The organism is Pseudomonas sp. RA_35y_Pfl2_P32, assembly GCF_963970735.1.
In the GTDB taxonomy this organism is placed as follows: domain Bacteria; phylum Pseudomonadota; class Gammaproteobacteria; order Pseudomonadales; family Pseudomonadaceae; genus Aquipseudomonas.
This window is the reverse complement of sequence record NZ_CAXAQF010000010.1, coordinates 114,726-168,722: the sequence shown is the minus strand read 5'-3', so window position 1 is coordinate 168,722 and position 53,997 is coordinate 114,726. Positions and strand designations below refer to the sequence as shown.

General features: G+C 61.3%; 58 protein-coding genes (2 of these 58 running past the window's edge). 30 read left to right on the top strand and 28 right to left on the bottom strand.

The window, feature by feature from the left end; genetic code table 11:
* The 8 genes from ptsN to AACY45_RS12345 all read right to left on the bottom strand — a co-directional run.
* Positions 1-290, bottom strand: the 5' portion of a protein-coding gene (gene ptsN, locus AACY45_RS12380) for a PTS IIA-like nitrogen regulatory protein PtsN (RefSeq protein ID WP_339545743.1). The gene continues 175 nt to the left of window position 1, outside the view; the window shows 290 of its 465 coding nt (coding positions 1-290); it begins with the start codon at positions 288-290; its stop codon lies beyond the left edge, outside the window.
* A gap of 12 nt (positions 291-302) precedes the next feature.
* Positions 303-611, bottom strand: coding sequence for a ribosome hibernation-promoting factor, HPF/YfiA family (hpf, locus tag AACY45_RS12375; RefSeq protein WP_003178005.1), 309 nt, complete (start codon positions 609-611; stop codon positions 303-305).
* A gap of 106 nt (positions 612-717) precedes the next feature.
* Complete coding sequence (locus tag AACY45_RS12370) at positions 718-2,211, bottom strand: RNA polymerase factor sigma-54 (RefSeq protein WP_166588762.1); 1,494 nt, start codon at positions 2,209-2,211, stop codon at positions 718-720.
* Between the two features lie 182 nt (positions 2,212-2,393).
* On the bottom strand, positions 2,394-3,119 hold the full coding sequence (gene lptB / locus AACY45_RS12365) for an LPS export ABC transporter ATP-binding protein (protein WP_161755599.1): 726 nt from the start codon (positions 3,117-3,119) through the stop codon (positions 2,394-2,396).
* On the bottom strand, positions 3,119-3,667 hold the full coding sequence (gene lptA / locus AACY45_RS12360) for a lipopolysaccharide transport periplasmic protein LptA (protein WP_339545741.1): 549 nt from the start codon (positions 3,665-3,667) through the stop codon (positions 3,119-3,121). The genes lptB and lptA overlap by 1 nt, the downstream gene beginning before the upstream one ends.
* On the bottom strand, positions 3,654-4,226 hold the full coding sequence (gene lptC / locus AACY45_RS12355) for an LPS export ABC transporter periplasmic protein LptC (RefSeq protein ID WP_339545740.1): 573 nt from the start codon (positions 4,224-4,226) through the stop codon (positions 3,654-3,656). The genes lptA and lptC overlap by 14 nt, the downstream gene beginning before the upstream one ends.
* Positions 4,227-4,233: 7 nt before the next feature.
* Positions 4,234-4,758 (bottom strand): KdsC family phosphatase, encoded by a 525-nt coding sequence (locus AACY45_RS12350; RefSeq protein WP_339545739.1) that lies wholly within the window; start codon positions 4,756-4,758, stop codon positions 4,234-4,236.
* Complete coding sequence (locus AACY45_RS12345) at positions 4,758-5,732, bottom strand: KpsF/GutQ family sugar-phosphate isomerase (protein WP_339545738.1); 975 nt, start codon at positions 5,730-5,732, stop codon at positions 4,758-4,760. The genes AACY45_RS12350 and AACY45_RS12345 overlap by 1 nt, the downstream gene beginning before the upstream one ends.
* A gap of 278 nt (positions 5,733-6,010) precedes the next feature.
* Here AACY45_RS12345 and AACY45_RS12340 point away from each other — a divergent pair, with 278 nt between their 5' ends.
* From AACY45_RS12340 to hisC, 10 genes are all read left to right on the top strand, one after another.
* A complete protein-coding gene (locus AACY45_RS12340; RefSeq protein ID WP_339545737.1) occupies positions 6,011-6,820 on the top strand; it encodes an ATP-binding cassette domain-containing protein in 810 nt (269 codons plus the stop codon).
* Positions 6,820-7,617, top strand: coding sequence for a lipid asymmetry maintenance ABC transporter permease subunit MlaE (gene mlaE / locus AACY45_RS12335; RefSeq protein WP_166588756.1), 798 nt, complete (start codon positions 6,820-6,822; stop codon positions 7,615-7,617). The genes AACY45_RS12340 and mlaE overlap by 1 nt, the downstream gene beginning before the upstream one ends.
* Complete coding sequence (gene mlaD / locus AACY45_RS12330; protein ID WP_339545735.1) at positions 7,617-8,084, top strand: outer membrane lipid asymmetry maintenance protein MlaD; 468 nt, start codon at positions 7,617-7,619, stop codon at positions 8,082-8,084. The genes mlaE and mlaD overlap by 1 nt, the downstream gene beginning before the upstream one ends.
* 11 nt (positions 8,085-8,095) lie before the next feature.
* Positions 8,096-8,737, top strand: coding sequence for an MlaC/ttg2D family ABC transporter substrate-binding protein (locus tag AACY45_RS12325; RefSeq protein ID WP_339545733.1), 642 nt, complete (start codon positions 8,096-8,098; stop codon positions 8,735-8,737).
* Positions 8,734-9,039 carry an STAS domain-containing protein gene (locus AACY45_RS12320; RefSeq protein ID WP_339545731.1) on the top strand — a complete coding sequence of 102 codons (306 nt, stop codon included), beginning with the start codon at positions 8,734-8,736 and terminating at the stop codon, positions 9,037-9,039. The genes AACY45_RS12325 and AACY45_RS12320 overlap by 4 nt, the downstream gene beginning before the upstream one ends.
* Before the next feature lie 114 nt (positions 9,040-9,153).
* Complete coding sequence (locus tag AACY45_RS12315; RefSeq protein ID WP_003439919.1) at positions 9,154-9,393, top strand: BolA family protein; 240 nt, start codon at positions 9,154-9,156, stop codon at positions 9,391-9,393.
* A 22-nt stretch (positions 9,394-9,415) separates the two neighbouring features.
* Positions 9,416-10,681: a UDP-N-acetylglucosamine 1-carboxyvinyltransferase gene (murA, locus tag AACY45_RS12310; RefSeq protein WP_166588752.1), complete on the top strand. Its 1,266-nt coding sequence runs from the start codon at positions 9,416-9,418 to the stop codon at positions 10,679-10,681.
* A 125-nt stretch (positions 10,682-10,806) separates the two neighbouring features.
* The gene (gene hisG / locus AACY45_RS12305) at positions 10,807-11,442 is read left to right on the top strand and encodes an ATP phosphoribosyltransferase (protein ID WP_095169362.1); all 636 of its coding nucleotides are present in this window, start codon (positions 10,807-10,809) and stop codon (positions 11,440-11,442) included.
* Positions 11,443-11,567: 125 nt separating this feature from the next.
* On the top strand, positions 11,568-12,893 hold the full coding sequence (gene hisD, locus AACY45_RS12300) for a histidinol dehydrogenase (protein ID WP_339545726.1): 1,326 nt from the start codon (positions 11,568-11,570) through the stop codon (positions 12,891-12,893).
* Positions 12,894-12,895: 2 nt separating this feature from the next.
* Positions 12,896-13,948 carry a histidinol-phosphate transaminase gene (gene hisC / locus AACY45_RS12295; protein ID WP_339545725.1) on the top strand — a complete coding sequence of 351 codons (1,053 nt, stop codon included), beginning with the start codon at positions 12,896-12,898 and terminating at the stop codon, positions 13,946-13,948.
* Between the two features lie 59 nt (positions 13,949-14,007).
* On the opposite strand, the gene AACY45_RS12290 is transcribed toward hisC, so the two are convergent.
* The 3 genes from AACY45_RS12290 to algW form a co-directional block, all read right to left on the bottom strand.
* Positions 14,008-14,727 carry a DUF4198 domain-containing protein gene (locus AACY45_RS12290; RefSeq protein WP_339545724.1) on the bottom strand — a complete coding sequence of 240 codons (720 nt, stop codon included), beginning with the start codon at positions 14,725-14,727 and terminating at the stop codon, positions 14,008-14,010.
* Between the two features lie 12 nt (positions 14,728-14,739).
* Entirely contained in the window at positions 14,740-16,845 is a 2,106-nt protein-coding gene (locus tag AACY45_RS12285; RefSeq protein ID WP_339545723.1) for a TonB-dependent siderophore receptor, read from the bottom strand.
* An 87-nt stretch (positions 16,846-16,932) separates the two neighbouring features.
* Positions 16,933-18,099 (bottom strand): Do family serine endopeptidase AlgW, encoded by a 1,167-nt coding sequence (gene algW / locus AACY45_RS12280; RefSeq protein WP_339545721.1) that lies wholly within the window; start codon positions 18,097-18,099, stop codon positions 16,933-16,935.
* 102 nt (positions 18,100-18,201) lie between these two features.
* Here algW and AACY45_RS12275 point away from each other — a divergent pair, with 102 nt between their 5' ends.
* The 3 genes from AACY45_RS12275 (at position 18,202) to cysN (ending at position 21,920) form a co-directional block, all read left to right on the top strand.
* A complete protein-coding gene (locus AACY45_RS12275; protein ID WP_339545719.1) occupies positions 18,202-18,960 on the top strand; it encodes a Nif3-like dinuclear metal center hexameric protein in 759 nt (252 codons plus the stop codon).
* Between the two features lie 134 nt (positions 18,961-19,094).
* Positions 19,095-20,012: a sulfate adenylyltransferase subunit CysD gene (cysD, locus tag AACY45_RS12270; RefSeq protein WP_339545718.1), complete on the top strand. Its 918-nt coding sequence runs from the start codon at positions 19,095-19,097 to the stop codon at positions 20,010-20,012.
* A 9-nt stretch (positions 20,013-20,021) separates the two neighbouring features.
* Positions 20,022-21,920: a sulfate adenylyltransferase subunit CysN gene (gene cysN / locus AACY45_RS12265; protein WP_339545717.1), complete on the top strand. Its 1,899-nt coding sequence runs from the start codon at positions 20,022-20,024 to the stop codon at positions 21,918-21,920.
* An 81-nt stretch (positions 21,921-22,001) separates the two neighbouring features.
* On the opposite strand, the gene AACY45_RS12260 is transcribed toward cysN, so the two are convergent.
* Genes AACY45_RS12260 through AACY45_RS12250 form a run of 3 tightly spaced genes read right to left on the bottom strand, consistent with a single transcriptional unit; the run spans position 22,002 to position 25,406 of the window.
* The gene (locus AACY45_RS12260; protein WP_339545716.1) at positions 22,002-22,907 is read right to left on the bottom strand and encodes an acyltransferase; all 906 of its coding nucleotides are present in this window, start codon (positions 22,905-22,907) and stop codon (positions 22,002-22,004) included.
* Positions 22,908-25,007 (bottom strand): phosphate acetyltransferase, encoded by a 2,100-nt coding sequence (gene pta, locus AACY45_RS12255; RefSeq protein ID WP_339545715.1) that lies wholly within the window; start codon positions 25,005-25,007, stop codon positions 22,908-22,910.
* Positions 25,008-25,067: 60 nt separating this feature from the next.
* Complete coding sequence (locus tag AACY45_RS12250; protein WP_339545714.1) at positions 25,068-25,406, bottom strand: DUF3565 domain-containing protein; 339 nt, start codon at positions 25,404-25,406, stop codon at positions 25,068-25,070.
* Here AACY45_RS12250 and AACY45_RS12245 point away from each other — a divergent pair.
* From AACY45_RS12245 to AACY45_RS12235, 3 genes are all read left to right on the top strand, one after another.
* Complete coding sequence (locus AACY45_RS12245; RefSeq protein WP_007901600.1) at positions 25,375-25,860, top strand: FKBP-type peptidyl-prolyl cis-trans isomerase; 486 nt, start codon at positions 25,375-25,377, stop codon at positions 25,858-25,860. The genes AACY45_RS12250 and AACY45_RS12245 overlap by 32 nt on opposite strands.
* Positions 25,861-25,992: 132 nt before the next feature.
* Positions 25,993-26,475 (top strand): glutathione peroxidase, encoded by a 483-nt coding sequence (locus AACY45_RS12240; RefSeq protein ID WP_339545713.1) that lies wholly within the window; start codon positions 25,993-25,995, stop codon positions 26,473-26,475.
* Positions 26,476-26,667: 192 nt separating this feature from the next.
* Complete coding sequence (locus AACY45_RS12235) at positions 26,668-27,771, top strand: NADH:flavin oxidoreductase (RefSeq protein ID WP_339545712.1); 1,104 nt, start codon at positions 26,668-26,670, stop codon at positions 27,769-27,771.
* Here the strand turns inward: AACY45_RS12235 and AACY45_RS12230 are convergent.
* Together AACY45_RS12230 and cysZ are read right to left on the bottom strand one after the other, a co-directional pair.
* A complete protein-coding gene (locus AACY45_RS12230) occupies positions 27,740-28,963 on the bottom strand; it encodes a glycosyltransferase family 4 protein (protein ID WP_445261181.1) in 1,224 nt (407 codons plus the stop codon). The genes AACY45_RS12235 and AACY45_RS12230 overlap by 32 nt on opposite strands.
* 40 nt (positions 28,964-29,003) lie before the next feature.
* Positions 29,004-29,759 (bottom strand): sulfate transporter CysZ, encoded by a 756-nt coding sequence (gene cysZ, locus AACY45_RS12225; RefSeq protein WP_339545710.1) that lies wholly within the window; start codon positions 29,757-29,759, stop codon positions 29,004-29,006.
* Between the two features lie 313 nt (positions 29,760-30,072).
* On the opposite strand from cysZ, the gene trxB reads away from it, so the two are divergent.
* Positions 30,073-31,029 carry a thioredoxin-disulfide reductase gene (gene trxB / locus AACY45_RS12220; RefSeq protein WP_339545709.1) on the top strand — a complete coding sequence of 319 codons (957 nt, stop codon included), beginning with the start codon at positions 30,073-30,075 and terminating at the stop codon, positions 31,027-31,029.
* A 67-nt stretch (positions 31,030-31,096) separates the two neighbouring features.
* Here trxB and AACY45_RS12215 read toward each other — a convergent pair whose 3' ends face one another.
* The 6 genes from AACY45_RS12215 to AACY45_RS12190 all read right to left on the bottom strand — a co-directional run bounded on the left by AACY45_RS12215 (position 31,097) and on the right by AACY45_RS12190 (position 34,114).
* Positions 31,097-31,435 carry a HopJ type III effector protein gene (locus tag AACY45_RS12215; protein ID WP_339545708.1) on the bottom strand — a complete coding sequence of 113 codons (339 nt, stop codon included), beginning with the start codon at positions 31,433-31,435 and terminating at the stop codon, positions 31,097-31,099.
* The gene (locus tag AACY45_RS12210; RefSeq protein WP_339545707.1) at positions 31,428-31,724 is read right to left on the bottom strand and encodes a DUF1244 domain-containing protein; all 297 of its coding nucleotides are present in this window, start codon (positions 31,722-31,724) and stop codon (positions 31,428-31,430) included. Before AACY45_RS12210 ends, AACY45_RS12215 begins: the two co-directional genes overlap by 8 nt.
* A 96-nt stretch (positions 31,725-31,820) precedes the next feature.
* Complete coding sequence (gene folX, locus AACY45_RS12205; RefSeq protein WP_027618555.1) at positions 31,821-32,192, bottom strand: dihydroneopterin triphosphate 2'-epimerase; 372 nt, start codon at positions 32,190-32,192, stop codon at positions 31,821-31,823.
* A 2-nt stretch (positions 32,193-32,194) separates the two neighbouring features.
* Entirely contained in the window at positions 32,195-32,749 is a 555-nt protein-coding gene (gene folE, locus AACY45_RS12200; protein WP_339545706.1) for a GTP cyclohydrolase I FolE, read from the bottom strand.
* Between the two features lie 23 nt (positions 32,750-32,772).
* On the bottom strand, positions 32,773-33,483 hold the full coding sequence (gene folM / locus AACY45_RS12195; RefSeq protein ID WP_339545705.1) for a dihydromonapterin reductase: 711 nt from the start codon (positions 33,481-33,483) through the stop codon (positions 32,773-32,775).
* Between the two features lie 61 nt (positions 33,484-33,544).
* On the bottom strand, positions 33,545-34,114 hold the full coding sequence (locus AACY45_RS12190) for an antibiotic biosynthesis monooxygenase (protein ID WP_339545704.1): 570 nt from the start codon (positions 34,112-34,114) through the stop codon (positions 33,545-33,547).
* Between the two features lie 207 nt (positions 34,115-34,321).
* On the opposite strand from AACY45_RS12190, the gene AACY45_RS12185 reads away from it, so the two are divergent.
* Positions 34,322-35,281 carry a MerR family transcriptional regulator gene (locus AACY45_RS12185; protein ID WP_339545703.1) on the top strand — a complete coding sequence of 320 codons (960 nt, stop codon included), beginning with the start codon at positions 34,322-34,324 and terminating at the stop codon, positions 35,279-35,281.
* Positions 35,282-35,284: 3 nt separating this feature from the next.
* Here the strand turns inward: AACY45_RS12185 and AACY45_RS12180 are convergent, their stop codons facing one another.
* Together AACY45_RS12180 and AACY45_RS12175 are read right to left on the bottom strand one after the other, a co-directional pair.
* Complete coding sequence (locus tag AACY45_RS12180) at positions 35,285-35,890, bottom strand: hypothetical protein (RefSeq protein WP_339545701.1); 606 nt, start codon at positions 35,888-35,890, stop codon at positions 35,285-35,287.
* A 54-nt stretch (positions 35,891-35,944) separates the two neighbouring features.
* Positions 35,945-36,418, bottom strand: a complete 474-nt coding sequence (locus tag AACY45_RS12175) for a PAS domain-containing protein (RefSeq protein ID WP_339545700.1) — start codon at positions 36,416-36,418, stop codon at positions 35,945-35,947.
* A 154-nt stretch (positions 36,419-36,572) separates the two neighbouring features.
* On the opposite strand from AACY45_RS12175, the gene AACY45_RS12170 reads away from it, so the two are divergent.
* On the top strand, positions 36,573-37,028 hold the full coding sequence (locus tag AACY45_RS12170) for a flavodoxin (RefSeq protein WP_339545699.1): 456 nt from the start codon (positions 36,573-36,575) through the stop codon (positions 37,026-37,028).
* Here the strand turns inward: AACY45_RS12170 and AACY45_RS12165 are convergent.
* Positions 37,009-37,905: a LysR family transcriptional regulator gene (locus AACY45_RS12165; protein WP_339545698.1), complete on the bottom strand. Its 897-nt coding sequence runs from the start codon at positions 37,903-37,905 to the stop codon at positions 37,009-37,011. The genes AACY45_RS12170 and AACY45_RS12165 overlap by 20 nt on opposite strands.
* Before the next feature lie 95 nt (positions 37,906-38,000).
* Between AACY45_RS12165 and AACY45_RS12160 the strand changes: the two genes are divergently transcribed.
* The 5 genes from AACY45_RS12160 (at position 38,001) to AACY45_RS12140 (ending at position 41,963) form a co-directional block, all read left to right on the top strand.
* Positions 38,001-38,387, top strand: coding sequence for a CidA/LrgA family protein (locus AACY45_RS12160; RefSeq protein ID WP_339545697.1), 387 nt, complete (start codon positions 38,001-38,003; stop codon positions 38,385-38,387).
* Positions 38,377-39,063: an LrgB family protein gene (locus AACY45_RS12155; protein WP_339545696.1), complete on the top strand. Its 687-nt coding sequence runs from the start codon at positions 38,377-38,379 to the stop codon at positions 39,061-39,063. Before AACY45_RS12160 ends, AACY45_RS12155 begins: the two co-directional genes overlap by 11 nt.
* A 141-nt stretch (positions 39,064-39,204) precedes the next feature.
* A complete protein-coding gene (locus AACY45_RS12150) occupies positions 39,205-39,987 on the top strand; it encodes a class II aldolase/adducin family protein (RefSeq protein ID WP_339545695.1) in 783 nt (260 codons plus the stop codon).
* On the top strand, positions 39,987-40,889 hold the full coding sequence (locus AACY45_RS12145; protein WP_339545694.1) for an alpha/beta fold hydrolase: 903 nt from the start codon (positions 39,987-39,989) through the stop codon (positions 40,887-40,889). Before AACY45_RS12150 ends, AACY45_RS12145 begins: the two co-directional genes overlap by 1 nt.
* A 162-nt stretch (positions 40,890-41,051) precedes the next feature.
* A complete protein-coding gene (locus AACY45_RS12140; protein WP_339545693.1) occupies positions 41,052-41,963 on the top strand; it encodes an SDR family oxidoreductase in 912 nt (303 codons plus the stop codon).
* 55 nt (positions 41,964-42,018) lie between these two features.
* Here the strand turns inward: AACY45_RS12140 and AACY45_RS12135 are convergent, their stop codons facing one another.
* On the bottom strand, positions 42,019-42,780 hold the full coding sequence (locus tag AACY45_RS12135; protein ID WP_339545692.1) for an N-acetylmuramoyl-L-alanine amidase: 762 nt from the start codon (positions 42,778-42,780) through the stop codon (positions 42,019-42,021).
* A 588-nt stretch (positions 42,781-43,368) separates the two neighbouring features.
* Between AACY45_RS12135 and AACY45_RS12130 the strand changes: the two genes are divergently transcribed.
* From AACY45_RS12130 to AACY45_RS12120, 3 genes are all read left to right on the top strand, one after another.
* Positions 43,369-45,162, top strand: coding sequence for a DUF1302 domain-containing protein (locus tag AACY45_RS12130; protein WP_339545691.1), 1,794 nt, complete (start codon positions 43,369-43,371; stop codon positions 45,160-45,162).
* Between the two features lie 22 nt (positions 45,163-45,184).
* Entirely contained in the window at positions 45,185-46,552 is a 1,368-nt protein-coding gene (locus AACY45_RS12125) for a DUF1329 domain-containing protein (RefSeq protein ID WP_339545690.1), read from the top strand.
* Between the two features lie 203 nt (positions 46,553-46,755).
* Positions 46,756-49,311: a LuxR C-terminal-related transcriptional regulator gene (locus AACY45_RS12120; RefSeq protein WP_339545689.1), complete on the top strand. Its 2,556-nt coding sequence runs from the start codon at positions 46,756-46,758 to the stop codon at positions 49,309-49,311.
* A gap of 2 nt (positions 49,312-49,313) precedes the next feature.
* Here the strand turns inward: AACY45_RS12120 and AACY45_RS12115 are convergent, their stop codons facing one another.
* Positions 49,314-50,120: an IclR family transcriptional regulator gene (locus AACY45_RS12115; RefSeq protein WP_339545688.1), complete on the bottom strand. Its 807-nt coding sequence runs from the start codon at positions 50,118-50,120 to the stop codon at positions 49,314-49,316.
* 162 nt (positions 50,121-50,282) lie between these two features.
* On the opposite strand from AACY45_RS12115, the gene hmgA reads away from it, so the two are divergent.
* Genes hmgA through maiA form a run of 3 tightly spaced genes read left to right on the top strand, consistent with a single transcriptional unit; the run spans position 50,283 to position 53,543 of the window.
* Positions 50,283-51,587, top strand: coding sequence for a homogentisate 1,2-dioxygenase (gene hmgA, locus AACY45_RS12110; RefSeq protein WP_320333676.1), 1,305 nt, complete (start codon positions 50,283-50,285; stop codon positions 51,585-51,587).
* Between the two features lie 3 nt (positions 51,588-51,590).
* Positions 51,591-52,895: a fumarylacetoacetase gene (gene fahA / locus AACY45_RS12105; RefSeq protein WP_339545687.1), complete on the top strand. Its 1,305-nt coding sequence runs from the start codon at positions 51,591-51,593 to the stop codon at positions 52,893-52,895.
* A gap of 12 nt (positions 52,896-52,907) precedes the next feature.
* Positions 52,908-53,543, top strand: a complete 636-nt coding sequence (gene maiA, locus AACY45_RS12100; protein ID WP_339545686.1) for a maleylacetoacetate isomerase — start codon at positions 52,908-52,910, stop codon at positions 53,541-53,543.
* 16 nt (positions 53,544-53,559) lie between these two features.
* Here the strand turns inward: maiA and AACY45_RS12095 are convergent, their stop codons facing one another.
* A protein-coding gene (locus tag AACY45_RS12095; protein ID WP_339545685.1) for a class I SAM-dependent methyltransferase crosses the window boundary here: on the bottom strand, positions 53,560-53,997 show its 3' portion. 393 nt of this gene lie beyond the right edge of the window; the window shows 438 of its 831 coding nt (coding positions 394-831); its start codon lies beyond the right edge, outside the window; the stop codon is at positions 53,560-53,562.

The following is a 53,997-nucleotide window of genomic DNA, read 5'->3' as shown; positions in this document are numbered from 1 at the left end:
GGGGCGCCGTCGATGGCGTCGAAATCAATAGGTGCGTCCAGGTGCATCAAGGCGCTGATGGGCGACTCGCAGCCTTTGAGACGGCAGTGAGGAATGGCGATGCCGTTGCCAAAACCGGTCGAGCCGAGTTTTTCACGGGCGATCAGGCTCTCGAAGACATCTTGCATCTCCAGATCCGGGACTTCCCGGGCGATCAGGTTGGCAATTTGTTCGAGGGCGCGTTTTTTACTGCCGCCCGGCACGTTCACCAAAGAACGGCCGGGGGTCAGGATGCTTTCAAGTCGGATCATGGGATGGGGGTGTTAACGACCGGTCGCGCCCTGGAGGAGGCTCTGGGTCTTTTCCTTATGCTTTTTAAGTTGACGGTCCAGCTTGTCGGTCAGCAGGTCAATGGCGGCATACATGTCCGTATGCTCGGCATTGGCGACCACTTCTCCGCCGGGGATATGCAGCGTGGCTTCGATTTTCTGCAACAGCTTCTCGACGTTCATCGTGACTTGCACGTTGGTGATCTTGTCGAAATGCCTCTCCAACCGGTCGAGTTTTTCGCCGATGTAGGTGCGCAGAGGTTCGGTAACTTCCAGTTGGTGTCCACTGATGTTGACTTGCATACAGCTTCTCCTTCGTTGCCAGTGCATAAGGCGGCAGGCGAGTTGCCTGCCACTAGGGTGTCTGCGAAAAATTCGAAAACACCCTGGAACGCGGTGGCGTGGCCCGTTACATCAATCGCTTGCGTTCGCTCGACGGCGCGATCCCGAGGGATTCACGGTACTTGGCGACGGTACGACGGGCTACCTGAATACCTTGTGCCTCCAGTAAACCAGCGATCTTGCTGTCACTCAACGGCTTTTTCTGATTTTCCGCGGCAACCAGTTTTTTGATGATCGCGCGGATCGCCGTGGACGAGCATTCACCGCCTTCAGAGGTGCTGACGTGGCTGGAGAAAAAGTACTTCAGCTCATAGATACCGCGCGGGGTATGCATGAACTTTTGTGTGGTGACCCGGGAAATCGTCGACTCGTGCATGCCCACCGCTTCGGCGATGTCATGCAGGACCAACGGCTTCATCGCCTCGTCGCCATATTCGAGAAAGCCGCGCTGGTGCTCGACGATCTGGGTGGCGACTTTCATCAGGGTTTCATTGCGGCTTTGCAGGCTCTTGATGAACCAGCGCGCCTCCTGCAGTTGATTGCGCATGAAGGTGTTATCGGCGCTGGTGTCGGCGCGACGGACGAAACCGGCGTACTGCGGGTTGACTCGCAAGCGCGGTACCGACTCCTGGTTCAGCTCCACCAGCCAGCGCTCGTTGTCCTTGCGCACGATCACGTCGGGCACCACGTATTCGGCTTCGCTGGACTCGATCTGCGAGCCGGGGCGCGGGTTGAGGCTCTGGACCAGTTCGATCACCTGGCGCAGTTCGTCTTCCTTGAGCTTCATGCGCCGCATCAACTGGCTATAGTCGCGGCTGCCGAGCAGGTCGATGTAATCGCTGACCAGGCGCTTGGCCTCGGCCAGCCAAGGCGTCTTGGCGGGCAGTTGGCGCAATTGCAGCAACAGGCACTCGCCCAGGTTGCGGGCGCCGATGCCGGCGGGCTCGAATTGCTGGATGCGGTGCAGGACGGCTTCGATTTCGTCCAGCTCGATGTCCAGTTCCGGGTCGAATGCCTCGAGGATCTCCTCGAGGGTTTCGTCCAGGTAGCCCTGGTTGTTGATGCAGTCGATCAGGGTCACGCCGATCAGGCGATCGGTATCGGACATCGGGGCCAGGTTCAATTGCCAGAGCAGGTGGCTCTGCAGGCTTTCGCCGGCGGAGGTGCGGGTGGTGAAGTCCCACTCGTCGTCATCGTTGCTGGGCAGACTGCTGGCGCTGGTCTGGTAGACGTCTTCCCAGGCCGTATCGACCGGTAGTTCGTTGGGAATGCGCTCGTTCCATTCACCTTCCTCGAGGTTATCCACCGTGGGGGCGGTTTCCTGGTAGGAGGGTTCCTGGACGTCGGTGTTGGGTTTGTGCTCGATGTTGTCCGCCATGGGGTCGGCGTTATCGAAGTCGTCGCCTTCTTCCTGGCGTTCGAGCATTGGATTTGACTCCAAGGCTTCCTGGATTTCCTGTTGCAGGTCCAGGGTCGACAATTGGAGCAGGCGGATGGCCTGTTGCAGCTGCGGTGTCATCGTCAGCTGCTGGCCCATTCTCAAGACTAGCGATGGTTTCATGGCTGGGGCTTAACACCTTATTCGCCGGCGCACGTGCGCCATCCACTACAGGGCGCCGGGGCGCCAAACTTAAGCAAATTATATGCCTGAAACTGAAGTGTTTGCCTAGAGCGTCATGACAATAAAAATATTAAGGCTTTCATTGACAATGCGCTCTGCCAGCAGGCTAGACGCCTCGCAGCTTATAGGCGGAACTCGTGGCCCAGGTACACTTCCTTGACCAGTTCGTTGGCCAGGATGGTTTCAGCGTCACCTTCAGCGATCAGTTGACCATCGTTCACGATATAGGCGGTCTCGCAGATGTCCAGGGTTTCACGCACGTTGTGGTCCGTGATCAGCACGCCAATGCCCTTGGCCTTGAGGTGATGGATGATCTGCTTGATGTCGCCGACCGAAATCGGGTCCACGCCAGCGAAAGGTTCGTCGAGCAGGATGAATTTCGGCGCGGTAGCCAGGGCGCGGGCAATTTCCACGCGGCGTCGTTCGCCACCGGAAAGGCTCATGCCCAGGTTGTCGCGGATATGGTTGATGTGGAACTCCTGCAGCAGGCTTTCGAGTTCCTGGCGCCGACCAGCCTTGTCGAGTTCCTTGCGGGTTTCGAGGATGGCCATGATGTTGTCGGCAACCGACAGTTTGCGGAAGATCGACGCTTCTTGTGGAAGATAGCCGATACCTGCCCGCGCGCGACCGTGCATGGGCTGGTGGCTGACGTCCAGGTCGTCGATCAGTACGCGACCCTGGTCGGCCTGCACCAGGCCGACGATCATGTAGAAGCAGGTGGTCTTGCCGGCACCGTTGGGGCCAAGCAGGCCGACGATCTGGCCGCTGTCGATGGACAGGCTGACGTCACGCACGACCTGACGGCTCTTGTAGCTCTTGGCCAGGTGCTGGGCTTTCAGAGTTGCCATTACTGGGCCTTTTGCTCGTCAGTTTTCTTTTTCGGCTGGATGACCATGTCGATCCGCGGACGTTGCTCAGTGACCTTGCTGCCCGTGGCGCGACCGGCGCTGGCGAGCTTTTTGTTGGTGTCGTAGACGATTTTCTCGCCCAGGGTAATGTTGTTGTCCTTGTCGATGACTTTGGCCCGATCGATCAGCACGACGCGGTCTTGCGAGGCGTGGTACTGAATGGTCACCCCGTAGCCCTGCACAGGCTTGGTGTCGCCCACGGTTTGCATCTGCTCGAAGTAGGCCAGGTTGCCGACCGAGGTTACGACGTCGATATCGCCAGCCGCTGTGCGGGTGATGGTCACGGTGTTGCCGGTGACCTTCATCGAGCCCTGGGTGATGATCACGTCGCCCTTGTAGGTGGCGATACCGTTCTTGTCGTCCAGTTGGGCGTCGTCGGCCTGGATGCGGATAGGTTGATCTCTATCGGTCGGCAGGGCCCAGGCGCTCGCGCTTCCCAGTGCTGCGCCCAGACTGAGCAAAATAGGGAGGGTTTTAACGAGCCTCATACTGTCCTCTTACGTTCGATAGCAGGTGTATCCTGCTTTCTTTCAAATACGCCTTCATTCCGGTACCAGTCGATACACCGCCAGCGCCGTCGATTCTAACGGCTTGCTGGGTCTGCGCATATTGCTGCTTGGGGAATACCGTCATGCGCGTGGTGGTGATGACCATCGGGCGATTCTTGGCATCCGTACGGGCAATGCGTACCGAGTCGATCAGTTCGACCTCGGTGCCGTCAGGATTGACCTCGCCACGTTCGCTCTGCACGTGCCAGGGGAATTCGGTGCCGCGATACATCTGCAGGTCCGGTTTGGTCAGCAGGGTCACTTCGCTGGCCTTGATGTGCTCGACCTTGTCGGACGTCATGTCGTACTGCAACTTGCCATCTGGCAGGAACTGCACGCTGTGGGCGTTGATGGCGTAGTAGTCGATCTCGCTGTCGTTGACTGCCGCTACCGGTTTGTCGAGAAAGCGCTCGGGGCTGATATTCCAGTAGCCCACAGCCGCAAGCAGCGCGGCGATGGCTGCGAAAAACACGATGTTGCGAAACTTTTTACTCAGCATAAATGACTCACAGGTACGCGGCGTTGGCGTCTTGCAGGTTGCCTTGGGCGCGTAATATCAATTCACAGAATTCTCGAGCAGCACCTTCGCCGCCACGGGCCTCGGTGATGCCGTGGGCGTGTTCGCGGACAAAACCCGCAGCATTGGCAACGGCCATGCCCAGGCCGACCCGTCGAATCACCGGCAGGTCAGGCAGGTCATCACCCAGATAGGCGACCTGTTCATAGCTTAGGCCCAGTTGCGCGAGAAGCTCGTCGAGCACCACAAGTTTGTCCTCGCGGCCTTGATACAGGTGGGCAACCCCCAGGCTTTTGGCGCGACGCTCGACCACCGGGCTGGTTCGACCACTGATAATGGCTATTGTCACACCACTGGCCAGCAACATTTTCATGCCTTGACCGTCGAGGGTGCTGAAACTCTTGAATTCGCTGCCATCTTCCAGGAAATACAGGCGACCGTCAGTGAGTACGCCGTCGACATCGAAGACCGCCAGTTGGACAGGCCTGGCGCGTTCGAGCAGGTCGTCAGCCATTACATCACCCCTGCGCGCAACAGGTCGTGCATGTTCAGGGCGCCTACCGGACGGTCGTCGTTGTCGACCACCACCAGGGCATTGATCTTGTTGTCTTCCATGATCTTCAGGGCTTGTGCCGCGAGCATCTCGGCCCGGGCGGTCTTGCCGTGAAGGGTCATGACCTCTTCGATCCTGGCCTGCTGGAAGTCGATCGAGCGGTCCAGGGAGCGGCGCAGGTCGCCGTCGGTGAAAATCCCGGCCAATGTGCCATCGGCTTCAAGTACCACGGTCATGCCCAGGCCTTTGCGGGTCATTTCCAGCAAGGCGTCCTTGAGCGATGTACCGCGCACTACCTGCGGCAGCTCGGCACCGATGTGCATGACATCTTCGACTTTCAGCAGCAGGCGCCGACCCAGAGCGCCGCCCGGGTGGGAGAAGGCGAAATCTTCGGCGGTAAAGCCCCGGGCTTCCAGCAAGGCCACCGCCAGGGCGTCGCCCATCACCAGTGCTGCTGTGGTCGATGAAGTCGGCGCCAGGTTCAGCGGGCAGGCTTCATGTTCGACATGGACATTGAGGTTGACGTCGGCGGCCTTGGCCAGTGCCGAGCTAGGATTGCCGGTCAGGCTGATCAACTGGATCCCCAGGCGCTTGATCAACGGCAGCAGGGTGATGATTTCGTGGGTCGAACCGGAGTTGGACAGGGCGAGAATGATGTCGTCGCGGGTGATCATGCCCATGTCGCCGTGACTGGCTTCGGCCGGGTGGACGAAAAAGGCCGTGGTACCGGTGCTGGCCAGGGTCGCGGCAATCTTGTTGCCGATGTGCCCGGACTTGCCCATGCCGACCACCACCACCCGGCCTTTGCTGGACAGAATCAACTCACAAGCGCGTACGAAGTCTGCGTCGATCTGGGCCAGCAAGCCTTTGACGGCTTCCAGCTCGAGGCGGATCGTACGTTGTGCCGATTTGATCGGGTCGCTGGACTGGCTCATGTCTGAAATCGAATAGCCTGGGGAAAAGGTGGCGATTATAGCGGTAATGATCAATTCCCTCACGTTAGTTCGTCACGCTTTGTGCGGGCGGTGTCACGGGAACCTTGCGATTAACCGGCTTTAACCTTAATTGAAGCTGAATGCGCCGGTCTTCGGCCTTGGGCGCCATGGCTGGGCAGTGATATAGTTCGTCGCCTGTCCGGCCTGCCAAGGATGATATGTGCTCTCGTCGGAGGGTGCGGCGTCCGAGTGAGAGGCTTGCATCGCAAGGAGTTTAGATGAGTGCCGATAACGCCTACGCGGTCGAGCTTAAGGGAGTGTCCTTCAAGCGCGGCACGCGGAGCATTTTCAACAATGTCGATATTCGCATACCACGCGGTAAGGTCACCGGCATCATGGGGCCTTCCGGTTGCGGGAAAACCACGCTGTTACGCCTGATGGGCGCGCAGTTGCGTCCTTCCAGTGGCGAAGTGTGGGTCAATGGCCAGAATTTGCCCAAGCTGTCGCGCAGCGACTTGTTCGATGCGCGCAAGCATATGGGCGTGCTGTTCCAGAGCGGAGCGCTGTTCACCGACCTCGATGTCTTCGAGAACGTCGCGTTTCCGCTGCGCGTGCACACTCAGCTGCCCGAGGAAATGATCCGCGACATCGTCCTGATGAAACTGCAGGCGGTGGGCTTGCGTGGTGCCACCGAACTGATGCCCGATGAGCTGTCCGGCGGCATGAAGCGTCGTGTCGCGCTGGCCCGGGCGATCGCCCTGGACCCGGGCATCCTCATGTACGACGAACCCTTTGTCGGGCAGGACCCCATTGCCATGGGGGTGCTGGTGCGCCTGATCCGTTTACTCAACGACGCCCTGGGGATCACCAGCATCGTGGTTTCCCACGACCTGGCCGAGACCGCGAGTATCGCCGACTACCTGTATGTGGTGGGCGATGGCCAGGTGTTGGGGCAGGGCACACCCGCCGAACTGATGGATTCCGATAATCCGCGGATCCGCCAATTCATGAAAGGTGATCCGGACGGTCCGGTCCCCTTCCATTTTCCCGCGACGGATTACCGCGCAGATCTTCTGGGGAAGCGCTGATGCGCAAGACTTCATTGATAGAGAGAGTGCGTCGATTCGGCCAGGCCGCCATCGACAGCGTCGCGGTGCTTGGCCGTTCGTCATTGTTCCTGTTTCACGCCTTGCTCGGGCGCGGTAGCGTCGGCGGTGGGTTCAGCCTGCTGATCAAGCAGCTGCACTCGGTCGGCGTGATGTCCCTGGTGATCATTGTGGTCTCGGGGATCTTCATCGGCATGGTGCTGGCGCTGCAAGGCTTCAACATCCTCTCCAGCTACGGTTCGGAGCAGGCGGTTGGGCAGATGGTGGCGCTGACCCTGTTGCGCGAATTGGGGCCAGTGGTGACTGCGCTGCTGTTTGCCGGTCGTGCCGGTTCGGCGTTGACCGCTGAAATCGGCAACATGAAGTCCACCGAGCAGTTGTCGAGCCTGGAAATGATTGGTGTCGACCCGCTCAAGTACATCATTGCCCCTCGGCTGTGGGCTGGCTTCATTTCCCTGCCGCTGCTGGCGATGATTTTCAGCGTAGTCGGAATCTGGGGTGGTTCCTGGGTGGCTGTCGACTGGCTGGGCGTGTATGAAGGCTCGTACTGGTCGAACATGCAAAACAGCGTGACGTTCAATGGCGATGTGCTCAATGGCATTATTAAAAGCATGGTCTTTGCCTTTGTCGTGACCTGGATCGCCGTATTCCAAGGCTATGACTGTGAGCCCACTTCAGAGGGGATCAGTCGTGCCACCACCAAGACCGTGGTGTATGCCTCGTTGGCCATTCTCGGCCTGGACTTTATTTTGACCGCCTTGATGTTTGGAGATTTCTGATGCAAAACCGCACCCTGGAAATCGGTGTCGGCCTTTTCTTGCTGGCTGGCATCCTGGCTTTACTGTTGCTTGCCCTGCGGGTCAGTGGACTGTCCCCGGTGTCGAGCACCGACAGCTATAAACTTTATGCGTATTTCGACAATATCGCCGGTTTGACTGTCAGATCGAAAGTGACCATGGCCGGTGTGACCATCGGCAAGGTCACGGCAATCGATCTGGATCGCGACAGTTTCACCGGGCGTGTGACGCTGCAGCTGGAAAAACGGGTAGATAACCTGCCGTCCGATTCCACTGCATCTATCCTCACCGCTGGCCTGCTGGGCGAGAAATACATCGGTATCAGCGTGGGCGGCGAAGAATCGTTGCTCAAGGATGGCGGGACCATCCATGACACCCAGTCCTCGCTGGTACTCGAAGACCTGATCGGTAAATTCCTGCTCAATACCGTTAGTAAAGACGCCAAATGAGGAGTTTTTCCATGATCTCTACCTTGCGACGTGGCCTGTTGGTACTGCTCGCGGCCTTGCCGCTGGTGGCTAACGCCGTGGCTGCGCCTTCTGCGCACGACCTGGTCCAGGACACAACCACCCGGTTGCTCGCCGATCTGGCGGCCAACAAGGAAAAGTACAAGCAGGACCCGAAAGACTTCTACACCGCGTTGAACAGCATTGTCGGGCCAGTGGTGGATGCCGAAGGCATCTCCAAAAGCATCATGACCGTCAAGTATTCGCGCAAAGCCACACCGGAGCAGATGAAGACCTTCGAAGAGAACTTCAAGATCGGTCTGTTCCAGTTCTATGGCAATGCACTGCTTGAGTACAACAACCAGGGCATCACCGTTGATCCGGCCAAGGACGAATCGGGCAACCGCACCAGCGTCGGCATGACCGTCAAGGGCACCAACGGCGCGATCTATCCAGTGTCCTACACCCTGGAAAAGATCAATGGCGAGTGGAAACTGCGCAACGTGATCATCAATGGCATCAACATTGGCAAGCTGTTCCGTGATCAGTTCGCCGACGCCATGCAGCGCAACGGCAATGACCTGGACAAGACCATCAATGGTTGGGCCGGTGAAGTGGCCAAGGCCAAGGAAACCTCCGAGAACCAAAGCCAATGAGTGAGTCGGCCGTGCGTTTGGGCGAGGCCGGTGAGCTGCTGCTCAGCGGAGTCCTCGATTACCGCTCCGGGCCAGGCCTGCGCAAGCAGGGCCAGGCCTTGATCAAGTCGAGCGCGGCACCTGCTATGGTGCTCGATTGCGCCGGTGTGGAGAAATCCAGCAGCGTTGGCCTGTCCTTGTTGCTGGCGTTCATTCGCGATGCGACAGCGGCGGGCAAGGCAGTGAGCATTCGTGCCCTGCCTGACGATATGCGTGAAATTGCTCAGGTCTCGGGTTTGACCGAGCTTTTGGCGCACCCTTAACTACCATCTATAAAGAAGCCCCCCGTCAGAGTCCTGTTATGCGGGGTTCGCAGGCGCGGGGCTTTTTTGTATGATGTCCGACCCGCGCGCACAGGGCGCCGATTGAGGTTGAGCATGCAGGCCGTAGAAGTGAAGAGCTTCCTTGAGGGAAAGCTTCCCGGAACTCAGGTAGAAGTTGAAGGCGAAGGCTGCAACTTTCAGCTGAACGTGATTAGCGATGAACTGGTGGCTTTGAGCCCGGTCAAGCGTCAGCAGAGCATCTATGCCCATTTGAACCCATGGATCGCCGATGGCAGCATCCACGCGGTCACTATGAAATTTTTCAGCAGCGCGGCCTGGGCCGAGCGCACCTGAGCCCAAGGGCGTCGAGATTCTTATGGATAAATTGATTATTACCGGTGGCGTTCGTCTTGATGGCGAAATCCGCATCTCCGGGGCAAAGAACTCTGCCCTGCCAATCTTGGCGGCAACGCTGCTGTGCGATGGCCCGGTGACGGTTGCCAACCTGCCGCACCTGCACGACATCACCACCATGATCGAACTGTTCGGTCGCATGGGCATTGAGCCGGTGATCGACGAGAAGCTCAGCGTCGAAATCGACCCACGTACCATCAAGACCCTGATCGCGCCGTACGAGCTGGTGAAAACCATGCGTGCCTCGATCCTGGTGCTGGGACCGATGGTTGCCCGTTTTGGTGAGGCCGAAGTGGCACTGCCTGGCGGTTGCGCCATCGGTTCGCGTCCGGTCGACCTGCACATCCGTGGCCTGGAAGCCATGGGCGCGACCATCGACGTGGAAGGTGGCTACATCAAGGCCAAGGCGCCGGAAGGCGGCTTGCGCGGGGCCAACTTCTTCTTCGATACCGTCAGCGTGACCGGTACCGAGAACATCATGATGGCCGCAGCCCTGGCCAATGGCCGCAGCGTGCTGCAAAACGCCGCTCGTGAGCCGGAAGTCGTCGACCTGGCGAACTTCCTCAACGCCATGGGCGCCAACGTCCAGGGCGCTGGCACCGACACCATCACCATCGATGGCGTGAAGCGCCTGGGCACTGCCACGTACCGCGTGATGCCGGACCGTATCGAAACCGGTACCTACCTGGTAGCGGCCGCCGTGACCGGTGGCCGGGTGAAGGTCAAGGACACCGATCCGACCATCCTCGAGGCGGTGCTGGAAAAACTGCGCGAAGCCGGTGCTGAAATCACCACGGGCGAAGACTGGATCGAGCTGAACATGCACGGCAAGCGGCCGAAAGCGGTCAACGTGCGTACCGCTCCATACCCGGCGTTCCCGACCGACATGCAGGCGCAGTTCATCTCCCTCAACGCCATTGCCGAAGGCACGGGCGCGGTGATCGAGACGATCTTCGAAAACCGCTTCATGCACGTCTACGAGCTGCACCGCATGGGCGCGCATATCCAGGTCGAAGGCAACACCGCCATCGTTACCGGCATCGACAAGCTCAAGGGCGCGCCAGTCATGGCCACCGACCTGCGCGCCTCGGCCAGCCTGGTGATTTCGGCGCTGGTTGCCGAAGGCGACACGCTGATCGATCGCATCTACCACATAGACCGTGGTTACGAGTGCATCGAAGAGAAGCTGCAGATGCTCGGCGCGAAGATCCGCCGCGTACCGGGCTAGTCGTTGCGTCAAGGGCACAGGGAGGTGCCCACAGATTTGTTGAAGTCGAGCCTGTTACGGGCTCGACGTGTGTCCGGCGCCGTTTGCGACCGGGCATCGTTGCCTGATAAGGACTGACGTTTCCCATGTTGACCATCGCACTGTCCAAGGGCCGCATCCTCGACGACACCCTGCCGCTTCTGGCTGAAGCGGGCATCGTGCCAACCGAGAATCCGGACAAGAGCCGCAAGCTGATCATCCCCACGACCCAGGCCGATGTGCGCTTGCTGATCGTGCGCGCCACTGATGTGCCGACCTACGTCGAGCATGGTGCCGCTGACCTGGGCGTCGCCGGTAAAGATGTGTTGATGGAATACGGCGGCCAGGGCCTCTACGAGCCGCTGGACCTGCAGATTGCCCAATGCAAGCTGATGACCGCCGGTAAAGTCGGCGCCATCGAGCCCAAGGGCCGCCTGCGGATCGCCACCAAGTTCGTCAACGTTGCCAAGCGCTACTACGCCGAGCAAGGTCGCCAGGTCGACATCATCAAGCTGTATGGCTCGATGGAGCTGGCACCGCTGATCGGCCTGGCAGACAAGATCATCGACGTGGTCGATACCGGCAACACGCTGCGGGCCAATGGCCTGGAGCCACAGGAGTTCATTGCGGCCATCAGCTCCCGGCTGATCGTCAACAAGGCTTCGATGAAAATGCAACACGCCAGGATCCAGGCGTTGATCGACACCCTGCGCCAGGCAGTGGAGTCGCGACACCGCGGCTGATTCGCTTGCGCGACGTTAAGTCGCGCCCGTCTATCCGCCTCATAGCCAGAATTCTCAGGTGCCCAAGCGGAACGACTGCTAGTTTAGGGCGCCTGAGTTTTTGCCATTCCTATGAGGCTCTCGCTATGACCGCACCGACTGCAATTCGCCGACTCAACGCTGCTGACCCAGACTTCGCGCATCATCTGGATCATTTGCTGAGCTGGGAAAGTGTGTCTGACGACTCGGTCAATCAGCGGGTGCTGGACATCATCAAGGCCGTGCGTGAGCGCGGCGATGCGGCGCTGGTGGAATTCACCCAGCAGTTCGACGGCCTGCAAGTGGCGTCGATGGCCGACCTGATCCTGCCGCGCGAGCGCCTGGAACTGGCCTTGACCCGCATCACCGTGGCCCAGCGCGAAGCCCTGGAAATCGCCGTGACCCGCGTGCGCAGCTACCACGAAAAGCAGAAGCAGGACTCCTGGAGCTACACCGAAGCCGATGGCACGGTGCTGGGCCAGAAAGTCACGCCGCTGGATCGCGCGGGCCTGTACGTGCCCGGCGGCAAGGCATCCTATCCGTCTTCGGTGCTGATGAACGCAATTCCAGCCAAGGTTGCGGGTGTGACCGAGGTGGTCATGGTGGTGCCGACGCCACGGGGTGAAATCAATGAACTGGTGCTGGCCGCGGCCTGCATCGCCGGCGTCGACCGGGTGTTCACCATCGGCGGCGCACAGGCGGTTGCCGCGCTGGCCTATGGCACCGAGAGCGTACCGCGGGTCGACAAGGTGGTCGGTCCGGGCAACATCTACGTCGCCACCGCCAAGCGCCACGTGTTTGGCCAGGTCGGCATCGACATGATCGCCGGGCCTTCCGAGATCCTCGTGGTGTGCGACGGCCAGACCGATCCGGACTGGATCGCCATGGACCTGTTCTCCCAGGCCGAGCACGACGAAGACGCCCAGGCCATCCTGGTCAGCCCCGACGCCGAATTCCTCGACCGGGTGGCGGCGAGCATCAGCAAGCTGCTGCCGACCATGGAGCGGGCCGAGATCATCCAGACCTCGATCAGCGGTCGTGGCGCCCTGATCCAGGTGCGCGACATGCAACAAGCCATCGACGTGGCCAATCGCATCGCCCCGGAACACCTGGAGTTGTCCGTGGCCGACCCACAAGCCTGGCTGCCGCAGATCCGTCACGCCGGTGCGATCTTCATGGGCCGCCACACCTCCGAGGCCTTGGGCGACTATTGCGCGGGCCCTAACCACGTGTTGCCGACCTCCGGCACTGCGCGGTTCTCCTCGCCGCTGGGGGTCTACGACTTCCAGAAACGTTCGTCGATCATCTTCTGCTCCGAAGCGGGCGCCTCTGAGCTGGGCAAGACCGCCTCGGTGCTGGCCCGCGGCGAGTCGTTGACCGCTCACGCCCGCAGCGCCGAATACCGCATCGTTGCCGATCAGGAAGGGAACTGAACATGAGTAAATTCTGGAGTGCGTTCGTCAAGGACCTGGTGCCCTACGTCCCGGGCGAGCAGCCGAAGCTGACCAAACTGGTCAAGCTCAACACCAATGAAAACCCCTATGGCCCGTCGCCCAAGGCGTTGGCCGCCATGCAAGGCGAACTCAACGACAACCTGCGCCTGTACCCGGACCCCAACAGCGACCTGCTCAAGCAGGCGGTGGCCAGCTACTACGGCGTGCAAGGCAACCAGGTGTTCCTCGGCAACGGTTCCGACGAAGTCCTGGCCCACATCTTCCACGGCTTGCTGCAGCACGATAAGCCGCTGTTGTTCCCGGACATCAGCTACAGCTTCTATCCGGTCTACTGCGGTTTGTACGGCATCACGTTCGACGCGGTGCCCCTGGACGAGCAGTTCCAGATCAACCCGGCGCACTACACGCGGCCGAACGGCGGGATCATTTTTCCCAACCCGAACGCGCCGACCGGCTGCCTGCTGGCCCTGGAGGCTGTCGAGCAGATCCTCAAGGCCAGCCCGGACTCCGTGGTGGTGGTGGATGAGGCCTACATCGACTTCGGTGGTGAGACGGCCATCAGCCTGGTGGACCGATATCCCAACCTGCTGGTGACCCAGACCCTGTCCAAGTCGCGCTCGCTGGCCGGCTTGCGGGTCGGCCTGGCCGTCGGTCATTCGGACCTGATCGAAGCGCTGGAGCGGATCAAGAACAGCTTCAACTCCTACCCGCTGGATCGCCTGGCGATTGTCGGGGCCGCGGCGGCGTTCGAGGATCGGGAGTACTTCACCAACACCTGCCAGCGGGTCATCGACAGCCGTGAGCAGGTGGTCGCGCAGTTGCAGGACAAAGGCTTTGAGGTGCTGCCGTCGGCGGCCAACTTCATCTTCGCCCGTCACCCGCAGCACGACGCGGCCGCGCTGGCGGCGAAACTGCGTGAGCAAGGGGTGATTGTCCGGCACTTCAAGCAGGAGCGGATTGCCCAGTTCCTGCGGATTTCGATTGGCACGCCTGAACAGAACCAGGCACTGATCGATGGCCTTGGCGATCTCTAAAACGCTGTAAATCCTGTGGGAGCGAGCAGGCTCTCTCCCACATTGTTTTGTGGTGAGGCTTATTCGTGATGCGGCTCCCCCAGGAACGTCAGCGAACTGAACAGCCCGCGACTGTTCACATCAACGCTGTCCTTCACCGGCACTTCTACCTGCGCCGAAATCACGTTCAAGCCTTCATTGCGCACCAGCACCTGCGCCCGGCCGTTTGCATCGGTTTCAGTGCTCAAGGTATTCGGTGCGTTGCGATAATCCCCCACCAGCTTCACGCCCGCAGCGGGTTTGCCATCCAGTAACACGAGAACTGGCAGCGACGCGCCCGGCCCGACGGTCAGCGGATCGACCTCAGGCAGAATCAGCAGTTTCATTTGATCCAGCTTGGGTAGCTTTGCTCCGGACTGATAAATCGCCAGGCTGTACTTGAACGTCTGGGTCGCCTCGATGGCGCCCGGTACTCTGCTGCGTCCTTCGTTGATCCACTGGTTGTCGGCAGTCTGCGACCACATCCCATTGTCGAGCGCCACCGCCATCACGGCGGGCAGTTTGAGCGGTTGCAGGCGCGCGTGATCGGGCAGGCGCTGTACGGTCACCGGGATCATCTTTGCGCTGATGTCATAGGCCCAGGCGCCGCTGATTTTCTGCGCCTTGAAGGCATTGTCTTCGGCGCCATGGCCGTAAATGACTTCGATGTTGCCACGACGTTGTTCGGTCCACAGGCCGTGGGCCGAGACCTCGGAGGCAAACAGCAAGCCGAGCAGTAACAGGGGGTTGAGTGGGGGCATGGGGACGTCCTTTTACAGAGTGAGTGTCAGGCTGGCAGTGAAATTGCGCGGCTCGCCGGGGTTGACCCAGTAGTTGCTGTAGGAGCGCTCGAAGTATTTCTCATCGAAAATGTTGTTCAGGTTCAGACCCACCGTGATGTTGTCACTGACCTTGTAATGGGCCAGCAGGTCGACGGTGTGATACGCCGGTAACTCAAAGTCGCTACCCGCTTCACCCGAACGATCGCCGACATAAGTGAACGCGGCGCCAAGGTCCGAACCGCGCAGTCGACCGTCCTGGAACTCATAAACACCCAACAGGCTGCCACTGCGTTTGGCCACGCCGAGAATACGGCTGCCGGTGGGAATGACCTTGTCGCCCTCGGTGACTTCGGCGTCGATGTAGGCGAAGGCGCCGATCACGCGAACAGCGTCGCTGACTTGCCCGCTGACTTGCAGATCGACACCCTGACTGCGTGCCTTGCCCATGGCACGGCTGGTGTCTGTACCCGGATCGAGGGCGAGGACGTTTTCTTTTTCGATATGGAACGCGGCGAGCGTGCTGCTCAAACGGTCGTCGAACAGCTCGCTCTTGATCCCGATTTCGTAGCCGATGCCTTCTTCAGGGGCGAAGGATTTACCGGCGGCATCCAGGCCATTGTTGGGCTTGAACGAGGTCGAGGTGTTGGCGAACAGGCCAACTTCAGGTGTCAGTTGATAGAGCAAACCAGCCCGTTGGGTCAGCGCGTCGTGACGCTGATTGCGGGTGGCGCTACGAGTGTGATCGTCGATGCTCTGCTGGAAATGTTCGAAACGCACACCGAGCATGCCCCGCAGCTTGTCGGTGAAGATGATCTGGTCCTGCAGGTTCAATGCATGGCTTTCGACGTGTTCGAAAAAGTCCGTGCCAGAGCGTGCACCGTCGGGTTTTGGCTGGCCATAGACCGGTTGGTAGATGTCGATGGCGTAGGGGCTGCCGGCAATGGTCGTCACCCGTTCGTTCTTGCGGTAGTTCTCGTATTCGCTGCCGATCAGCAGTTCGTGCTGCAAACGGCCGGTGTCGAAGAAACCGCGCAGTTCCAGTTGGGTGATGCTGTCGTGCCAATCGTTGTCACGCTCGCGATAGCGGCGGTCGACGGTTTGGCCGTCGGCATTCAGCGGGCGCGACTCTGACGCGAAGCCCCAGAGTTTGCCTTCCTTGTAATGGCTGGCCAGGCGCAACTTCCAGCTGTCGCTGAGCTGATGCTCTAGAGCGGCCTGAAGCATGTTGTTGTGGTTGTCGATGTCGCCATCGTCGGGTTCGCCGAGGAATGTTGAGCGGGAGACGCCGCTCCAGGTGTTGTTGGGGGCGACGATGCCGCGATCGAAGGTCGAGCTGTGGCGGACGAATTCGCTTTCCACCAACAGGCTGGTGTCCGGGTTCAACTGCCAACTGAAGGAGGGCGCGACAAACACACGCTGGCTGTCGACGTGATCGCGGAAGCTGTGGTTGTCCTCAATGGCCAGGTTGACCCGCGACAACACGTTGCCTTGGTCATCCAGTGGCGTGTTGACGTCCAGCGCCGTGCGATAACGGTCCCAACTGCCCGCGCTGGTGTCGAGGGTTGCGAAGGCGTCGGGCTGAGGTTTCTTGGTGACGATGTTCACCGTGCCGCCTGGATCACCACGGCCGTACAGACTGGCGGCGGGACCTTTGAGCACCTCGATGCGCTCGATGTTCGCCACGTCCGGCGTGCTCGGGTAGCCACGGTTGGCGCTGAAACCGTCCTTGTAGAACTCCGACGTCGTGAAGCCGCGCACGCTGTATTCGTACAGCGTCAGGCCACCGAAGTTGTTCTGCTTCGAAACGCCGCCGGCAAAGTCCAGTGCGCGCTCGACGCTGGTGCTGCCCAGATCGTTAAGCACGCTGACGGGGACCACGCTGATCGATTGCGGGATGTCGCGGATGGCGGTGTCGGTTTTGGTCGCGCTGGCGGAGCGGGTGGCGCGGTAGCCAGGGACAGGCCCGGTGGGGGATTCATAGTCGGAAGTGACGCTGATGGCGTCCAGCTCCAACGCCTGTGATTCTTCGGCGAAGGCCGGTACTCCCAACAGCCCGAGGGCAAGACTTGCTACGGAGGCCTTTATTCGAGACGACATGTTATGTTGTTCCAATTGTCTGTATTGAAACAATATAACATGACCAATGAGAATATCTTCCATTGACCAGAAATGATCGGGTCTGGGTTATTCCACTTCTTTTTCCTTGACCGATGCCGGTGCCGGCGGCGGACGCAGGCCGATTTCTGCGGTCAGCTCGATCTCCTTGCCATTGCGGATCACCAGGATGCTGACCTTGTCAGTGGGCTTGATGCGCGCTACCTGGTTCATCGAGCGTCGGCCGTCGCCAGCCGGCTCACCGTCGATGCTCAGGATCACGTCCCCCAGTTGCAGGCCGGCTTTCTGCGCCGGGCCGTCACGGAAAATCCCCGCCACCACGATGCCTGGGCGCCCGGACAGACCAAACGACTCCGCCAGTTCCTGGCTCAAGGGTTGCACTTCAATGCCCAGCCAGCCACGAATCACCTGGCCGTGTTCGATGATCGACTTCATCACTTCCATGGCCAGCTTGATCGGAATCGCGAAGCCGATGCCCTGGGAGCCGCCGGACTTTGAGAAGATCGCCGTGTTGATGCCGGTCAGGTTGCCGTTGGCGTCCACCAGCGCGCCACCGGAGTTGCCGGGGTTGATCGCCGCGTCGGTCTGGATGAAGTCTTCGTAGTTGTTCAGCCCCAGCTGGTTGCGCCCGGTGGCGCTGATGATGCCCATGGTGACGGTCTGGCCGACGCCGAACGGGTTGCCGATGGCCAGTGCCACGTCACCCACACGGATGCTCTCCGAGCGGCCGACGGTAATCGATGGCAGGTTCTTCAGGTCGATTTTCAATACCGCCAGGTCGGTTTCCGGGTCACTGCCGATGACCCGGGCCAGGGTTTCGCGACCGTCCTTGAGCGCGACTACGATCTGGTCGGCGCCGGAGGTGACGTGGTTGTTGGTCAGCAAATAGCCTTGCGAACTCATGATCACGCCCGAGCCGAGGCTCGATTCCATACGCTTCTGCTTGGGCGCGTTATCGCCGAAGAAGCGCCGGAACTGGGGGTCTTCAAACAGCGGGTGGCTGGTCTTGTTGACCACTTTGGTGGTGTAGAGGTTGACCACCGCGGGTGCGGCGATGACCACCGCGTCCGCGTAGGACACCGGGCCTTGCTGCGTCAGAGTGGTTTGCGGGGCCTGCTGCAGGTTCACATCCAGGCTCGGAAGCCCGACCCATTGTGGGTAACGCTGGATAATCAGCAACGCAATCAGCACGCCGGCCAATAGCGGCCAGCCCAAAAAACGCAGACCCTTGAGCATTGAACAAATCCTGGGAGGTTACGAGGGGCCAACCACGGCCCATAATGTCGCGCATTATACGAGGCCGCGCGTGCCTCTGAACGGGATATTTAGGAGTCTTTTATGGCCGTTGCCCTGAGCACCCTGGTAGCAGAAGCGGATCGTTATCTTGGCAGTTCGCGGATTGCCGATTATTGCCCCAATGGCCTGCAGGTCGAGGGGCGGCCGCAAGTCATGCGTATCGTCAGCGGCGTCACGGCCAGCCAGGCCTTGCTCGATGCCGCCGTCGAAGCCGGCGCCGACCTGATCCTGGTCCACCACGGCTACTTCTGGAAGGGCGAAAACCCGTGCATCACCGGCATGAAGCAGCGTCGGCTCAAGACCCTGCTCAAGCACGACATCAGCCTGCTGGCCTATCACCTGCCGCTGGACCTGCATCCGGACGTGGGCAACAACGTGCAACTGGCCCGGCAACTGGAGATTACCGTGGAAGGCCCGCTGGACCCGGACAATGCCAAGGTGGTCGGCCTGGTCGGCTCCCTCGCCGAACCCATGACCGCCCGCGATTTTGCCCGTCACGTGCAGCAGGTCATGGGCCGCGAGCCGCTGCTGATCGAAGGTGAGCAAATGATCCGCCGAGTCGGCTGGTGCACCGGTGGCGGGCAGGGCTATATCGACCAGGCAGTACAGGCCGGCGTCGACCTGTACCTGAGCGGTGAAGCGTCTGAGCAGACCTTCCACAGCGCCCGGGAAAACGCCATCAGCTTCATCGCCGCCGGTCACCACGCCACCGAGCGCTATGGCGTACAGGCGCTGGGGGAATACCTGGCGCGCCGGTTTGCCCTGGAGCACATCTTCATCGATTGCCCCAACCCCATTTAACAGCCAAACGGGCAGGTATATTGATATACCCTTTCGATCTAGTAGGCGTCCTGATTAGAAGAGGTCGCTGTGCTAGGATTCCCCGCTCGAACACGGCCCGGTGGCCGTTCATAAGAAAGTTTTCGTGAGTAGCCATGGTCGACAAACTGACGCATCTGAAACAGCTGGAGGCGGAAAGCATCCACATCATCCGCGAGGTGGCCGCCGAGTTCGATAACCCGGTGATGCTGTACTCCATCGGTAAAGACTCCGCCGTGATGCTGCACCTGGCACGCAAGGCGTTCTTCCCGGGCAAGCTGCCGTTTCCGGTGATGCACGTCGACACCCAGTGGAAATTCCAGGAGATGTACAGCTTCCGCGACAAGATGGTCGCCGAGCTGGGCCTGGACCTGATCACCCACGTCAACCCCGACGGCGTTGCGCAGGGCATCAACCCGTTCACCCACGGCAGCGCCAAGCACACCGACATCATGAAGACCGAAGGCCTGAAACAGGCATTGGACAAGCATGGTTTCGACGCCGCCTTCGGTGGTGCGCGCCGCGATGAAGAGAAATCCCGCGCCAAGGAGCGCGTGTACTCGTTCCGCGACAGCAAGCACCGCTGGGACCCGAAAAACCAGCGCCCCGAGCTGTGGAACGTGTACAACGGCAAGGTCAACAAGGGCGAGTCGATCCGCGTCTTCCCGTTGTCGAACTGGACCGAGCTGGACATCTGGCAGTACATCTACCTGGAAGGCATCCCGATCGTGCCGCTGTACTTCGCCGCCGAACGGGACGTGATCGAGAAGAATGGCACGCTGATCATGATCGACGACGAGCGCATCCTCGAACACCTGAGCGATGAAGACAAAGCCCGCATCGTCAAAAAGAAAGTGCGTTTCCGTACCCTTGGCTGCTACCCGTTGACGGGCGCGGTGGAGTCCGAGGCCGAAAGCCTCACGGACATCATTCAGGAAATGCTCCTGACGCGAACTTCCGAGCGCCAGGGCCGTGTCATCGACCACGATGGCGCCGGCTCGATGGAAGACAAAAAACGTCAAGGTTATTTCTAAGGGGCTGTCATGTCGCATCAATCTGATTTGATCAGCGAGGACATCCTCGCCTACCTGGGCCAGCACGAACGTAAAGAGCTGCTGCGCTTCCTGACCTGCGGTAACGTCGATGACGGCAAGAGCACCCTGATCGGGCGCCTGCTGCACGACTCCAAGATGATCTACGAAGACCATCTGGAAGCCATTACCCGCGACTCGAAAAAAGTCGGCACCACCGGTGACGATATCGACCTGGCGCTGCTGGTCGACGGCCTGCAGGCCGAGCGCGAACAAGGCATCACCATCGATGTCGCGTACCGCTATTTCTCCACCGCCAAACGCAAATTCATCATTGCCGATACCCCGGGCCATGAGCAGTACACCCGCAACATGGCCACCGGTGCGTCGACCTGTGACCTGGCGATCATCCTGGTGGACGCCCGCTACGGCGTGCAGACCCAGACCCGTCGCCACAGCTTCATCGCCTCGTTGCTGGGCATCAAGCACATCGTCGTGGCCATCAACAAGATGGACCTCAAGGACTTCGACCAGGGCGTGTTCGAGTCGATCAAGGCCGACTACCTGCAGTTCGCCGAAGGCTTGAAGATGAAGCCCACCAGCATGCACTTCGTGCCGATGTCGGCCCTCAAGGGCGACAACGTGGTGAACAAGTCCGAGCGTTCGCCGTGGTACACCGGCCAGTCGCTGATGGAAATCCTCGAGACCGTGGAAGTGGCGGGCGACCGCAACTTCACCGACCTACGTTTCCCGGTGCAGTACGTTAACCGTCCCAATCTGAACTTCCGCGGTTTCGCCGGCACCCTGGCCAGCGGCATCGTCAAGAAAGGCGACGAAATCGTGGTCCTGCCGTCGGGCAAGAGCAGCCGCGTCAAATCCATCGTCACCTTCGAAGGTGAGCTGGAGCACGCCGGTCCTGGCCAGGCAGTGACCCTGACCATGGAAGACGAAATCGACATCTCCCGTGGTGACCTGTTGGTACATGCCGACAACGTGCCGCCGGTGACCGACAGCTTCGAAGCCATGCTGGTGTGGATGGCTGAAGAGCCGATGCTGCCGGGCAAGAAGTACGACATCAAGCGCGCCACCAGCTACGTGCCGGGCTCCATTGCCAGCATCGTCAACAAGGTCGACGTCAACACCTTGGAAGAAGGTCCGGCCAGTGCGTTGCAGTTGAACGAAATCGGCAAGGTCAGGATCGCGCTCGATGCGCCGATTGCCCTCGACGGTTACGAAAGCAACCGCACCACCGGCGCGTTCATCATCATCGACCGCTTGACCAACGGCACCGTGGGCGCCGGCATGATCGTCGCCCAGCCGGTAGCGCATGGCAGTGCTACCCACCATGGCAAACTGGCGCACGTGGCCACCGAAGAACGTGCCCAGCGCTTCGGCCAGCAGCCAGCCACGGTGTTGTTCAGCGGCTTGTCGGGCGCGGGCAAGAGCACCCTGGCCTATGCGGTCGAGCGCAAGTTGTTCGACATGGGCCGTGCGGTGTTCGTGCTCGATGGCCAGAACCTGCGTCACGACCTTAACAAAGGCCTGCCGCAGGATCGCGCCGGGCGTACCGAGAACTGGCGTCGTGCGGCGCATGTCGCGCGGCAGTTCAACGAAGCCGGCCTGCTGACCCTGGCCGCTTTCGTGGCGCCGAGTTCCGAAGGCCGTGAGCAGGCCAAGGACCTGATCGGCAAGGACCGTCTGCTGACGGTCTACGTCCAGGCTTCGCCGGCGGTCTGCGCCGAACGTGACCCACAAGGCTTGTATGCGGCGGCCGGGGACAACATCCCGGGCGAGTCCTTCCCGTACGACGTGCCGCTGGACGCCGACCTGGTGGTCGACACCCAGGCCCTGTCGCTGGAAGACAGCGTCAAGCAGGTGCTGGATCTGCTGCGTAGCCGCGGCGCGATCTAAGCGTTCGCCGGTCATGAAAAACCCGCCGATGAGTGATCATCGGCGGGTTTTTTATGTGTGGTCGACTCGCCCCCACAGGGGTCAGTGGTGCTTTGGATACTCGCGATGCATCTGCCCCAACAACGCATCCTTGTCTTCCCACAGCTGGTTGATCCAGCCCTGGAACTGCAGGCGGTAGGCGCCATCCTGCTCGTAGTTCTTGCCGATGAACTGCGGCGGGATCGGCAGCTCCTGGAAATGCACCACCACCTCCCTGACGTTGCCGCACAGCAGGTCCCAGAAACCCGGGCGCCCGGCCGGGTAGTGGATGGTCACATTGACGATCGATTGCAGTTGTTCGCCCATGGCATCCAGCACAAAGGCTATCCCGCCGGCCTTGGGCTTGAGCAGGTAGCGGAACGGCGATTGCTGCTGCTTGTGCTTGGCCTCGGTGAAGCGTGTGCCCTCGGCGAAGTTGAACATGCCCACCGGATTGTTGCGAAACTTCGCACAGGTCTTACGGGTGGTTTCCAGGTCCTTGCCTTTCTTCTCCGGGTGTTTCTCCAGGTAGGCCTTGGAGTAGCGCTTCATGAACGGAAAGCCCAGGGCCCACCAGGCCAGGCCGATCACCGGCACCCAGATCAGCTCCTGCTTGAGGAAAAATTTCAGCGGACGGATTTTTCGGTTCAACAGGTACTGCAGGACCATGATGTCGACCCAGCTCTGGTGGTTGCTGGTGATCAGGTACGAGTGCTGGTAGTCCAGCCCTTCGAGACCGCTGAGGTGCCAGCGGGTGCGGCAGACCAACTGCATCCAGGCCTTGTTGTTGCTGATCCAGGCCTCATGGGTGTGGTTCATCAGCCAGGCGGTGAAGCGCTGGGTGAGGGCGAACGGCAGGACCTTGAAGATCGCCACGCAAAACAGGAACGAACACAACAACAGGGTGTTGAGTGCCAGTAGCAGCGCAGCGATCACGCCACGCACGGCGCCAGGGAGAAAATCCAGCATTTAGAGATCCATCGGTCGGTTGGCGGCCTGAATCGCGGTCAGGGCAATGGTGTAGACGATGTCGTCGACCTGCGCACCGCGTGGCAAGTCGTTCACCGGTTTGCGCAGGCCTTGCAGCATCGGACCGAGGCTGACGCAATCGGCACTGCGCTGCACGGCCTTGTGGGTGGTGTTGCCACTGTTGAGGTCGGGGAAAATGAACACCGTGGCGCGCCCGGCCACCGGGCTGTTGGGGGCCAGTTGCCGCGCGACGGCTTCGTTGGCGGCGGCGTCGTACTGCAGCGGCCCGTCGATCAGCAGGGCGTTTTGCGCTTCGTGGGCCAACAGCGTGGCCTCGCGCACCTTCTCCACTTCTTCGCCGCTGGCCGAGTCGCCGCTGGAGTAGCTGAGCATCGCCACCCGTGGCGTGATGCCGAAGGCGGCGGCGGAGTCGGCGCTTTGCAGGGCGATCTCCGCCAGCTCGCTGGCGCTGGGGTGCGGGTTCATGATGCAGTCGCCGTAGACCAGCACTTCCTCTGGAAACAGCATGAAGAACACCGAGGACACCAGGGTGCAGCCCGGCGCGGTTTTAATCAGTTGCAGGGCGGGGCGGATGGTATTGGCGGTGGAGTGAATGACCCCGGACACCAGCCCGTCGACCTCGTCCAGTGCCAGCATCATGGTGCCAATCACCACGGTGTCTTCCAGTTGCTGCTCGGCCATCGGCGCATTGAGGCTCTTGGTCTTGCGCAGGGCAACCATCGGTTCGACATAGCGGTCGCGGATCAGGTCCGGGTCGAGAATCTCCAGGCCCGGGGGCAACTCGATGCCCTGAGCACGCGCCACGGCCTCGACGTCCGCCGGTTTGGCCAGCAACACGCAACGGGCAATGCCGCGGGCCTGACAGATGGCCGCTGCCTGCACGGTCAAGGGCTCGCTGCCTTCGGGCAGGACGATGCGCTTGTTGGCCGCCTGGGCGCGCTGAATCAACTGGTAGCGGAACACCGCAGGTGACAGGCGCATTTCCCGCGGCGTGCCGCAGCGCTGGTGCAGCCAATTGGCATCCAGGTGACTGGCGACGAAGTCGGTAATGATTTCCGCGCGTTCGCGGTCGTCGATCGGGATTTCCTTGTTCAGGCCGTTCAACTGGTTGGCGGTGTCGTAGGAGCCAGTGCTTACCGACAGCACCGGCAAGCCGGCCTGCAATGCCCCGCGGCACAGGTCCATGATGCGCGGGTCGGGCAGGGTGTCACTGGTCAGCAGCAGGCCGGCCAGCGGCACGCCGTTCATCGCTGCCAGGCTGACCGCCAGGATGATGTCGTCGCGATCACCTGGGGTCACCACCAGCACGCCGGGCTTGAGCAACTCCACGGTGTTGCGCATGGTCCGCGCACAAATGATGATCTTGGTCATGCGCCGGGTTTCGAAGTCGCCGGCATTGAGCACTTGCGCGCCCATCAGGTCGGCCACGTCGCGGGTGCGCGGGGCGTTGAGCTCCGGCTGGAACGGGATGCAGCCGAGCAATCGGAAATCACCGCTGCGCAGCAATGGCGAGTGTTCTTTCAGGCGCGCGGCGAAGGCCTCCATGCTTTCCTCGGTCTTGACCTTGTTGAGGATCACGCCGAGGACTTTCGGGTCTTTCGGGCCGCCGAACAGTTGCGCCTGCAACTCGACGCGCCCGGACAGCTCGGTGAGCACTTCGTTTTCCGGCGCCGAGACCAGGATCACCTCGGCATCCAGGCTTTTGGCCAGGTGCAGGTTGACCCGGGCGGCATAGCTGGCGCTGCGGGTCGGCACCATGCCTTCGACGATCAGCACGTCCTTGCCGATGGCGGCTTGCTGGTACAGGGTGATGATTTCTTCCAGCAACTCGTCCAGTTGGCCGTCCCCCAGCATCCGTTCGACATGGGCCAAGCCCAGCGGCTGGGGCGGTTTCAGGCCATGGGTACGGGCCACCAGTTCGGTGGAGCGTTCCGGCCCGGTGTCACCGGGGTGCGGTTGGGCAATCGGTTTGAAAAAGCCGACTTTCAACCCTGCTCGTTCCAGGGTGCGCACCAGCCCGAGGCTGATGGAAGTCAGGCCTACACCAAAATCGGTGGGTGCGATAAAAAAAGTTTGCATGCGGATTCTCTAGAGGTGCATGGCAAGGTGAAGGCCTATGACTGGCCTCCTACCGAAATTTCAGACGCCAAGGTTATCGCTAACCGGGCCTTGAGCGCACCAACCGCAATCAAAGGCCTGGCCTATTTTTTCCTGGCGCTGCAGCGGGTCCAGGACCCAGGCTCGGGATTGCCAGGGGGGCTGGTGGCGCAGGTGCTGGGTATGACCGCAGGACAGCTCGGCCACCCAGTGCCCATCCTCGTCCTGATGGAAGCCGGTGATGATCGAAGCTTTCGAAGCGGGCCGTTGGTCAGGGTTCCGTTCGCTTTCGGGCGTTTGCTTCGCTAAACTTGTCCATTCTTTATTCTTCTGCAAAAGGTCTCGCCCCATGCTGATCGCCGCCAATAAGGCTGTCTCCATCGACTATACCCTGACCAACGACGCTGGTGAGGTCATCGACAGCTCCGCCGGCGGCGCGCCGCTGGTCTACCTGCAAGGCGCAGGTAACATCATTCCAGGTCTGGAAAAAGCCCTGGAAGGTAAAGCTGTCGGCGACGAACTGACCGTAGCTGTTGAACCTGAAGACGCTTACGGCGAGTACGCCGCCGAGCTGGTCAGCACCCTGAGCCGCAGCATGTTCGAAGGCGTCGACGAACTGGAAGTGGGCATGCAGTTCCACGCTTCCGCGCCAGACGGCCAAATGCAGATCGTCACCATCCGTGACCTGGACGGCGACGACGTGACTGTCGACGGCAACCACCCGTTGGCCGGCCAGCGTCTGAACTTCCAGGTGAAGATCATCGACATCCGTGACGCCAGCCAGGAAGAAATCGCTCATGGTCACGTCCATGGCGAAGGTGGTCATCACCACTGATTTCTGCGCTAAGCTCAGGTATCTGGAGAGGCGCCTTGGGGCGCCTTTTTAGTCGGCGCCGGTTAACGGGCGCCAGGTGATAGCGCGGTTGAAGGGCGTTTCGAGAAAAACACGGGATATCTGGAGTTCATCATGAGTGCTTTTCACGACCTTACTTTAAAAACGTTGGACGACCTGGACTTACCGCTGGCGCCCTTCAAAGGGCGTGTCGTACTGGTGGTCAACGTGGCCTCCAAGTGTGGTTTGACCCCACAGTACGCCGCTCTGGAAAACCTTTATCAGCAGTACAAGGCCCGAGGCTTCAGCGTGCTGGGCTTGCCTTGCAACCAGTTCGCCGGCCAGGAGCCGGGCACGGCAGACGAGATCAAGGATTTCTGCAGCCACACCTACGGCGTGAGCTTTCCGCTGTCCAGCAAGCTGGACGTCAACGGCCATGAGCGCCATCAGTTGTACCGTCTGCTGGCGGGCGAGGGGGCGGAGTTTCCTGGCGACATCACCTGGAACTTCGAAAAATTCCTGCTGGGCAAGGACGGACGTGTGCTCGCGCGTTTCTCGCCGCGCACGGCGCCGGATGATCCGGCGGTCGTCCAGGCCATTGAAAAAGCCTTGAGCTAAAAAGAAAGATCAAAAGATCGCAGCCTTCGCCAGCGCCCACATTGGAATGTGAACACCTGTGGGAGCTGGCGAAGGCTGCGATCTTTTCTTTTGATTTCTAATCCTTAATCACTCAGATCAATAGTGCTGTTCAAGCCTGGGTACGCTCCATATTATCCCCGTCATAAACCTCGCGTCCCTGTGGAGTGCCGCATGCCTGTACAAGCCCTGTTCAAGCCGTTTTACCTGGGTACCCTGGAGTTGCCGACCCGTGTGGTCATGGCCCCCATGACCCGTTCGTTCTCCCCGGGTGGCGTGCCGAACTCGAAAGTCATCGAGTATTACCGCCGTCGCGCGGCGGCGGGTGTGGGCCTGATCATCACCGAAGGCACCACCGTCGGTCACAAGGCGGCCAATGGTTACCCGAATGTTCCGCAGTTCTATGGTGAAGCGGCCTTGGCCGGCTGGAAAAAGGTCGTGGATGCCGTGCATGCCGAAGGCGGCAAGATCGTTCCGCAACTGTGGCACGTCGGCAGCGTGCGGCGCATCGGTACCGAGCCAGACGCCAGTGTGCCGGGCTATGGCCCATCGGAAAAGCTCAAGGACGGCCAGGTCGTGGTGCACGGCATGACCGAGCAGGATATCCAGGAGGTGATCGCTGCCTTCGCCCAGGCCGCCAAGGATGCACAGAGCATCGGCATGGACGGCGTGGAAATCCACGGCGCCCACGGCTACCTGCTGGACCAGTTCTTCTGGGAGACCAGCAACCAGCGTACCGATCAATACGGCGGTGACCTGGCCAACCGCTCGCGCTTTGCCATCGAATTGATCCAGGCGGTGCGGGCAGCGGTCGGCGAAGGGTTCCCGATCATCTTCCGTTTCTCCCAGTGGAAGCAGCAGGACTACACCGCGCGTCTGGTGCAGACACCTGAAGCGCTGGGGGCATTCCTCAAGCCGTTGTCTGACGCGGGTGTGGATATTTTCCACTGCTCGACACGACGTTTCTGGGAGCCGGAGTTTGACGGTTCCGACCTCAACCTGGCCGGCTGGACTCGCGTGTTGACCGGCAAGCCGACCATCACCGTGGGCAGCGTTGGCCTGGATGGCGAGTTTCTGCAGTTCATGGTCAACACCGACAAAGTGGCCCAGCCGGCCAGCCTGGAAAACCTGCTGGAGCGCCTGAACAACGATGAGTTCGATCTGGTAGCGGTGGGGCGTGCACTGCTGGTCGACCCGGACTGGGCGCAGAAAGTCCGGGATGGAAGAGAAGGCGAGATCCTGCCGTTCAGTCGCGAAGCGTTGATGACGCTGGTTTAAGCGACACCGCCTCCATCTCTGGCGCGGGGACCTGACAGGCCCCGCGCAGTTGGTCTTCAAACTGCTCGATGATCGCCGGCCAGCCCTGGCGACTCGCGTGCTGGCGCGCATTCAGGCGCACGCAGCGCAAGGTTTCATCCTCCTCCAGCAACCACGCCGCCGCCTCGCAGAACGCCTCTTCATCGCCCGGCATCGCCAGTACGCCGTTGTAGCCATGGCGAATATGCTGCGCCGCCGCGGCCTGGTCATACGCCACCACGCCCAGTCCAGAGGCCAGCGCCTCCAGCACCACATTGCCGAAGGTTTCGGTCAGGCTCGGAAACAGAAACACATCACCGCACGCATAGTGCGCCGCCAAGGCCTCACCGCGCTGTGAGCCACAGAAGATCGCCTGCGGCAGATCCTTTTCCAGTGCCGCGCGCTGTGGCCCATCGCCGACCACGATCAATTTCAGTTTGCGCTGTGGATAAGTAGCGCACAGCTTTTCCAAACAGCGTTTGAGCAGGCCAAGGTTTTTCTCGGGGGCGAGCCGACCGACGTGCATCACCGCAATGTCACCCTCAGCCAGGCCCCAGTGTTCACGCAAGGTGCTCACTCGTTTGGCGGGGTGAAACAACTGGCTGTCGACTCCCCGGGACAACAGCGCCAGGCGCTCGAAATGCCGCCGCTCCAGTTCCAGTCGCTGGCTGACGCTCGGCACCAGCGTCAGTGTCGAACGGTTGTGAAACCAGCGCAGGTAATGCGTCAGCATCCGGGTCAGCAAACCGAGACCGTATTGATGGGTGTACTGCTGGAAATTGGTGTGAAAACCGCTCACCACCGAGATTCCCAGGCGCCGTGCCGCGCGCAGGGCCGACAGGCCCAGCGGGCCTTCGGTGGCGATGTACAGCACGTCCGGGCGTTGGCGTTTCCAGCGCCTGAGCAGTTTGTGCATCGACGACTGACCCCATTGCAGCCCCGGATAGCCCGGCAGCGGCCAGCCGCGACAGAGCAGCAGGGCATCGTCGCTGGCCTGGGCCTGATCAGCATCCTGGCGCGGGCGCACCAGTTCGACCTGATGCCCACGGGCGCGCAGGCCATCACACAAGCGGCCCAGGGTATTGGCCACGCCGTTGATTTCCGGAGGGAAGGTTTCGGTGATCAGGGTGATACGCAGCGCTGTCGTCATGACCCCAGTGTCGGCTGGGGTCATGTCGTCATTGTGTCAGGAGAATGATGAATTGATGACCGGCTCAGCCCTGGCGAGTGACCAGGTTTTCCGCGCCGCGTTCACGCACCCAGAACAGGGTCGCACCCGCCACGGCGGCCGGCATCATCAGGATGTTTACCACGGGGATCAGCAGCACCAGATAGACGATCCCGCCAAAACTCATGCTCTGCCAGCGCTTCTCGCGCAGCCAGGCGAGCATCTCGTTCCAGCCCAGCTTGTGGTTGTCCGCCGGGTAGTCGATGTACTGGATCGCCATCATCCACACCCCGAAGATCAACCACAGCGGCGCGGCGATCAGGTTGACCACCGGAATCAACGACAGGATGAACAGCGCCAACGCCCGGGGCAGGAAGTACCCCAGCTTGCGCATTTCCCGGGCCAGGGTCCGAGGGACCATGGCGGTCAGTTCGCCCCAACTGAAGGCCGGGAAGTCATCGGTGCCACGAACCACCACTTCGACTTTCTCGGCAAGGAAGCCGTTGAAGGGCGCTGCGATCACGTTGGCCAGCAGGGTGAAGGTAAAAAACACCATCAGCGCCACCAACACCACGAACATTGGCCACAGCACATAACTGAGGAAGCTCAGCCAGTCGGGCAGTGATGGCATCAGGGTGTCGACCCACAGGCTGAACTGGTGGCCGGCCAGGTAGATCAAGCCGACGAACAGCACCAGGTTGATGGCCAGCGGCAGCAACACGAACAAACGCAGGCCGGGACTCAAGACCAGCTTCAGGCCTTCGCGCAGGTATTGCGGGCCGGACAGAACGGGGGCGGGCATAAGGTGCTCCGAGCAAGGGGGAAAACGCGCCGACCTTACCGGCTTTGCCCCACAGGTGAAAGCGTGGCAAGCGGATCGACATTAACTGTAACAAAGGCGCCGTTAAATCGGCCGCTTGGAGATAGAGACCGCCTATGAGCTGGATTGTTAAACGGTATTTCCTTAATCTTCGCCTCCTCGATACGCTGCACCCATTATTTTTCAGGGCTGTCCCGCGATGCACTTCCCCAAGTGCTGGCACGGTCCTTTTTTATTCCAGCCGGCAATCCGGCATCCGCGCCAGGTCATACCGGCCGGTCGATAGGAGTGAGTCATGTCTGATGTACGTCATTCGCGAGTGATTATTCTCGGTTCCGGCCCTGCCGGTTACAGCGCCGCAGTCTATGCCGCCCGTGCCAACCTCAAGCCGTTGCTGATCACCGGCATGCAGGCTGGCGGTCAACTGACCACCACCACCGAAGTCGACAACTGGCCGGGCGACGTCCATGGCCTGACCGGCCCGGTGCTGATGGAGCGGATGAAAGAGCACGCCGAGCGTTTCGAGACCGAAATCGTGTTCGACCACATCAATGCCGTCGACTTTGCCGCCAAGCCTTACACCCTGACGGGCGACAGCGGCACTTACACCTGTGACGCACTGATCATCGCCACCGGTGCCAGCGCGCGTTACCTGGGTCTGCCCTCGGAAGAAGCGTTCATGGGCAAGGGCGTTTCGGCCTGCGCCACGTGCGATGGTTTCTTCTATCGCAACAAGCCGGTCGCTGTGGTCGGTGGTGGTAACACCGCCGTGGAAGAAGCCCTGTACCTGGCCAACATCGCCAGCACCGTGACCCTGGTGCACCGTCGCGATACCTTCCGCGCCGAGAAGATCCTGATCGACAAGCTGAACGCCCGTGTGGCCGAAGGCAAGATCATCCTCAAGCTGAACTCGAACCTGGACGAAGTGCTGGGCGACAACATGGGTGTGACCGGCGCGCGCCTGAAGAACAACGACGGCAGCTTCGACGAGTTGAAAGTCGACGGTGTGTTCATCGCCATCGGCCACACTCCGAACACCTCGCTGTTCGAAGGCCAGTTGACCCTCAAGGATGGTTACCTGGTCGTGCAGGGCGGTCGTGACGGCAACGCCACTGCCACCAGCATCGAAGGCATCTTTGCCGCCGGCGACGTGGCTGACCACGTCTACCGCCAGGCCATCACCTCTGCCGGCGCCGGCTGCATGGCCGCACTGGACGCAGAGCGTTACCTGGACAACCTGAAGAACGCTTGATTCTTTGGGCATGAAAAAACCGGCTTCGGCCGGTTTTTTTGTCGCTGAAAAAGCGCCAGCTGGGCAATCAGCGCCGAGTCAGCGGCTGTGCCGAGAGCTTGACCCCCGCCAACCCATGAACCATCAGCGCCCGGATATTGCCGTGGTCACTGCCCTCTGGGGTGGCCAGCACGGCACGGTAGTGCTCACCGAATGCCAGCAGGGTTTCTTCATCGTTCAAGCCTTCCAGCACAGCCAGGCCCAGGGTCTTGCACGAACCTTCGTTCTGTCCGGCGGCGTTTTCCACGCCGCCGTTAATGAAGGCCTGCGGCTGATAGTCGTAGTTCGCGCCGATGAAGACCAGGGTCTCGGCAAACGCGTGTTCGCCGCTCTTGAGGCTGGCGCGCAGGGTGTTCAGGTCAGTCATGGGTCTTTCCTTTGGCGAACGCCGCTTGTTGCTCGGCGCTGGCTTCTTGCTGGTATTGGGCTTTCCACTCGGCGTACGGCATGCCGTAGACCACTTCGCGGGCGTCATCGAGGCTGACGTCGATCTGGCGTTCGTCGGCTGCGGCCTTGTACCACTTGGACAGGCAGTTACGGCAAAAGCCCGAGAGGTTCATCAGGTCGATGTTCTGCACGTCCTTGCGGCTGTCCAGGTGGGCAACCAGCCGGCGAAAGGCGGCGGCTTCGAGTTTCAGGCGTTGTTGTTCGGTCATGGCGGTCTCTGCGAGACAGCTTCAAGCGGCAAGCTTCAAGCTGCAAGTTGGATGGCGGTGGCTGCAAGTTTAGCGCTTGCCGCTCGCCGCTTGAAGCTAGCGGCTCGCTGCAAGCGTAATCGACACCGACTCGGCGAAACGCAGGGCGTGGGGTTTGTCGACTTCGACTTCGGCGTACAGCACGCTCTGGTTGGCCATCACCAGGTCCAGCAATTCCTGGGTCATGCGTTCGAGCAGGGCAAAACGATTGCCCTCCACGTGAGCGATGATCGCCTTGGTAATGGTGCGGTAGTTGAGCGCGTGATCGATGTCGTTATCGCGCACCGCTTCCTGTGCGGCGTACAGGATCGTCAGGTTGATCAGCACGTCCTGCTTGTTGAGGATTTCGTCTTCATTGATGCCGATGAAGGTCCGCAGGCACAGGTCCTTGACCCGGATGCGGGCCATTCCTGGTTGAAGTTGTGGCATTGCTACTTGCTCCGTCCAATCAATTGCAGGAACTCCTGGCGAGTGTTGCTCGAGTCGCGGAAGGCACCGAGCATCACCGAGGTGTTCATGGTCGAATTCTGTTTTTCCACGCCGCGCATCATCATGCACATGTGCCGGGCCTCGATCACCACCGCAACGCCGGCGGCCCCCGTCACGCGCTGCACGGCGTCGGCAATCTGCCGGGTGAGGTTCTCCTGGATCTGCAGGCGCCGGGCAAACATGTCGACGATCCTGGCGATCTTCGACAGGCCCAGCACCTTGCCGGTAGGAATATAAGCCACATGGGCCTTGCCGATGAAGGGCAGCAGGTGATGTTCGCAGAGTGAGTACAGCTCGATGTTGTCGACGATCACCATTTCATCGTTGTCCGAGGCAAACAAGGCACCGTTGACGATCTCCTCGACGCTTTGCCCGTAACCATGACACAGATACTGCATGGCCTTGGCGGCACGGGCCGGCGTATCGAGCAGGCCTTCGCGGTCGGGGTCTTCGCCCAGGCCTATGAGGATCTCGCGGTAATGTTGGGACAATGGCATGGAACATCCTCGCGGGGGGCGGCCTACTTGACGTGCCGCCCGCCGTTGACGGTCAGGGTCGTGCCGGTGACATAGGGGTTGTCCAGCAAATAGCGCAGGCTCTGGTAGACCACTTCGCTGCCGGGTTCGATGCCCAGCGCCGACTTGGCCAGCGCCTTGGCCCGGTACGCCGCGTCGTCGTCGGGGTTGAACAGTAACAGGGCAGGGGCAATGCCGTTGACCTTGATGTGTGGCGCGTACTTGGCAGCGAACGACAGGGTCAGGCTATCGAGCCCGGCTTTGCTGGCGCAGTAGGCGATGTGCTGGCTGCTGCCCTTGTGCGTGACATCGTCGCTGATGTGCACGATATCGGCGGGGCTCGAGCGCCGCAGCATCTCGGCACACTGCAGGTTGATCAGATAAGGTGCAAGCATGTGCACGTTGATCATCTGGCTGAAGGCCTCGGCTTCGCCACCGGGAGTTTCCGCAGTCCACGCCGAGGCGTTGTGCACGATGGCCCGCAGTTGTTGGGTGTGCCCCTTGAGTTGGGCGATGAAGGCAAGGATCCCGGCCTGCGTGGAAAAGTCGGCAAATAGCGCGGTGGCCCCCAGGTCGCGCAGGGTTTGCACCCCCGGGCGTTCGCTGCGGTAGCTGATGATCACCAGCTGCCCGGCCTCCAGCAACCGAAGCGCGCAATGCAGGCCGACGCGCTGGCTGGCGCCGGTGATGAGGATTGGGGCGGGGGAAGAGGTCATGAAGGGCTCGCATCGCGGGTATGGCAAAACTATACCAGCGACTGGACGAGCCATGCCCCTTTTAGCGGTTCTGCGCGGCCGTCTCGGCCGGCAACGACGGCGCGGGCGTACTGCTCAGCCAGCCGGCCAGCAGGCGGGTCGACAGCGGGATAAAGAAGTAGACCATCAAGGGGGTCAGGGCCAGGGTGCTGATGAACACCCGGGGCAGCATGGCCAGGTCGCCCAGCAGTGGGCCGAGGACAAAATTGAACAGCAGCGAGACCGGAAAGAATGCCAGCCAGATGGCGACGGCCTGTTTCCAGCGCGGGGGACGTTGGCCGGCGGCGCCGAACCAGCCATCGATGCCGCGGACCCGATGCTCCGAAGGGTGGGCAAACAGCTCGCTGCCACGCCCTAGCCAGGCCGTGCGCGAGGCGGAGTGCTCCCAGGCGTGCAGGGTCGGTTCGTCGGCGAAACGGAAAATGATCTGGAACTCGTCATCACCGGGCGGCGGGGCAAGTACGCCAGAGCCCAGGTAACCGGGAAAATCAGTGGCCAGTTGTTCGCCTTCGCGTAACCAGGCGATCAGCTCTTGATAGCGCCCGCTGGCAACGCGGCGCGCCACCATCAGGGTGACGGGTGAGGTAGACATTATGTATCTCCATAAAGCGGGGGCGCGATTCCGGGTAGGAGGCGCGCCGAACACAGCCCGGGGTGGAGGGCTGGGTTGTAACAAGCAAGGATTATTCCTGATTTTACGAAATACGCCAGCGACCTTCGTCGATCAGGCCCTACTTGAACATCGCCCATGGTTGCGCGATAAGATAGGATCCAATTGGATGTGGATGTCTACAAGCCGATGCCTGTCATCACTGAGTCTCCCGAGCCGTTGGTGGCTGTTGATGCTAACAGTCAGGAGCAAATGTTCCCCATTCGTGAAGTGGCACGCCTGACCGGCGTGAATCCGGTGACCTTGCGCGCCTGGGAGCGACGCTACGGTTTGATCCAGCCAACGCGCACTGAAAGCGGGCATCGATTGTATTCCCTGACCGATATCGAGCAGATCCGCAGCATTCTGAGCTGGATCGCTCGGGGGGTGGCGGTCAGCAAGATCGGCAGGCTTCTGGCTAGGAGCCAGGCCGCGCAGGCGTTGTCGAGCATTGTTCCGGACCAGTTGGTCCAAGCTGATTATGCCCAGTGGCAGGCCCAGATTCGCACGGCATTGAGCAATTATGATGATCTGGAACTGGCGCGGATCTACGGCCAGGTGTTCTCCACTTATTCATTGAATGTGGTGTTCCAGGACATTTTTATGCCGCTGTGGTCGCAGGCGCTGCAACAAAAGGGGCTCTTCGGGCAAACCAGTGAATGGGTCATGCTCGACGCCTTCCTGCGCTCACGGGTGCTGCAACGACTGATTATGTTGCGCGGCTCTCAGCCGGTTCGGGTTGCGGTGGCGGCAATCGAAGGGCATTGCCATGAGCTGGAGTTGCTACTGGCGGCATTGTTCCTGAGCGGTGGCGCGGTGGGCGTCCGGGTGCTGGCGCTGGGCAAGCCTTTCGAGGAACTGTCCCTGGTCTGTGAAAAAGTCCGGCCCGAGGCGCTGGTGCTGGTTTCCAGTCGGGCACCGGCCAGCGACTTTGCCCGGCGTCTGAATCGGCTTGCAATGAGTCTGCAGTGCCGTCTGTTGTTGTGCGGCGATGCGTCGGAGCTGGCGCAGGACAGCCTGGCCGGTTCGTCTATCGGCTGCCTGGGCAATGAAGGTAGCCTGATGCGCCAGCGCTTGCAGCATTTTCTTGGAGGAACGCTGGATACCTGAAATTCAGACGTGCATGGCGGGGTGGGTCAGGCGATGTTGCTGAAGGATGTACTGGCGCAGGCGCTCGGTTTCGACCGTGTTGCTTTGGTTGAGCTGGTAGGCGTAATAACCCAGCTCGGTCTGCCGCTCGAAAGTGCCGCGCAAAGCGATGCGCTCGTAGCCTGAAGGGCTGAACCACAGCGCGAAACTCTTCGGTGGTTTGGTCCGGTTGCGCACCTCGAGCAGGATGCCCTTGAACGACACTTCGTGGACCCACAGGGTGCCCGGCTGGCCTTTGGCGTTTTCCAGGGCGACCGGTTCTTCCAGGGGCAGGCGCCAAGGGCGCACCTTCGGCCCGCTTTCATAAATGCTTGGTACGCCCAGGCGCAGGTGCAGCGCATGGAACTCATCTTCCACCAGGTGCAGCGGGAAGGTCATCTGCTGGTTTTCGAACTGGGCCTGGATGGTCACCTGTTCGTTGGCCGCCAGGCGTGTCAGCAGGTCACGGATTTGCGAGCCCCCATTAACCAGCAGGCTCGACGTCGCATCACGCACGTTGAGCTGCGGGTTATGTTGCATGGTCTGGATAAAATCCAGCTCATCCTGGGTGAGGAGGGCATCGTGCTGCATGGCTGGCTCGAAAGATATAGTTACAAAGTCAGTGGTGATTGTAGTTAGTGACCGTTAATTCGCTTGCAGGTTCGGACCGTTGGTCGTTTTCATTGCCTGCAACTCAGCCTGAGTGGCTGCCAATTGCGCCTCCAGTTGCGCCACGCGCTGCAAAGCCTTGACCTGAACGGTGACATCTTTTTGCACGCCGACAAAATAAGTCTGCTTGTCTGTTTCGTTGTAGACCGTTGAAAGTGACAGTTCATTCCAGAATGGAGTGCCGTCCTTGCGATAGTTTCGCAGGATCTCACGGCAAGATCCTCCGTTTTGAATTGCTTCGCGGATCGGTGCCAAGCCGGCTTGGTCGCGATCGCCAGACTGAAGAAAACGACAGTCCTGATAGAGAATCTCGTCAGCGTAGTAGCCGGTGAGCTTTTCGAAGGCTGGGTTCACGTAAATCAGAATGGTGTCTTCGCCTTCCTTTTCTGCAATCACGATGCCGTCATTTGAAGCGTTGATCACCAGTTGCAGCAATTGCGCATTGATCATCGAGGCGAGTCCCTTCTGTGTTGTGTAATGCGTTGCATTCTAAGACACGCTTGCCGGCTGTCCACGTGCCATCAGCGTCAATGAGCGTCAATCGCGGTTTTTTTCCGTCAGCTGTTAAGATCTCGATCTTTGACTCAGTTGCAGGATCAGATTGATGAAAGTCGCCATCATTTCCGGCTCGGTGTACGGCACGGCAGAAGAAGTTGCCCGGCATGCATCGAAACTTCTCGACGCGGCGGGTTTCCAGACCTGGCATAACCCACGCGCCACCCTCGCCGATATTCAAGCGTTTGCTCCCGAGGCCTTTCTGGCCGTGACCTCGACCACTGGCATGGGTGAATTGCCGGACAACCTGCAACCGCTTTATTCGACGATTCGTGATCAGTTGCCAGGCGCCTGGCGTGGTTTGCCCGGGGCGGTGATCGGCCTGGGCGATGCCAGCTACGGCGATACCTTCTGCGGTGGCGGTGAACAGTTACGTGAGTTGTTCGACGAACTGGGCGTACACGAAGTCCTGCCGATGTTGCGCCTGGACGCCAGTGAGAGCGTAACCCCGGAAACTGATGCTGAGCCCTGGCTGGCGCAGTTGATCACGGCTCTGCGCGGCTGACCGGAAACTCGCGCAACAACGCGAGCCAGGCCTGGGCGGCTTTCGACAGATAGGCGCCCTGACGCCAGATAAACGCAATGTCCCAGCGCAGTTCACGGGGCGCCTGCAACCTCAGGCGCACCACACCCGGTCGGACCAGCCCGCGGGCGACCACCCGCGGTAACAGCACCACGCCTTGTCCCGCGGCCACCAGGGCCACGAGAAAATCCGCCTGCCCGCTACGCCCACCCTCCCTGGGGGTAAAGCCCACTTGCTGGCACGCTTGCAGCAGGCGTTCATTGAGCACAAAGCTGCGTTGATACAGCAGGAACGGGGTGTCCGCTAACTCTTCCAGGCGCAGGCTGGTCTTGCCGGCCAATGGATGGTCCGCCGCCAGCAACGCATCCAGGGGTTCATCACAGAACGGCTGCCAGGCGAACTGCGGGTCCTGGGGCAGCAAGCTGCCGCCCAGTTCCAGTTCTCCGCTGAGCACGGCCTGCTCGATGTTCAGGCTGCCACCTTCCAGCAATTGCACACTGATGTTTGGATACCGCCGCCGGTACTCGGCGAACAAACCGGCGAACAGCGCATCGCTGCCCAGCAGCGGCAGACCCAGGCGTAATTCGCCACGGTGCAGGTCACTCAGGTCGTCGAGTTCGCTGAGCAGTTCATTGCGCAAGCGCAACATGCCCTCGGCGCGTTGCAGCACCACCGTGCCGGCCGCCGTCAGGCGTACCTGGGAACCCAGTCGCTCCAGCAGCCGCGTGCCCAGGCTGTGCTCCAGCTGGGCCACCTGTTTGCTGACCGCCGATTGGCTGATATGCAAGGTCTTGGCGGCCTGGGTGAAGCCACCCTGATGAATCACCTCGACGAAACTGCGCAGTTGCTTGAATTCCATCATCTGATTCCGTTTTGGAATAGTGTTGAGTCTAACAATTCGCTTCGGCGATGACAGCCTGCTCTCTAGAATGGCCCTCTGTGAGGAGCCAACCGATGAACGTTGCAACCGTTAAAAAGCTCGCCCGCCTGCTCGCTGAACTCGCGGTGTTGTCGGCTATCTACCTGCTCGGATGCCAGTTGGCCGTCTGGCTGGCCTGGCCGATTCCGGGCGGGGTGATGGGCCTGGCGCTGTTGCTGCTGGTGTTTGCCCTGGGTTGGGTCAAGCCGGCGGCGCTGCAGAGGGGCGCAGGACTGCTGATGGCCGAGATGCTGCTGTTCTTCATTCCGGCCTTGATGAGCCTGCTGGACTACGGCGGCCTGCTGCGCGATGAAGGTTGGCGGATCCTCGTGGTGATCGCGGTCAGCACCTTGCTGGTCATGCTGGTGACGGCATTCACGGTCGAATGGGTCTGCCGCTGGAGGCTGGCTCATGAGAAGTGAGTGGATGCCACTGTTCTGGCTGGTCTTTACTCTGGCCGCTTATGTATTGAGTCGCTGGCTGTACCGACGCAGCGGGCGCTACCTGGTGTCACCGTTGATCCTGGTGCCCGTGCTCTTGCTGCTGGTGGCGGTGCCGCTGCACACGGCCTACAGCGAGTATGCACAAAACACCCATTGGCTGATGGCGTGGCTGGGGCCGGTCACCGTCGCGTTCGCGGTGCCGATCTGGCAGCAGCGCCAGTTGCTGGCGCGGCATTGGTCGGCGTTGCTGGTGGGGATGTTGGCCGGTAGCGCCGCGTCCATCGGCAGTTCGTTGGGCCTGGCCCGGGCCCTGGCGCTGGACAGTTCGGTGACCCTGTCGCTGCTGCCGCGCTCGATCACCACGCCATTCGCCATGCCGCTGGCCCACGACCTGGGAGGCGTGCCGGAGCTGACGGCAGTGTTCGTCATGTTCACCGGGGTGCTTGGTGCCGTGCTCGGCGGGATCCTGCTCAAGTGGTTACCCCTGCGCAGCGCCTTGGCCCGCGGCGCGTTGTTCGGGGTCGGGGCCCATGGCGCGGGTGTCAGTCGAGCCCACGAAGTGGGGGGTGAAGAAGGCTCGGTGGCCGGATTGGTGATGGTCCTGACGGGGCTGTTGAACCTGTTCGCGGCGCCGTTGCTGACGCACATCCTGTGACCCACTGCACAGTGGAGCACGCTGCAAAGCCAACTGACTCGATGGGTCAGTAAGCTGGCTGCCAATGCAACTACCCGAATCCCGACAGCTGACTAGACTGCTTTGACACCCACAAAATAATAAAAAACCGAGGTCCTTGCCGTGAGCGTAGCCCCCGTCCAGTCAAGCCAGAGCGTGAAAGACCAGGTCAGCGCCACCGAGTGGCAAGCCCGAGTGGACCTGGCGGCCTGCTATCGCCTGGTGGCCGCCCATGGCTGGGATGATCTGATCTTCACGCATATCTCGGCCAAGGTCCCCGGCACCGAAGATTTCCTGATCAATCCGTTCGGCATGATGTTTCACGAAATCACCGCCTCGAGCCTGGTCAAGGTCGACCAGGCCGGCAACAAGCTGATGGACAGCCCCTACGAGATCAACCCCGCCGGCTACACCATCCACAGCGCCGTACACGAAGTGCGTCATGACGTAGTCTGTGTCCTGCATACCCATACCGCAGCAGGCGTGGCGGTGTCGGCGCAAAAACAAGGGGTGCTGCCGATCAGCCAGCAATCCTTGTTTGTCCTTTCCAGCCTGGGTTATCACGCCTACGAAGGGGTGGCGCTCAATCACGAGGAAAAGGCGCGACTGCAGGCCGACCTCGGTGACAAGCATTTCCTGATGCTGCACAACCATGGGCTGCTGACGTGTGGCAGCACCATCGCCGATACGTTCTTGATGATGTTTACCTTCCAGCGGGCCTGCGACATCCAGGTGCTGGCACAGAACGGTGGTGCCGAACTGATCACCATCGCGCCGCAGATCCTCGCGGGGGCCAAGGCGATGATTGCCGGCGTGACCAAAAGTGCTCAAGGAATGGGAGGCGCACTGGCCTGGCCGGCGCTGTTACGCAAACTCGATAAACAAGACCCGGGTTATAAACTCTAATGCCACTCGCCGAGATTCCACTGTGTGTCTGGCGCAAACGCAGCCAGAGCTTTGTATTCCGGGGCCAGACCATTCGTTATTGGGTGGCCGGGCAGGGTGAGCCCTTACTGCTTATCCACGGTTTTCCTACCGCCAGTTGGGATTGGCACTACCTGTGGCAGCCCCTGGCCCAGCGTTATCGGGTGATCGCCTGCGACATGCTGGGCTTCGGCGATTCGGCCAAACCCGTGGGCCATGAGTACTGCCTGCTGGAACAGGCCGACTTGCAACAGGCGTTGCTGGCACACTTGGGCATCGATCAGCCGGTGCACCTGCTGGCCCATGACTATGGCGACAGCGTCGCCCAGGAGTTGCTGGCCCGGCACCTTGAGGCACGCAGCAACATCGCCAGCTGTGTGTTCCTCAATGGCGGGCTGTTTCCCGAGACGCACCGCCCGGTACTGATGCAGAAGCTGCTGCTCAGCCCCCTGGGCTGGATGATCGGTCGCGCCTTCACCCGCGATGCCCTGGTCAAGAGCTTCCGGCAGATCTTTGGCCCGCAGACCCGGCCCAGCGAAAGCGAGCTGGACGATTTCTGGAGCCTGATCGACAACAACCGGGGGACGCGGATCATGCACAAGCTGATCCAGTACGTGCCCCAACGCCGTGTGCAGCGCGATCGCTGGCTCAGTGCCATGCAATCGGGCGCCGTGCCGTTGCGTGTGATCGATGGTGATGTCGACCCGGTTTCCGGCCTGCATATGGTCGAACGGTACCGGCAATTGATCCCGGATGCCGACACCGTGCTCTTGCCCGGCATCGGCCATTACCCACAAATTGAAGCCCCGATGCAGGTGCTCAAGCACTACCTGGCGTTTCGGGAACAGCAGGATTCCCCGGCCTTGAAAATCGCCTGCTCCTGAGGTGAGCGTCGAACCACCTGACCTCGTGGCCCGATGACTGCCTGCCGCGCAATCATCCCCCTGCCTTATCGCGCACCATTCAGCCCCAGCCCAGTTGATTGTGAGCCCAGGCCCTGTGCCTGACACTCGGCTCCACTGTCCTTGGCCTGCTGGAGTTGGGTAATGAATGAGTCTGTGCGCTTCGAAGATAAAGTCGTGATCGTCACCGGTGCGGGCGGCGGCCTGGGACGGGCCCATGCACTGTTGTTCGCCAGGCAGGGTGCCCGGGTGGTGGTCAATGACCTGGGGGGGGCCGCGCAGGGCGAGGGCGCCAACGCCTCAGCTGCCGACCGCGTGGTGGCAGAGATTCGTGAGGCCGGCGGCACTGCCGTGGCTAACCATGACTCGGTGACCGACGGTGAAAAAATCGTCCAACACGCCCTCGACGCCTTTGGTCGGGTCGACGTGGTGGTCAACAACGCCGGAATCCTGCGGGACAAGACCTTCCACAAAATGGACGACAGCGATTGGGACCTGGTTTACCGGGTCCATGTCGAAGGCGCCTACAAGGTCACCCGCGCCGCCTGGCCGCACATGCGCGAGCAAAACTATGGTCGGGTGATCTTTACTGCGTCCACCTCGGGTATCTACGGCAACTTCGGTCAGTCCAACTATGGGATGGCCAAACTTGGCCTTTATGGCCTGACCCGGACCCTGGCCATCGAAGGGCGCAAGAACAACATCCTGGTCAACGCCATCGCCCCCACCGGCGGCACCCGCATGACCGAAGGCCTGATCCCGCCACAAGTGTTCGAGCAACTGAAACCGGAACTGGTCAGCCCGCTGGTGGTGTACCTGGCCAGTGAAAACTGCGAGGAAACCTCGGGGCTGTTTGAAGTCGGCGGCGGCTGGATGGGCAAGGTTCGCTGGGAGCGCAGCCTCGGCGCCGGCTTTGATCCACGCCAGGGTTTCTCCCCGGAAGACGTGGCGGCCCATTGGCAACAGATCTGCGACTTCGAAGGCGCGGCGCACCCGAAAGACAACATTGAGGCGCTGAAGGAAATGATGGGCAATTTGCAGAAGTATTCGTTGTAAGCGGGCAAGAATCGAGCGCAAGGCTGGCGGCTTGCGCTCGGACTGAAAGGATTACTCAAGGCACGTATTTACGCACCAGTGCCGCCAGATTCGCTGCGGTCTGCACATCCATCACGCCGTCATACTTCTCGGCACGAAAGTGCAACTGAAACGCTCGCACCAGTTGCTGGAATCCCGACTCGTTGGTGGCTTGCGAAGTGTTGTAACCGTACTTCTTGAACTGTTCCAGCAACGTCGCGCGGTTCGGAACTCCCGAATCCTTGTATTGGCGCAGTAAGGCGTCGCGCTGTGGCTCATCGAACCAGGCGCCCACACCTTTCAAATACAACGCATGCCAGGGGAATGCCGCGCCGGGGTCGCTTTTGCGGCCGATGGAAATGTCGGAGTGGCCCAGGACGTGACGCGGGGTGATATCCGGGTAGCGCTTGAGAATGTCTTTTGCCAGTTGCTCGATGGCGGCTATTTGTTGGGGGTGATACGGCGGGAAGGTGAACTTGCCCTGGTCGTCGGTGGCCTGGTTGACCACCTCGATACCGATGGAAGTGTCGTTGAGGTTACTGCGGTCAGCCCACTGGCTGACACCCGCATGCCAGGCCCGATGGTTTTCATCGACCAGGCTGAAGATCTGCTGGTCGCTGAAACCGGCCTTGATATAGGTAGGGTCGCTGATGTCAGGAATGAGGTAATGGGCGCTGACACCGGGGCCGGTCAGTGCGCCAATCGAACTGGCAAAGTTGGCGGCGGTGTAATGCAGGATCAAGAAACGGATGCGGTTGTTGTAAGCCGTTGCTCGATAATTGTTGTTAATCGGAACCATGTTTTAACTACCCTGTTGTGTGAATCGGCGTTGATCTTCAATCGTCCATTCGCAGCAAGGTAGCAGTGTCTGTAGGGGGATTTTGTAGTGGTTTTCTTGTTGTTTTGTAGGTGATTTCAGCTATCTGCCAGGTAAAAAATTTCCCATAAAAAAGGCCGCTGCAACCGCAGCGGCCAAAGGAAGACGTTAGATCAAGGAGCTACCAATCAACGTCAGTGAACACAGGGTGATGAACTGAATGATGGACATTCGCAGCATCTGAAAAGATACCGCTCAAGTGGGCAACTCACACTCGGCCGGCGGGGCTTGGTGGCCTGTTGCCGTCGCAGCCCGATTAGAATAAGTCCCTCTTGGCAAAGGAAAAATAGCGTTTCGGGACATGCACTGTTACGCCATCGGCAACAGTCGCCCGGATCATCGGTTTGATTGATAGCCCCTCATCCAGCCGGCCCATGCCCGGCGCAAAACCTTGCCCCTTGCGGGCATTCATCCTTTGGAGCGACACCGCGAATACCTCCTTGGTGCGCTTATCGCCCCCGGCGGGCAGCAGTAGGGTGGGGCCTTCAAGTCATTCACCGGGGAAGACGCATGACAAAAACAACAATGCGCGCCATCTTCACGCCGCAGACGCTGGCCGTCGCGGTTGCCTTGGGCTGCTGTGCCCAGGCGCAGGCAATTGAATTCAACATGGGTGAAATCGAAGGCACGTTCGATTCGTCGCTGTCGGTTGGTGCGAGCTGGGGTATGCGCGATGCCGATGATGCGTTGGTGGGTACCGTCAACGGAGGCTCCGGGCAGTCCTCGACCGGTGACGATGGACGCTTGAACTTCAGCAAGGGCGAGACCTTTTCCAAGATCTTCAAAGGCATCCACGACCTGGAACTGAAGTATGGCGATACCGGGGTGTTTGTCCGCGGCAAATACTGGTACGACTTCGAGCTCAAGGACGAAAGCCGCCCGTTCAAGGACATCAGCGACACCAATCGCAAGGAAGGCGCCAAATCCTCCGGTGGGCAGATCCTCGATGCCTTCGTCTATCACAACTACTCCATCGCCGACCTGCCAGGCACCGTGCGCGCCGGCAAACAAGTGGTCAGTTGGGGGGAAAGTACCTTCATCGGCAACTCGATCAACAGCATCAACCCCGTCGACGTCTCGGCATTTCGGCGCCCGGGTGCCGAGATCAAGGAAGGCCTGATTCCGGTCAACATGTTGTTTGCCAGCCAAGGCCTGACCGACCAATTGACCGTGGAAGGTTTTTATCAACTGGAGTGGGACCAGACGGTTGTGGATAACTGTGGGACCTTCTTTGGCAACGATGTGGTGGCCGATGGCTGCGTGAACAACTACACGGTGGGCAGCCCGGCGATCGCTCCGCTGCAGCCGATCGCCGCAGCATTTGGCCAAGGCTTCGACGTGACTCGCGAAGGGGTGGTGGTGCCGCGGGGCGGTGACCGGGATGCCCGTGATTCCGGGCAGTGGGGCACCGCGTTGCGCTGGCTCGGCGACGACACCGAGTACGGCCTGTACTTCATGAACTACCACAGCCGCACCCCCACGGTCGGCACCGTCACGGCGGGCCTTTCGACCCTGTCGGCGCTGCCGGGCATCGTCGGCACCGCCAACGCCATTGCCCCCGGTACCGGTTCGGCCCTGGCGCAAAGCGTGATGCTCGGTCGCGGCCAGTACTACCTCGACTACCCGGAAGACATTCGCCTGTACGGCGCCAGTTTCTCCACCACCTTGCCCACCGGTACGGCCTGGACCGGGGAGATCAGCTATCGGCCCAACGCACCGGTCCAGGTCAGCACCAATGACCTGACCCTGGCCCTGCTCAACCCGATTGCCGGTGGCGCAGCGTCGCCGATCAGCACCACCCCGGGTGCCGACAACAAAGGCTATCGGCGCAAGGAAGTGACCCAGTTGCAAAGCACCCTGACCCACTTCTTTGACCAGGTGCTCGGCGCCCAGCGCCTGACCCTCGTCGGCGAAGCAGCGGTGGTGCGGGTCGGCGGCCTGGAGTCGCGCAGCACCTTGCGATATGGCCGGGACTCGGTCTACGGCCAGTATGGGTTTGGCGGCGATACCGACGGGTTTGTCACCTCCACCTCCTGGGGTTACCGCACACGGGCCATCCTCGACTACGCCAACGTGATCGGCGGGATCAACCTCAAGCCCAACCTGTCCTGGTCCCACGACGTTGCCGGTTATGGCCCCAACGGATTGTTCAACGAGGGCGCCAAGGCGGTCAGCGTCGGAGTCGATGCCGACTATCGCAACACCTACACCGCGAGCCTGAGCTACACCGACTTTTTCGGGGGCGACTACAACACCCTCGAAGACCGCGACTTCCTGGCCCTGAGCTTCGGCGTGAACTTCTGATCTGGCTGAAAAGGATGACCTTATGCGCAAGATGATTCTGCAATGCGGTGCCCTGGCCCTGAGCCTGCTGGCGGCCAACGTGATGGCGGCGGTGTCGCCGCAAGAAGCCAACAAACTCGGCACGACCTTGACCCCGCTGGGCGCGGAGAAGGCGGGCAACGCTGACGGCTCGATCCCGGCCTGGACCGGCGGGCTTCCCAAAAATGCCGGTGCGGTCGACAGCAAGGGCTTCCTGGCCGACCCGTTCGCCAGTGAAAAACCACTGTTCACCATCACCGCCGCCAACGTCGACAAGTACAAGGCCAAGCTTTCCGAGGGCCAGGTGGCAATGTTCAAACGCTACCCCGAGACCTACCGGATTCCGGTCTACCCGACCCACCGCACCGTGGCCGTGCCGCCGGAAATCTACGAATCGGCCAAGCGCAGCGCGCTGAACGTGAACAGCATCAACGATGGCAATGGCTTGGCCAACTTCACCGGCAATCGCTACTACGCCTTCCCGATTCCGAACAACGGGGTCGAGGTGTTGTGGAACCACATCACCCGCTACCACGGGGGCAACCTCAAGCGCATCATCACCCAGGTGACACCGCAGACCAACGGCGCCTACACGCCGATTCGCTTTGAAGAAGAAATCGCCGTACCGCAGTTGATGAAGGACCTGGACCCGGAAAAAGCCGCCAACGTGTTGACCTTCTTCAAGCAGTCGGTGACCGCGCCGGCGCGCCTGGCGGGCAACGTGCTGCTGGTCCATGAAACCCTCGACCAGGTCAAGGAACCGCGCCTGGCCTGGATCTACAACGCCGGCCAGCGCCGCGTGCGCCGCGCGCCGCAAGTGGCCTATGACGGGCCGGGCACGGCCGCTGATGGCCTGCGGACCTCGGACAACTTCGACATGTTCTCCGGCGCGCCGGATCGATATGACTGGAAACTGATCGGCAAGAAGGAAATGTACATCCCCTACAACAGCTACAAGCTTGATTCGCCGAGCCTGAAATACGACGACGTGATCAAGGCTGGGCACATCAACCAGGACCTGACGCGTTATGAACTGCACCGGGTCTGGGAAGTGGTCGGCACGGTCAAGCCCAACGAGCGGCACATCTACGCCAAGCGCCACATGTACATCGATGAAGACAGCTGGCAGGTGGCGCTGGTCGACCACTACGACGGGCGTGGACAACTGTGGCGCGTGGCCGAAGGTCATGCCCAGTACTACTACGATCACCAGACCCAGGCGTACACCCTGGAAGCGCTGTACGACATCATCGCCGGCCGCTACATCGCCCTGGGCATGAAGAACGAGGAGAAACACAGCTTCATCTTCGGCTTCGACGCCAAGGCGGCGGACTACACGCCGGCGGCATTGCGCGCCGAGGGGGTGCGTTAAGGCCACTGTGGTGCCGGCGACCCACGGGTTGATGCCAGTCATTCAAGCGAGCTACGCGCCCGGTGCGAGCTGTCGCCCTGACTGATCGGCGTTAACCCCCGGGTCGCTTTTTTTATGGCCGGCAATCAGCCTTCTGAATGTTTCTCAACAAGGCCGCGGGAGAGGGCTAGGGTGGACTCACAATTATAAAAAGGCCCGCTGCAATGACCGCCATGACGCACTGTCTGGATCGCCCGGGATTTGTGCCCCGCTTGTCTTCCCTGCACGTACGCCGCGAGCGTCTGACGCAGCCGTTGCTGACCTCGCCCGCCCGGGTGAGGTTGCTCTGCGCTCCGGCAGGCAGTGGCAAGAGTGCTTTGTTCGCCGAGTGCCTGCTGCAGGCCCCGGCTACCTGTGCGGTGCACTGGCTGGCGTTGAATGGGGTCGCCTCGAGTCCTGAGGCGTTTTCTCGTGCCGTGGCCCAGGCACTCGGGTTGGCGGTAGACAACGAAGCGCAGTTGCTGGCCTGCCTGGCTCGCTGGCAGACACCCACCTGGTTGTTTCTGGATGACTACTGTCGAGTGCCCGCCCCGCAGCTCGATGCCTTGCTCGATCGCTTGTTGACCCTCAGCAGTCCGGCCCTGACCTGGTGGTTGGGTGGGCGCAGGCGCCCGCACTGTAACTGGCCGCGCTTGTTACTCAATGACGATCTGTACGAGGGCGCCGGCCCTGAGCTGGCGTTCAGTCGTGGCGAAATCCAGCAACTGGTCGTCCAACTCCCCCATCCACTGTGTGCCAATGCCAGCGAGCGGATCTTCCAGCGCAGCGCAGGCTGGTGCGCCAGCGTGCGCGTGGCCTTGCAAGATGGCAACGGCCGCAGTGCCAGCGAGCTCAAGGAGGGGCGCTCGGCGATCATGCTCGATTACCTGCAGCATGAGCTGTTCAGCGGCTTGGCGCCGGAGCTGGCCGAAGCCTGGCGAGTGCTGGCCCATCTGCCGCGATTTAACCTGGGGTTGTGCGAGCATCTGTTCGGCGCGGGCGAGGGGGGGCGCTGGATGCGCAACCTGCAGGAGCTGGGGTGTTTCATCGAACCCTGGGAAGACTCGCCGGACTGGCTGCGGGTCTTTGCACCGGTGGCGCAACTGGTGCGCGATGAGGCCTGGGAAGCCGGTCGCTCATGGCATCGGCGTGCCTGCCAGTGGTTCGTCGCCGAGCAAGACTGGCAGGCGGCGTTCGAGCAGGCGTTGTTGGCCGATGAATATGAAATGGCCATCAGCCTGTTGCAGCACTTTGGCTTCGAGCACTTGTTCCAGCAGCACAACGTGGTGTTGCTGCTGCGTCTGTATGAGCAGCAAGGTGCCGACCTGCTGCTGTGCAGCGCGCAACTGGTCGGGTTGATCACCGCGGCCTTGTTGTTTGCCGGGCGCTTCGAAGAGGCCGGTCTGTGCATTGAACACATGGCCCGTTTTGCGCCGCAACCGAGCGCCGCCCAGCAGCGCGAACTGGTGGCGCGTTGGCAGGCGCAGCAGGGCTGGTTGCTGCACCTGCAGGGGCGAATGGCGCCGGCGCGCGGGCATTTTCTCGACGCCCTGGAAGAGCTTCCGAGCAGCGCCTGGCCCGCCCGCTTATTGTGTTTATCCGGCTTGACCCAACAGGCCTTGCTGCGTGGCGAACTGGATGTCGCGCAGGCACTCAATCGCGAGGCGCTGTGCCTGGCGCGAGCCCAGGGTGCGTTACTGTTCGAGGGCTTGCTGGAACTCGATCACGCCCAGTTGCTCGAGCAGCGGGGTGCCCCTCATCGCGCGGAAAGCCTGTTGAGCGGCATTCACCAGTTGCTGTGCCAGCACGCCAGGTTCGCTACCCCGTTGCTGGGGCGGATTGCCCTGCGGCGCGGTCGGTTGGCGTTCTGTCAGGGGCAGGATGCTCGGGCCAGCGAGTTTTTCGAATCCGGGCTTGAGGCCTGCTTGCGCAGTCACGACAAGCGCGTGCTGTATGGGTACCTGGGACTGGCGCAGGTGTCCGCCAATCAGGGGGATTTCGCCCAGGCGTTCATCCATTTGCGCGACGCCGAACGCATGATGCAGCGTCGGCACATTCCCGAGACGGTCTATCGTGGGGCATTGCTGCACGTCAGCAGTCACTTCTGGTTGCAGCAGGGGCGCCCGCAACTGGCTCACGAAGCCCTGACCCGGGTGCTGCGTCATTACCACGGGCCGCAGGCGCGACAGGCCCCGCCGGCGACCCTGGAACTGATTCCGCGCCTGGATTACCTGCGGGTGGTCGCCCAGGTTTATTTGCACCAGGCCTCGCGGCCGTTGGAGCAGCTCAATGCCCAACTGCTGCAGGCGCGCCAGTGCGGCATGCTGGGGCTGGAAACAGTGCTGCAACTGAGTGTGGCGCAAGTGGCGTGGCTGTTGGGCCAGCCCGTCGAAGCCAGGGTGGCGCTTGAAGCTGCCCTGGCGCTGGTCGAGCGGTGCAACCTGCACCAGGCGCTGGCAGAGTTGCAACGCAGCCTGCCGTCATTGTTTGTTGCGCCCCAGCCCCAGGCTACAACGCTTGCGCCGGCGCTGGCGTGCGTTCGCGACAATCCCCTGAGTCAGCGCGAAATCGAAGTGCTGAGCCTGATCGCTCAAGGCAACTCCAACCTGCAAATTGCCGAGCAGTTGTTCATTTCCCTGCACACGGTCAAGACCCACACCCGGCGGATCAACGGCAAGCTGGGGGTCGAGCGGCGCACCCAGGCCGTGGCGAAAGCCAAGGCGCTGGGGCTTTTTGCCTGAGCTCAGGCCAGGGGCGTGCCGCCGTCATGCCCCATGCGCCAGCTCACGGCGCGGGTCGCCGCCAGCAAACGCTGGGCGGCCGGGCCGTTTTCGTCGGCCTGGAACAAGGAGGTCGGGCCGACGATGGTCAGCACCGCGGCGATCTGCCCGACGGCGTTGAACACCGGTGCCGAAAGCGCATCCACCCCCGGCATCAGCAAACCGTGCACATGGTGCAGGCCGCGTTCGCGGATCTGTTGGCACAAACCTGCGTAGGCCTGTTCACTGGCCAGTGGATGGGGCGGTGCCGCGGCCACTTCCTGCTCGCGCAAGTCAGCGGTTTCCCGATGGGGCAGGTAGGCGCTGAACACCAGGCCTGTGGATGAGCTGAGCAGCGGCAGGACCGAGCCGAGCTGGGTCACCACCGTGACGGCCCGTACCGCCGGCTCGATATGCACCACCGTTGCGCCCTGGTTGCCCCAGACCGCGAGGAAGCAGGTCTCGTTCAGTTCGTCGCGCAGCTCCGACAGGGGCAGGGCGGCGACTTTCAGCACGTCCATACTGTTCAGGGCCGCCAGGCCGACGCGCAGGGCTTCGCGTCCCAGACCGTAGTGATTGGTGGCGGCGTTCTGCTCGGCAAAACCGCTGGCAATCAGCGCCTGCAGGTAACGGTGCACCTTGCTCGCCGGCATCTGCACATGTTCGGCCAGGCGCGACAGCGAGGTCGAGGGCGACAACTCGGCGAGGGCCTTGAGGATGTCGGTGCCCACCTCGGCCGAGCGGACTTTCTGTTTACCGTTGCTGTCGCTCGTGGCGCGCGGCTTTTCCATGGTTGAGTCGTATCTGGAGATGAATGGGCGTCTTTATAGCTTGACGGTCAATACCAATCAAATTACGTTATGCGTAATCGAATTACGATAAAAATAACCAGGACGTGCCAAAACTCTGAAGCGGAGCCATGGCCACGGCCCACTCCCTGTTCAGGAGGCTCCATGAACCTCGATTCAACGGCGCCAGCGCTGGCTTACCAGTCAGGCTTCGGCAACGAATTCAGCAGTGAGGCCCTGCCCGGTGCCTTGCCCGTCGGTCAGAACTCGCCACAAAAAGCCCCTTACGGCCTCTACACCGAACTGTTCTCTGGCACCGCGTTCACCATGGTGCGCAGCGAAGCGCGGCGGACCTGGATGTACCGTATCCAGCCCTCGGCCAATCACCCGGCCTTCGTCAAGCTGGAGCGGCAGTTGGCGGGTGGCCCGCTGGGCGAGGTCACGCCCAACCGCCTGCGCTGGAACCCCTTGGCCATTCCAACCGAACCGACCGACTTCATCGACGGCCTGGTGAGCATGGCGGCCAACTCGGGTTCGGAGAAACCGGCCGGCATCAGCATCTATCACTACGGCGCCAATCGCTCGATGGAGCGGGTGTTCTTCAACGCCGATGGCGAGTGGTTGCTGGTGCCGCAGGCGGGGCGTTTGCGCATCGCCACCGAGCTGGGTGTGCTGGAGCTGGCGCCGCTGGAAATCGCCGTGCTGCCGCGCGGCCTGAAATTCCGCATCGAATTGCTCGATCCGCAAGCCCGTGGCTACCTGGCGGAAAACCATGGCGCGCCTCTGCGCTTGCCGGACCTGGGGCCGATTGGCAGCAATGGCCTGGCCAATCCACGGGACTTCCTGACCCCGGTCGCGCACTACGAAGACCTCCAGCAACCGACCACCCTGGTGCAGAAATTCCTCGGCGAATTGTGGGCCTGCGAGCTCGACCATTCGCCGCTGAACGTGGTGGCCTGGCACGGCAATAACGTGCCGTACAAATACGACCTGCGGCGTTTCAACACCATCGGTACGGTGAGCTTCGATCACCCGGACCCGTCGATCTTCACCGTATTGACCTCGCCGACCAGCGTCCATGGCCTGGCCAACCTCGACTTCGTGATTTTCCCGCCGCGCTGGATGGTGGCCGAGAACACCTTCCGTCCACCGTGGTTCCACCGCAACCTGATGAACGAGTTCATGGGCCTGATCCAGGGCGAATACGACGCCAAGGCCGAAGGCTTCCTGCCGGGCGGTGCGTCCTTGCACAGTTGCATGAGCGCCCACGGCCCGGACGGCGAAACCTGCACCAAGGCGATCAACGCCGAGTTGGCGCCGAGCAAGATCGACAACACCATGGCCTTCATGTTCGAGACCAGCCAGGTGCTGCGCCCAAGCCGCTTCGCCCTGGATTGCCCGCAACTGCAAAACACTTACGATGCTTGCTGGGCCTCGCTGCCCGCCACTTTCAACCCGAACCGGAGATAACCCATGACCCAGACCACCCCCACTCGTAGCTGGGTTGCCTGTGCCAACGGCCACGCGGATTTCCCGCTGCAGAACCTGCCCCTGGGCGTGTTCAGCACCCAGGGTTCGGCGCCGCGCAGCGGTGTGGCGATCGGCGAGCAGATTTTCGACCTCGAGGCGGCGCTCGACGCCGGCCTGTTTGACGGCGCGGCCCGCACAGCGGTGCAAGCCACCCGTGGCGGCCAGTTGAACGCCTTCTTCGAACTGGGTCGCGGCCCCCGCGTTGCCCTGCGCGAGCGCTTGCTGGAACTGTTGGCCGAGGGCAGCACCCTGCGCGGCAAGATTGAAGCCCAGGGCGCCAAACTGCTGCATCCGGCCGCCGACTGCCAGATGCACCTGCCGGCCCGAATCAACGACTACACCGACTTCTACGTGGGCATCGAGCACGCGCAGAATGTCGGCAAACTGTTCCGTCCCGATAACCCGCTGCTGCCGAACTACAAGTACGTGCCGATTGGCTACCACGGCCGCGCGTCGACCATTCGTCCGTCCGGCACCGACGTGCGACGCCCCAAAGGCCAGACCCTGCCAGCCGGGCAGAGCGAGCCGACGTTCGGCCCGTGCGCGCGCCTGGACTACGAGCTGGAACTGGGGATCTGGATCGGCCAGGGCAATGCCATGGGCGACTCGATTGCCATCGGCGACGCCGCCGAGCACATCGCCGGTTTCTGCCTGCTCAACGACTGGTCGGCACGCGATATCCAGGCCTGGGAGTACCAGCCACTGGGGCCATTCCTGTCGAAAAGCTTCATCACCAGCATCTCGCCCTGGGTGGTCACCGCCGAGGCCCTGGAGCCTTTCCGCCGTGCCCAGCCGACGCGTCCGCAGGGCGATCCGCAACCGCTGCCGTACCTGCTCGACAACCGTGACCAGGCCGCCGGTGCCTTTGATATCGAACTGGAAGTGCTGCTGCTGACCGAAGCCATGCGCGAGCAGAATCTGCCGGCGCACCGCCTGACCCTGAGCAACACCCAGCACATGTACTGGACCGTGGCGCAGATGGTCGCGCACCACAGTGTCAACGGCTGCCAGTTGCAGGCCGGCGACCTGTTCGGTTCGGGCACCCTGTCGGGGCCTGAGAGCGGTCAGTTCGGCAGCCTGCTGGAAATCACCGAGGGCGGCAAAAAGCCGATCGAGCTGGCGTCCGGCGAAGTGCGCAAGTTCCTCGAGGACGGTGACGAAATCATCCTGCGTGCGCGTTGCAGCCGTGACGGTTTTGCCTCCATCGGCTTCGGCGAATGCCGGGGCAAGATCCTGCCAGCGCGCTGAGAGGGGCGGCCCATGGAGCTCTTTACCTATTACCGCTCGACCTCGTCCTTTCGAGTGCGCATTGCCCTGGCACTCAAGGGCCTGGATTACCAGGCGCTGGCGGTCAACCTGATCGCCCCGCAAGGGGGGGAGCACCGCCAGCCGGCCTACTTGCAGGTCAACCCGCAAGGCCGGGTGCCGGCCTTGCGCACCGATCAAGGCGAGTTGCTGATCCAGTCACCGGCGATCATCGAGTACCTGGAAGAAGCTTATCCACAGGTGCCGCTGCTGTCCGGCGACCTCGCCCAGCGTGCGCACGAGCGTGCGGTGGCGGCGTTGATCGGCTGCGACATCCATCCCCTGCACAACGTCAGCGTGCTCAACAAGCTGCGTCAGTTGGGGCACGACGAGCCGCAGGTGGTGGAGTGGATCGGCCACTGGATCAGCCAGGGGCTGGCGGCCGTCGAGCAGTTGATCGGCGACGCGGGGTACTGCTTTGGCAGTGCGCCGGGGGTGGCGGATGTGTACCTGATCCCGCAGCTGTATGCGGCCGAGCGTTTCAACTTAAGCCTTGAAGCCTATCCTCGGATTCGTCGGGTCGCCGCGCTGGCAGCGCAACACCCGGCGTTCATCCAGGCCCACCCGGCCAATCAGCCGGATACTCCGTAACCGCGGTTCGAGGCCTTCAGCACGGGCGGGGGTGTGCCTGGATCAGGCGCAATCCCCAGCCGGTGACGAAGGTACCGTCGGCGTGTGGCAGGTGGTCGATTGCGGATTTGAAGCGCTCCTGCAATTGCCCACGGGCGGCGGGTGTCAGCCGGTCGACGTCGTAGGTGGCGCTGAGTGATTGCCAGAGCTCGGCGAAGTCGGGCTGCCAGGACACATCGATGTTTTGCACCGTCACCTGGTCGAAGTCGCTGCTGAACAACCCTCGCCAACCCTCCTCGGTGCGCATGCGCGGATCACCCATCGGCAGATGCGCCAAGGCGTCCTGTTGCGCCACCTGGCGAAACACCTGCAGATACGCGTCGCCCACCGCGCCCAACAGAAAACCCCGGCCAACGACAATGGCAACCTTGCCGTCCTTGCGCAGCACCCGGCGTATCTCGCTGAGGACTAGCTC

Bases quoted from the DNA above. Each gene is read 5' to 3' on its own strand.
- AACY45_RS12140 (WP_339545693.1), top strand. From the start codon at position 41,052: ATGAATGAGTCTGTGCGCTTCGAAGATAAAGTCGTGATCGTCACCGGT.
- lptB (WP_161755599.1), bottom strand. From the start codon at position 3,119: ATGGCAACTCTGAAAGCCCAGCACCTGGCCAAGAGCTACAAGAGCCGT.
- folX (WP_027618555.1), bottom strand. From the start codon at position 32,192: ATGCCACAACTTCAACCAGGAATGGCCCGCATCCGGGTCAAGGACCTG.
- mlaE (WP_166588756.1), top strand. From the start codon at position 6,820: ATGCGCAAGACTTCATTGATAGAGAGAGTGCGTCGATTCGGCCAGGCC.
- hisD (WP_339545726.1), top strand. From the start codon at position 11,568: ATGACCGCACCGACTGCAATTCGCCGACTCAACGCTGCTGACCCAGAC.
- AACY45_RS12290 (WP_339545724.1), bottom strand. From the start codon at position 14,727: ATGCCCCCACTCAACCCCCTGTTACTGCTCGGCTTGCTGTTTGCCTCC.
- trxB (WP_339545709.1), top strand. From the start codon at position 30,073: ATGTCTGATGTACGTCATTCGCGAGTGATTATTCTCGGTTCCGGCCCT.
- cysN (WP_339545717.1), top strand. From the start codon at position 20,022: ATGTCGCATCAATCTGATTTGATCAGCGAGGACATCCTCGCCTACCTG.
- AACY45_RS12125 (WP_339545690.1), top strand. From the start codon at position 45,185: ATGCGCAAGATGATTCTGCAATGCGGTGCCCTGGCCCTGAGCCTGCTG.
- AACY45_RS12350 (WP_339545739.1), bottom strand. From the start codon at position 4,758: ATGGCTGACGACCTGCTCGAACGCGCCAGGCCTGTCCAACTGGCGGTC.
- AACY45_RS12155 (WP_339545696.1), top strand. From the start codon at position 38,377: ATGAGAAGTGAGTGGATGCCACTGTTCTGGCTGGTCTTTACTCTGGCC.
- AACY45_RS12135 (WP_339545692.1), bottom strand. From the start codon at position 42,780: ATGGTTCCGATTAACAACAATTATCGAGCAACGGCTTACAACAACCGC.
- AACY45_RS12215 (WP_339545708.1), bottom strand. From the start codon at position 31,435: ATGACTGACCTGAACACCCTGCGCGCCAGCCTCAAGAGCGGCGAACAC.
- AACY45_RS12340 (WP_339545737.1), top strand. From the start codon at position 6,011: ATGAGTGCCGATAACGCCTACGCGGTCGAGCTTAAGGGAGTGTCCTTC.
- AACY45_RS12170 (WP_339545699.1), top strand. From the start codon at position 36,573: ATGAAAGTCGCCATCATTTCCGGCTCGGTGTACGGCACGGCAGAAGAA.
- AACY45_RS12120 (WP_339545689.1), top strand. From the start codon at position 46,756: ATGACCGCCATGACGCACTGTCTGGATCGCCCGGGATTTGTGCCCCGC.
- folM (WP_339545705.1), bottom strand. From the start codon at position 33,483: ATGACCTCTTCCCCCGCCCCAATCCTCATCACCGGCGCCAGCCAGCGC.
- AACY45_RS12345 (WP_339545738.1), bottom strand. From the start codon at position 5,732: ATGAGCCAGTCCAGCGACCCGATCAAATCGGCACAACGTACGATCCGC.
- mlaD (WP_339545735.1), top strand. From the start codon at position 7,617: ATGCAAAACCGCACCCTGGAAATCGGTGTCGGCCTTTTCTTGCTGGCT.
- AACY45_RS12240 (WP_339545713.1), top strand. From the start codon at position 25,993: ATGAGTGCTTTTCACGACCTTACTTTAAAAACGTTGGACGACCTGGAC.
- AACY45_RS12370 (WP_166588762.1), bottom strand. From the start codon at position 2,211: ATGAAACCATCGCTAGTCTTGAGAATGGGCCAGCAGCTGACGATGACA.
- AACY45_RS12160 (WP_339545697.1), top strand. From the start codon at position 38,001: ATGAACGTTGCAACCGTTAAAAAGCTCGCCCGCCTGCTCGCTGAACTC.
- AACY45_RS12250 (WP_339545714.1), bottom strand. From the start codon at position 25,406: ATGGAGACAGCCTTATTGGCGGCGATCAGCATGGGGCGAGACCTTTTG.
- murA (WP_166588752.1), top strand. From the start codon at position 9,416: ATGGATAAATTGATTATTACCGGTGGCGTTCGTCTTGATGGCGAAATC.
- AACY45_RS12260 (WP_339545716.1), bottom strand. From the start codon at position 22,907: ATGCTGGATTTTCTCCCTGGCGCCGTGCGTGGCGTGATCGCTGCGCTG.
- AACY45_RS12175 (WP_339545700.1), bottom strand. From the start codon at position 36,418: ATGATCAATGCGCAATTGCTGCAACTGGTGATCAACGCTTCAAATGAC.
- AACY45_RS12315 (WP_003439919.1), top strand. From the start codon at position 9,154: ATGCAGGCCGTAGAAGTGAAGAGCTTCCTTGAGGGAAAGCTTCCCGGA.
- hisG (WP_095169362.1), top strand. From the start codon at position 10,807: ATGTTGACCATCGCACTGTCCAAGGGCCGCATCCTCGACGACACCCTG.
- AACY45_RS12285 (WP_339545723.1), bottom strand. From the start codon at position 16,845: ATGTCGTCTCGAATAAAGGCCTCCGTAGCAAGTCTTGCCCTCGGGCTG.
- AACY45_RS12180 (WP_339545701.1), bottom strand. From the start codon at position 35,890: ATGCAGCACGATGCCCTCCTCACCCAGGATGAGCTGGATTTTATCCAG.
- algW (WP_339545721.1), bottom strand. From the start codon at position 18,099: ATGCTCAAGGGTCTGCGTTTTTTGGGCTGGCCGCTATTGGCCGGCGTG.
- maiA (WP_339545686.1), top strand. From the start codon at position 52,908: ATGGAGCTCTTTACCTATTACCGCTCGACCTCGTCCTTTCGAGTGCGC.
- folE (WP_339545706.1), bottom strand. From the start codon at position 32,749: ATGCCATTGTCCCAACATTACCGCGAGATCCTCATAGGCCTGGGCGAA.
- AACY45_RS12165 (WP_339545698.1), bottom strand. From the start codon at position 37,905: ATGGAATTCAAGCAACTGCGCAGTTTCGTCGAGGTGATTCATCAGGGT.
- AACY45_RS12210 (WP_339545707.1), bottom strand. From the start codon at position 31,724: ATGACCGAACAACAACGCCTGAAACTCGAAGCCGCCGCCTTTCGCCGG.
- AACY45_RS12275 (WP_339545719.1), top strand. From the start codon at position 18,202: ATGGCCGTTGCCCTGAGCACCCTGGTAGCAGAAGCGGATCGTTATCTT.
- hmgA (WP_320333676.1), top strand. From the start codon at position 50,283: ATGAACCTCGATTCAACGGCGCCAGCGCTGGCTTACCAGTCAGGCTTC.
- AACY45_RS12245 (WP_007901600.1), top strand. From the start codon at position 25,375: ATGCTGATCGCCGCCAATAAGGCTGTCTCCATCGACTATACCCTGACC.
- cysZ (WP_339545710.1), bottom strand. From the start codon at position 29,759: ATGCCCGCCCCCGTTCTGTCCGGCCCGCAATACCTGCGCGAAGGCCTG.
- AACY45_RS12235 (WP_339545712.1), top strand. From the start codon at position 26,668: ATGCCTGTACAAGCCCTGTTCAAGCCGTTTTACCTGGGTACCCTGGAG.
- cysD (WP_339545718.1), top strand. From the start codon at position 19,095: ATGGTCGACAAACTGACGCATCTGAAACAGCTGGAGGCGGAAAGCATC.
- hisC (WP_339545725.1), top strand. From the start codon at position 12,896: ATGAGTAAATTCTGGAGTGCGTTCGTCAAGGACCTGGTGCCCTACGTC.
- AACY45_RS12115 (WP_339545688.1), bottom strand. From the start codon at position 50,120: ATGGAAAAGCCGCGCGCCACGAGCGACAGCAACGGTAAACAGAAAGTC.
- AACY45_RS12325 (WP_339545733.1), top strand. From the start codon at position 8,096: ATGATCTCTACCTTGCGACGTGGCCTGTTGGTACTGCTCGCGGCCTTG.
- AACY45_RS12190 (WP_339545704.1), bottom strand. From the start codon at position 34,114: ATGTCTACCTCACCCGTCACCCTGATGGTGGCGCGCCGCGTTGCCAGC.
- AACY45_RS12130 (WP_339545691.1), top strand. From the start codon at position 43,369: ATGACAAAAACAACAATGCGCGCCATCTTCACGCCGCAGACGCTGGCC.
- pta (WP_339545715.1), bottom strand. From the start codon at position 25,007: ATGCAAACTTTTTTTATCGCACCCACCGATTTTGGTGTAGGCCTGACT.
- AACY45_RS12320 (WP_339545731.1), top strand. From the start codon at position 8,734: ATGAGTGAGTCGGCCGTGCGTTTGGGCGAGGCCGGTGAGCTGCTGCTC.
- AACY45_RS12145 (WP_339545694.1), top strand. From the start codon at position 39,987: ATGCCACTCGCCGAGATTCCACTGTGTGTCTGGCGCAAACGCAGCCAG.
- hpf (WP_003178005.1), bottom strand. From the start codon at position 611: ATGCAAGTCAACATCAGTGGACACCAACTGGAAGTTACCGAACCTCTG.
- fahA (WP_339545687.1), top strand. From the start codon at position 51,591: ATGACCCAGACCACCCCCACTCGTAGCTGGGTTGCCTGTGCCAACGGC.
- lptC (WP_339545740.1), bottom strand. From the start codon at position 4,226: ATGCTGAGTAAAAAGTTTCGCAACATCGTGTTTTTCGCAGCCATCGCC.
- lptA (WP_339545741.1), bottom strand. From the start codon at position 3,667: ATGAGGCTCGTTAAAACCCTCCCTATTTTGCTCAGTCTGGGCGCAGCA.
- AACY45_RS12185 (WP_339545703.1), top strand. From the start codon at position 34,322: ATGCCTGTCATCACTGAGTCTCCCGAGCCGTTGGTGGCTGTTGATGCT.
- AACY45_RS12230 (WP_445261181.1), bottom strand. From the start codon at position 28,963: ATGACCCCAGCCGACACTGGGGTCATGACGACAGCGCTGCGTATCACC.